This window comes from Streptomyces sp. NPDC047108 (assembly GCF_040643575.1).
Taxonomy (GTDB): domain Bacteria; phylum Actinomycetota; class Actinomycetes; order Streptomycetales; family Streptomycetaceae; genus Streptomyces.
Genome location: NZ_JBEYUP010000013.1, coordinates 1 through 57,000 on the forward strand (window position 1 = coordinate 1; position 57,000 = coordinate 57,000).

49 protein-coding genes and 4 pseudogenes are annotated in these 57,000 nt (G+C 70.3%); 30 read left to right on the forward strand and 23 right to left on the reverse strand.

The genetic code is table 11. The features are described from left to right. The 7 genes and pseudogenes from ABZ822_RS23005 to ABZ822_RS23035 all read right to left on the reverse strand — a co-directional run. Positions 1-305 (reverse strand): annotated as a pseudogene (locus ABZ822_RS23005) (D-2-hydroxyacid dehydrogenase family protein); the annotation flags it as partial. Continuing rightward, complete coding sequence (locus ABZ822_RS23010; protein ID WP_360857240.1) at positions 302-1,312, reverse strand: enolase C-terminal domain-like protein; 1,011 nt, start codon at positions 1,310-1,312, stop codon at positions 302-304. The gene ABZ822_RS23010 and the pseudogene ABZ822_RS23005, both read right to left, overlap by 4 nt. Continuing rightward, entirely contained in the window at positions 1,303-2,697 is a 1,395-nt protein-coding gene (locus ABZ822_RS23015) for a DUF6025 family protein (protein WP_360857242.1), read from the reverse strand. Before ABZ822_RS23015 ends, ABZ822_RS23010 begins: the two co-directional genes overlap by 10 nt. Continuing rightward, positions 2,694-5,363 (reverse strand): aconitate hydratase AcnA, encoded by a 2,670-nt coding sequence (acnA, locus tag ABZ822_RS23020; RefSeq protein WP_360857245.1) that lies wholly within the window; start codon positions 5,361-5,363, stop codon positions 2,694-2,696. Before acnA ends, ABZ822_RS23015 begins: the two co-directional genes overlap by 4 nt. After that, positions 5,360-6,799 (reverse strand): citrate/2-methylcitrate synthase, encoded by a 1,440-nt coding sequence (locus tag ABZ822_RS23025; protein ID WP_360857248.1) that lies wholly within the window; start codon positions 6,797-6,799, stop codon positions 5,360-5,362. The genes acnA and ABZ822_RS23025 overlap by 4 nt, the downstream gene beginning before the upstream one ends. Before the next feature lie 124 nt (positions 6,800-6,923). Continuing rightward, positions 6,924-8,585, reverse strand: a complete 1,662-nt coding sequence (locus tag ABZ822_RS23030) for an amino acid adenylation domain-containing protein (RefSeq protein WP_360857251.1) — start codon at positions 8,583-8,585, stop codon at positions 6,924-6,926. 264 nt (positions 8,586-8,849) lie between these two features. Beyond that, on the reverse strand, positions 8,850-10,058 hold the full coding sequence (locus ABZ822_RS23035; RefSeq protein WP_360857254.1) for an MFS transporter: 1,209 nt from the start codon (positions 10,056-10,058) through the stop codon (positions 8,850-8,852). A gap of 943 nt (positions 10,059-11,001) precedes the next feature. Here ABZ822_RS23035 and rph point away from each other — a divergent pair. The 4 genes from rph to ABZ822_RS23055 all read left to right on the forward strand — a co-directional run bounded on the left by rph (position 11,002) and on the right by ABZ822_RS23055 (position 16,237). Beyond that, positions 11,002-13,605, forward strand: a complete 2,604-nt coding sequence (gene rph / locus ABZ822_RS23040; RefSeq protein ID WP_360857644.1) for a rifamycin-inactivating phosphotransferase — start codon at positions 11,002-11,004, stop codon at positions 13,603-13,605. A gap of 316 nt (positions 13,606-13,921) precedes the next feature. Continuing rightward, complete coding sequence (locus tag ABZ822_RS23045) at positions 13,922-14,746, forward strand: SigB/SigF/SigG family RNA polymerase sigma factor (protein ID WP_360857257.1); 825 nt, start codon at positions 13,922-13,924, stop codon at positions 14,744-14,746. Positions 14,747-14,824: 78 nt separating this feature from the next. After that, positions 14,825-15,274, forward strand: a complete 450-nt coding sequence (locus ABZ822_RS23050; protein WP_360857260.1) for an SRPBCC family protein — start codon at positions 14,825-14,827, stop codon at positions 15,272-15,274. 72 nt (positions 15,275-15,346) lie between these two features. Further along, on the forward strand, positions 15,347-16,237 hold the full coding sequence (locus ABZ822_RS23055; RefSeq protein ID WP_360857263.1) for an SDR family oxidoreductase: 891 nt from the start codon (positions 15,347-15,349) through the stop codon (positions 16,235-16,237). A gap of 232 nt (positions 16,238-16,469) precedes the next feature. On the opposite strand, the gene ABZ822_RS23060 is transcribed toward ABZ822_RS23055, so the two are convergent. Beyond that, entirely contained in the window at positions 16,470-17,099 is a 630-nt protein-coding gene (locus tag ABZ822_RS23060) for an NAD(P)-binding domain-containing protein (protein ID WP_360857265.1), read from the reverse strand. A 145-nt stretch (positions 17,100-17,244) separates the two neighbouring features. Here ABZ822_RS23060 and ABZ822_RS23065 point away from each other — a divergent pair, with 145 nt between their 5' ends. The 7 genes and pseudogenes from ABZ822_RS23065 to ABZ822_RS23095 all read left to right on the forward strand — a co-directional run bounded on the left by ABZ822_RS23065 (position 17,245) and on the right by ABZ822_RS23095 (position 22,391). Continuing rightward, positions 17,245-17,700: a MarR family transcriptional regulator gene (locus tag ABZ822_RS23065; protein WP_360857268.1), complete on the forward strand. Its 456-nt coding sequence runs from the start codon at positions 17,245-17,247 to the stop codon at positions 17,698-17,700. Between the two features lie 289 nt (positions 17,701-17,989). Further along, positions 17,990-18,343, forward strand: a complete 354-nt coding sequence (locus ABZ822_RS23070) for a VOC family protein (protein ID WP_360857271.1) — start codon at positions 17,990-17,992, stop codon at positions 18,341-18,343. A gap of 473 nt (positions 18,344-18,816) precedes the next feature. Further along, positions 18,817-19,457 (forward strand): annotated as a pseudogene (locus ABZ822_RS23075) (DUF2238 domain-containing protein). A 176-nt stretch (positions 19,458-19,633) separates the two neighbouring features. Beyond that, the gene (locus ABZ822_RS23080) at positions 19,634-19,897 is read left to right on the forward strand and encodes a hypothetical protein (RefSeq protein WP_360857274.1); all 264 of its coding nucleotides are present in this window, start codon (positions 19,634-19,636) and stop codon (positions 19,895-19,897) included. A 152-nt stretch (positions 19,898-20,049) separates the two neighbouring features. After that, on the forward strand, positions 20,050-20,934 hold the full coding sequence (locus ABZ822_RS23085; RefSeq protein WP_360857277.1) for a hypothetical protein: 885 nt from the start codon (positions 20,050-20,052) through the stop codon (positions 20,932-20,934). Between the two features lie 44 nt (positions 20,935-20,978). Next, positions 20,979-21,363: pseudogene (locus ABZ822_RS23090) on the forward strand (oxidoreductase C-terminal domain-containing protein); the annotation flags it as partial. 320 nt (positions 21,364-21,683) lie between these two features. Beyond that, positions 21,684-22,391 carry a M24 family metallopeptidase gene (locus ABZ822_RS23095; RefSeq protein WP_360857280.1) on the forward strand — a complete coding sequence of 236 codons (708 nt, stop codon included), beginning with the start codon at positions 21,684-21,686 and terminating at the stop codon, positions 22,389-22,391. A gap of 218 nt (positions 22,392-22,609) precedes the next feature. Here the strand turns inward: ABZ822_RS23095 and ABZ822_RS23100 are convergent, their stop codons facing one another. From ABZ822_RS23100 to ABZ822_RS23115, 4 genes and pseudogenes are all read right to left on the reverse strand, one after another. After that, positions 22,610-23,392 (reverse strand): methyltransferase domain-containing protein, encoded by a 783-nt coding sequence (locus ABZ822_RS23100; protein ID WP_360857647.1) that lies wholly within the window; start codon positions 23,390-23,392, stop codon positions 22,610-22,612. A 21-nt stretch (positions 23,393-23,413) separates the two neighbouring features. After that, positions 23,414-23,932: pseudogene (locus ABZ822_RS23105) on the reverse strand (GNAT family protein); the annotation flags it as partial. A gap of 161 nt (positions 23,933-24,093) precedes the next feature. Then, entirely contained in the window at positions 24,094-25,167 is a 1,074-nt protein-coding gene (locus ABZ822_RS23110; protein WP_360857283.1) for a Gfo/Idh/MocA family oxidoreductase, read from the reverse strand. 81 nt (positions 25,168-25,248) lie between these two features. Then, positions 25,249-25,722 (reverse strand): helix-turn-helix domain-containing protein, encoded by a 474-nt coding sequence (locus ABZ822_RS23115; protein ID WP_360857286.1) that lies wholly within the window; start codon positions 25,720-25,722, stop codon positions 25,249-25,251. A 281-nt stretch (positions 25,723-26,003) separates the two neighbouring features. Between ABZ822_RS23115 and ABZ822_RS23120 the strand changes: the two genes are divergently transcribed. The 5 genes from ABZ822_RS23120 (at position 26,004) to ABZ822_RS23140 (ending at position 30,835) form a co-directional block, all read left to right on the forward strand. Further along, positions 26,004-27,167: a serine hydrolase domain-containing protein gene (locus ABZ822_RS23120; protein ID WP_360857289.1), complete on the forward strand. Its 1,164-nt coding sequence runs from the start codon at positions 26,004-26,006 to the stop codon at positions 27,165-27,167. Between the two features lie 315 nt (positions 27,168-27,482). Then, a complete protein-coding gene (locus ABZ822_RS23125; protein ID WP_360857292.1) occupies positions 27,483-28,328 on the forward strand; it encodes an MBL fold metallo-hydrolase in 846 nt (281 codons plus the stop codon). Between the two features lie 173 nt (positions 28,329-28,501). Further along, entirely contained in the window at positions 28,502-28,990 is a 489-nt protein-coding gene (locus ABZ822_RS23130; protein ID WP_360857295.1) for a hypothetical protein, read from the forward strand. Further along, complete coding sequence (locus ABZ822_RS23135; protein WP_360857299.1) at positions 28,983-29,897, forward strand: dienelactone hydrolase family protein; 915 nt, start codon at positions 28,983-28,985, stop codon at positions 29,895-29,897. Before ABZ822_RS23130 ends, ABZ822_RS23135 begins: the two co-directional genes overlap by 8 nt. After that, entirely contained in the window at positions 29,894-30,835 is a 942-nt protein-coding gene (locus ABZ822_RS23140; RefSeq protein ID WP_360857302.1) for an alpha/beta hydrolase, read from the forward strand. The genes ABZ822_RS23135 and ABZ822_RS23140 overlap by 4 nt, the downstream gene beginning before the upstream one ends. Before the next feature lie 190 nt (positions 30,836-31,025). Here the strand turns inward: ABZ822_RS23140 and ABZ822_RS23145 are convergent, their stop codons facing one another. Continuing rightward, positions 31,026-31,772, reverse strand: coding sequence for a methyltransferase domain-containing protein (locus tag ABZ822_RS23145; RefSeq protein WP_360857305.1), 747 nt, complete (start codon positions 31,770-31,772; stop codon positions 31,026-31,028). Positions 31,773-32,232: 460 nt separating this feature from the next. Here ABZ822_RS23145 and ABZ822_RS23150 point away from each other — a divergent pair, with 460 nt between their 5' ends. The 3 genes from ABZ822_RS23150 to ABZ822_RS23160 all read left to right on the forward strand — a co-directional run bounded on the left by ABZ822_RS23150 (position 32,233) and on the right by ABZ822_RS23160 (position 34,387). Continuing rightward, on the forward strand, positions 32,233-32,622 hold the full coding sequence (locus tag ABZ822_RS23150) for a VOC family protein (protein WP_360857308.1): 390 nt from the start codon (positions 32,233-32,235) through the stop codon (positions 32,620-32,622). Positions 32,623-32,723: 101 nt separating this feature from the next. After that, positions 32,724-34,100, forward strand: a complete 1,377-nt coding sequence (locus tag ABZ822_RS23155) for an SMI1/KNR4 family protein (protein ID WP_360857650.1) — start codon at positions 32,724-32,726, stop codon at positions 34,098-34,100. A 116-nt stretch (positions 34,101-34,216) separates the two neighbouring features. Then, positions 34,217-34,387, forward strand: coding sequence for a hydrophobic protein (locus ABZ822_RS23160; RefSeq protein ID WP_360857311.1), 171 nt, complete (start codon positions 34,217-34,219; stop codon positions 34,385-34,387). Between the two features lie 352 nt (positions 34,388-34,739). On the opposite strand, the gene ABZ822_RS23165 is transcribed toward ABZ822_RS23160, so the two are convergent. Then, positions 34,740-35,147 carry a hypothetical protein gene (locus tag ABZ822_RS23165; RefSeq protein ID WP_360857314.1) on the reverse strand — a complete coding sequence of 136 codons (408 nt, stop codon included), beginning with the start codon at positions 35,145-35,147 and terminating at the stop codon, positions 34,740-34,742. A gap of 16 nt (positions 35,148-35,163) precedes the next feature. Between ABZ822_RS23165 and ABZ822_RS23170 the strand changes: the two genes are divergently transcribed. Beyond that, the gene (locus ABZ822_RS23170) at positions 35,164-35,817 is read left to right on the forward strand and encodes a hypothetical protein (RefSeq protein ID WP_360857317.1); all 654 of its coding nucleotides are present in this window, start codon (positions 35,164-35,166) and stop codon (positions 35,815-35,817) included. A gap of 186 nt (positions 35,818-36,003) precedes the next feature. On the opposite strand, the gene ABZ822_RS23175 is transcribed toward ABZ822_RS23170, so the two are convergent. Then, entirely contained in the window at positions 36,004-36,759 is a 756-nt protein-coding gene (locus tag ABZ822_RS23175; protein ID WP_360857319.1) for a methyltransferase domain-containing protein, read from the reverse strand. Positions 36,760-37,257: 498 nt separating this feature from the next. Between ABZ822_RS23175 and ABZ822_RS23180 the strand changes: the two genes are divergently transcribed. The 9 genes from ABZ822_RS23180 (at position 37,258) to ABZ822_RS23220 (ending at position 48,820) form a co-directional block, all read left to right on the forward strand. Continuing rightward, positions 37,258-38,751, forward strand: a complete 1,494-nt coding sequence (locus ABZ822_RS23180; RefSeq protein WP_360857653.1) for an APC family permease — start codon at positions 37,258-37,260, stop codon at positions 38,749-38,751. An 84-nt stretch (positions 38,752-38,835) separates the two neighbouring features. Further along, the gene (locus ABZ822_RS23185) at positions 38,836-40,305 is read left to right on the forward strand and encodes an FGGY family carbohydrate kinase (protein WP_360857322.1); all 1,470 of its coding nucleotides are present in this window, start codon (positions 38,836-38,838) and stop codon (positions 40,303-40,305) included. Next, positions 40,302-41,708, forward strand: a complete 1,407-nt coding sequence (locus tag ABZ822_RS23190; RefSeq protein WP_360857325.1) for an iron-containing alcohol dehydrogenase — start codon at positions 40,302-40,304, stop codon at positions 41,706-41,708. The genes ABZ822_RS23185 and ABZ822_RS23190 overlap by 4 nt, the downstream gene beginning before the upstream one ends. Beyond that, positions 41,705-42,520, forward strand: a complete 816-nt coding sequence (locus ABZ822_RS23195; protein WP_360857327.1) for an HAD-IIA family hydrolase — start codon at positions 41,705-41,707, stop codon at positions 42,518-42,520. The genes ABZ822_RS23190 and ABZ822_RS23195 overlap by 4 nt, the downstream gene beginning before the upstream one ends. Positions 42,521-42,584: 64 nt before the next feature. Then, the gene (locus tag ABZ822_RS23200) at positions 42,585-43,259 is read left to right on the forward strand and encodes a hypothetical protein (protein ID WP_360857330.1); all 675 of its coding nucleotides are present in this window, start codon (positions 42,585-42,587) and stop codon (positions 43,257-43,259) included. Positions 43,260-43,326: 67 nt separating this feature from the next. After that, on the forward strand, positions 43,327-44,040 hold the full coding sequence (locus ABZ822_RS23205) for a GntR family transcriptional regulator (RefSeq protein WP_360857333.1): 714 nt from the start codon (positions 43,327-43,329) through the stop codon (positions 44,038-44,040). A 199-nt stretch (positions 44,041-44,239) separates the two neighbouring features. Beyond that, positions 44,240-47,065 carry an AAA family ATPase gene (locus ABZ822_RS23210; RefSeq protein ID WP_360857336.1) on the forward strand — a complete coding sequence of 942 codons (2,826 nt, stop codon included), beginning with the start codon at positions 44,240-44,242 and terminating at the stop codon, positions 47,063-47,065. Positions 47,066-47,255: 190 nt separating this feature from the next. Then, positions 47,256-48,032, forward strand: a complete 777-nt coding sequence (locus ABZ822_RS23215) for an SDR family oxidoreductase (RefSeq protein WP_360857339.1) — start codon at positions 47,256-47,258, stop codon at positions 48,030-48,032. Between the two features lie 584 nt (positions 48,033-48,616). Continuing rightward, complete coding sequence (locus tag ABZ822_RS23220) at positions 48,617-48,820, forward strand: cold-shock protein (protein WP_360857342.1); 204 nt, start codon at positions 48,617-48,619, stop codon at positions 48,818-48,820. Positions 48,821-49,073: 253 nt separating this feature from the next. Here the strand turns inward: ABZ822_RS23220 and ABZ822_RS23225 are convergent, their stop codons facing one another. The 4 genes from ABZ822_RS23225 to ABZ822_RS23240 all read right to left on the reverse strand — a co-directional run bounded on the left by ABZ822_RS23225 (position 49,074) and on the right by ABZ822_RS23240 (position 51,669). Further along, on the reverse strand, positions 49,074-49,721 hold the full coding sequence (locus ABZ822_RS23225; RefSeq protein ID WP_360857345.1) for a dihydrofolate reductase family protein: 648 nt from the start codon (positions 49,719-49,721) through the stop codon (positions 49,074-49,076). A gap of 237 nt (positions 49,722-49,958) precedes the next feature. Then, a complete protein-coding gene (locus ABZ822_RS23230; protein WP_360857348.1) occupies positions 49,959-50,177 on the reverse strand; it encodes a hypothetical protein in 219 nt (72 codons plus the stop codon). A gap of 341 nt (positions 50,178-50,518) precedes the next feature. After that, positions 50,519-50,902, reverse strand: a complete 384-nt coding sequence (locus ABZ822_RS23235; protein WP_360857351.1) for a hypothetical protein — start codon at positions 50,900-50,902, stop codon at positions 50,519-50,521. A gap of 116 nt (positions 50,903-51,018) precedes the next feature. Then, entirely contained in the window at positions 51,019-51,669 is a 651-nt protein-coding gene (locus ABZ822_RS23240) for a TetR/AcrR family transcriptional regulator (RefSeq protein ID WP_360857354.1), read from the reverse strand. Positions 51,670-51,812: 143 nt separating this feature from the next. Between ABZ822_RS23240 and ABZ822_RS23245 the strand changes: the two genes are divergently transcribed. Continuing rightward, entirely contained in the window at positions 51,813-52,844 is a 1,032-nt protein-coding gene (locus ABZ822_RS23245; RefSeq protein WP_360857357.1) for a medium chain dehydrogenase/reductase family protein, read from the forward strand. Between the two features lie 127 nt (positions 52,845-52,971). Here the strand turns inward: ABZ822_RS23245 and ABZ822_RS23250 are convergent, their stop codons facing one another. The 4 genes from ABZ822_RS23250 to ABZ822_RS23265 form a co-directional block, all read right to left on the reverse strand. Beyond that, the gene (locus ABZ822_RS23250; RefSeq protein WP_360857360.1) at positions 52,972-53,814 is read right to left on the reverse strand and encodes a YwqG family protein; all 843 of its coding nucleotides are present in this window, start codon (positions 53,812-53,814) and stop codon (positions 52,972-52,974) included. 19 nt (positions 53,815-53,833) lie between these two features. Further along, positions 53,834-54,673 carry an MBL fold metallo-hydrolase gene (locus ABZ822_RS23255; protein WP_360857363.1) on the reverse strand — a complete coding sequence of 280 codons (840 nt, stop codon included), beginning with the start codon at positions 54,671-54,673 and terminating at the stop codon, positions 53,834-53,836. A 133-nt stretch (positions 54,674-54,806) separates the two neighbouring features. Next, a complete protein-coding gene (locus ABZ822_RS23260; protein ID WP_360857366.1) occupies positions 54,807-55,739 on the reverse strand; it encodes an AraC family transcriptional regulator in 933 nt (310 codons plus the stop codon). A 339-nt stretch (positions 55,740-56,078) separates the two neighbouring features. Then, positions 56,079-56,723, reverse strand: coding sequence for a DNA alkylation repair protein (locus ABZ822_RS23265; protein WP_360857656.1), 645 nt, complete (start codon positions 56,721-56,723; stop codon positions 56,079-56,081). Positions 56,724-57,000 lie beyond the last annotated feature (277 nt).

Genomic DNA, 57,000 nt, shown 5'->3' on the forward strand with positions numbered 1-57,000 from the left:
CCCGTACCGCAGACGGTCACCCCGTGCTGCTCGGCCGCGGCGAAGTCGATGACCGAGTTCCGCATCCCCGATGCCACCAGAAGCTTCAGCCTCGGGAGCGCGGCGAACAGCGAGGCGGGGAAGGGCACACGCTCCCGCAGCGTCACGACGATGTCGAACCCGCCCAGCGCAGCGGCGAGTTCGCCCTCGGTCGCGAAGTGCTCCGCGAACGACACGACCTCCACCTCACGCTCGACCGGCGACCAGTCGGCCACCGTCATCGCCACACCCTGGAAATCGTCCAGCACGGCACAGCGCAGCTTCATATCAGCAGTCCCTCTCGGGTGTCGGTGGGCGTGGCGCCCAGGCCGGGGCCGTCGGGCACCGTGATCGTGCCGCGATCGACGCCGATCCCGGTGAAGGGGTCGGCGAGCAGGTCGAGGTGGCCGTCCAGGTCGAGGAAGTCGGCGAGCTGCGCCAGTTGGGCCATCGCGCTGACGCCCAGGGTGCTTTCGGTCTTGCAGCCCAGCATGACCTTCAGCCCCGCGTGCTGGGCCAGGGCGATCATCTCCATGGCCCGGCGGAGTCCCCCGCATTTGGTCAGCTTGATGTTGACGGCCGCCGCGCAGTCACGCAGCCGCAGCACATCCGCCGGCCCTTGGCAGTCCTCGTCGGCCACGACGAGGAGCGGCGCATGCTCGTGGACGTGGCGCAGACCGGCGGGGTCCGGGTCGGGTGCCACGGGCTGCTCGAGGAGTTCGACGTCGTGGCGGTGCAGTTCGTGGGCCACCTCGACGGCCCGCTCGGGCGTCCACGAGCCGTTGCCGTCGACCCAGATGCGGCCGTCGTAGACGTCGCGGAGCACTCCGGCACGGCTCCCGTCGTCCTCGGGCGTGAGCTTGAGCTTGAGGATCGGCCAGTCGGCCAGCTTCTCACCCCTGCGGGCGAGTTCGTCGTCGGAGCACACACCGATCGACAGCGCGGTGGGAGGCAGCGGCAGGCCCTGGAGCCCGAGCATGCGGTGGAGCGGCAGCCCGGCCCGTTTGCCCAGCAGATCGTGCAGCGCCATGTCCACGGCGGCGGTCACGGCCGGACGTACGCCCGCGGCCTCCAGCCGGTCCAGGGTTTGGACGAACCGGTACGGGTCGGCGCCGACCAGCAGCCGCATGCAGCGGTCGAGTTCGGCCGGGGCCGCCCCCAGCGCGGTGCCGTATCCCTCCAGGCCGTCCCAGCGCAGCCGCACCACGCTCTGGCGCACGGCGTCGGTCACGCCCCTGGTGCCGGCGAACGGCTCCGACAGCGCGGCCTCGATGCGGTAGTGGGTCATCCGCATGTGCTCACCTCCTCGAATGCGGCGACGATCGCCGATGCCTGGCGGAACGTCAGATCACGGAAGCCGTCGGGCTCCACGGGCACGGCCGGGTCCCGTCGCACTCCGCCGTACGGCACCCCGCTGCCCTCGCGGAAGCGGCCCCGCAGGTAGTCCGAGAGCCCGCCCTGGTGCGTACGGAGCCAGGCCAGCGCCGCGTCGTACTCCTCGCCGGGGCGCGCCGCCGTCACTGCCCGGAAGAGGGCGGCCATGCGTTCGGTGTCGCCGGTGTCGGTACCGGCCGGGCACAACATGAACACCGGGGCCGGCAGGAGGACGACGCACAGCGGGGCCGCATCGGCGAACCGACCGACGAGGGCGTCGCTGATGGACCGCATGCCGCGCACGGCGGCTCTGCTGGTGAAGTAGCCGCCGCGACGGGGCGGGCAGCCCGCCATCGAGCGCGCACCCCAGTGCAGATGGGTGGTGAAGGGAGCGACGCCGGGTGCGGCGGGCCCGTCCGGGTAGTGCGTGGCGAACATGCCCGTCAGCACGCCGGTGAGCAGATGGGACACCACCGGGAGCACCGGGGGCAGTTCACCGATCCGCTCGAAGAACCGGGCGGGGTCGGTCAGCGCCCGGAAGGGCAGCAGGGCCGCCTCGGCGAGTTCACGGGCGGAGGCGTAGCGGTGACCGTCGAGCCGGTAGCCGGCGCCCTCGGGCCGGAGTTCGCAGCGGGCGACGTCGCCGTCCAGGCGTACGGCATGGCTGACGAGGTCGGCGAACGCCCGCCGCGGGTTGTCGCGCCGACTCGCCCGCTCCAGCAGTTCGGTCAGCATCGCGGCGACGGCGTCACCGCGGTCGACCAGTGCGGTCGCCTCCAGGGCGAAGCGGTAGCCGGTGATCGCCCTCATCCGCCGCAGATGCACGTCGACGAGCGGGGTCAGCGTCCCGTCCTCCTCGGTCTGCACCAGCGGGCAGAACAGCGGGCGGTCGCGGTCCCGGCGTGCGAAGCGGCGGCCGTCCCAGGTGAACAGCGGCAGTTCCGTACGCCTGCCCTGGTCGACGAGTGAGCCCGGCAGATAGACACCGTCGCCACCCGTGCCGGCGGGGTCCGTCTCCGTACGGGTGAAGCCGTAGATCAGCGGATAGCCGTGCCCCTGGCCGCAGATGGCGGTGTTGAAGTCCATGGGGCCGGACCGGCCGAGCGCGATGTCCTCCCAGTTCCCCAGATGCCCGCTGCGCGGCGGCAGCAGCGCGTCCTCCTTGTGCACGAGGTCGAGCAGGGCGCCGATGGGCACGTCGCGGGTGCCGAGGTGGACCGGCAGGAACGAGCGGGAACCGTCCGCAAGCCCTTCGGCTTCGGCCGCTGTCAGGAGATCGAGTTCCTCCACGATCGTGTGGCTCATGACGCGGACCCGCTCTCCAGGCGGCGGAGGAGGTACGGCAGGGCGCCGCCCGCCAGCAGGACGTCCCACTCGCCCTCGGAGTGGACGTCGGTGCGTGCCGTGAACGTCAGCGCGTCCGCGCGGACCTCGACCGACCCCCGCTCCCGCATGCTCGCCAGGCCCTCCAGGGTGAACTCCTCCTCCCCGGTCAGGCCCAGGCGGGCCCGGCCCCCGTCGGGGAGGAGGAGCGGCAGGATGCCCATCGCGCACAGGTTCGCGCGGTGGATGCGCTCGTAGCTCTCGGCGAGGACGGCCCGTACGCCGAGCAGCCGCGGCCCCTTGGCGGCCCAGTCCCGCGACGACCCCATGCCGTAGTTGCGCCCGGCCAGGACGATCAGCGGGGTGCCCGACGCGGCGTAGCGGCGTGCCGCTTCGAACACCGGCACACGGTCGCCGGTCGGGAGGTGCAGGGTCGCACCGCTGCTGTCTCCCGGCCCGGTCAGACGGTTGGCCAGCCGCGGGTTGCCGAACGTGCCGCGCGCCATCACCTCGTGGTTACCGCGCCGCGATCCGTAGGAGTTGAGGTCCCGCGCACCGCGCTCACGCAGATACGTGCCCGCGGGGGACTCCGGCGGGATCGCGCCCACGGGGGAGATGTGGTCGGTGCTGACGTCGTCGCCGAGCACCAGGAGCGCCCGCGCGTGACGCAGCGGCTCCGTGCCGAGCGGTTCCGTGGGGTCGACGGCCACGGGGTTCCCGGCGAGGTCGTTCCCGCCGCCCACCGGGCCCCCGGCCGCATAGGCGGGCGGGCGGATGTACGTCGACTCCTCGTCCCAGGCGAAGGTCGTGCCGCACTGTCCCGTGATGGACGCCCAGCCCGCGGCCGGAACCGGTCCGGTGCCGGAGCCCTCGAAGTCGAGGCTCTCGGAGCCGGAGCCCTCGGAACCGAAGACCTCCGGGCGCACGAACTCGGCCTCCAGCGCGCTCAGTTCGGCGCTGTCCGGCCACAGGTCCCGCAGATGTACGGGCTTCCCGTCGCTGTCGGTGCCCAGAGGCGCGGTCTCCACATCCGTACGGACATGGCCGAGGAGGGCCAGGGCCACGACGAGGGCCGGCGATGCGAGGTAGCCGGCCCGGACCTGGGTGTGCACGCGCGCCTCGAAGTTGCGGTTGCCGCTGAGGACCGCGCAGACCGTCAGACCGTGTTCGGCCACGGCGTCGCCGACGCCGTCCGCGAGGGGTCCGCTGCCGCCGTTGCACGTCATGCAGCCGTACCCGACGACATGGAACCCGAGCTTCTCCAGAAAAGGCATCAGCCCGGCGTCGCTCAGGTAGCGGGTGACCGCGCGCGATCCGGGCGCGAGGCTCGTCCTGACGTGCTGCGGTACGGTCAGCCCGCGCTCGACGGCACGGCGCGCCAGGAGTCCAGCCGCGAGCATCGCCCGCGGGTTGGAGGTGCTGGTGCAGGAGGTGATGGCGGCGATCACGACGTCCCCGTCGGACACGCCGTCCCCGTCGGACACGCCGTGCGCCACCGTACGGACCGGCCGGGCATGGAACTCCGCAAACGAAGCGGGGAGTTGACGCAGCGGGATCTGCTGGTCCGGACGGCTCGGCCCGGACACGCTCGCCCCGACCTCGCCCAGGTCGAACGCGATGGTCCGGCCGTAGACCGGTTCGGTCCCGTCGCGCAGCAGCCGCTGCCGCCAGCAGTACTCCTCGACCCGACGCACCTGCTCCACGGGCCGGCCCGTCTGCAGCAGATACCGCAGCGTCTCCCCGTCCACCGGGAAGAAGGCGGCCATCGCGCCGTACTCCGGGGCCATGTTGGCGATGGTGCAGCGGTCGGCCGCGGAGAGGGCGGAGGCCGAGGGGCCGGTGAACTCCAGGATCTGACCGCGGACGTTCTCCTCGCGGAGCCTGCGGGTGAGCGTCAGGACGAGATCCGTCGCCGACGTGCCCGGCCGGGGCTCACCCGTGAGCCGGACCCCGGTGATCGGCGGTACACGGATCGGCTGCGCCAGTCCCAGCATCAGGGCCTCGGCCTCCAGGCCCCCGACGCCCCAGCCGAGAACGCCGAGACCGCCCACCATCGTGGTGTGGCTGTCGGTGCCGATCACGGTGTCCGGGAAGAGCAGACCGTCCTCGCCGGCCGCCACCACCGTGGTCAGCCGCTCCAGATTCACCTGGTGCACGATGCCGCGCCCCGGAGGGATGACCCGTACCGCGTCGAACGCCGTCTCGGCCCACTTCAGGAAGGCGTAGCGCTCCTCGTTGCGGGCGAGTTCGAGGGCTTCGTTGAGGGCGAGCGCGTCAGGCCGCCCCGCCCAGTCGGTCTGCACCGAGTGGTCGACGACGACATCGACCGGCAGCACCGGGTTCACGCGCTCGGGCCGCGTCGTACGGTCGCGGAGCGCCGCCAGGTCCGTGAGCAGGGGAATGCCGGTGTAGTCCTGCACCAGGATGCGGGCCGGGCGGAACGCCATCTCCGTCTCCGGCGCCGCCCCGGCGGCGAGACGCCGCGCCAGCCGCTCCGCCGCACCGTCCTCACCCGACCGCAGAAGGGACTCCAGCAGCACGCGTCCGCTGTAGGGGATCGCTGCGAGGTCGACCCGTGCCGCGGCGGCGAACCGCGGCAGGTCGTGGATGGCGTACTGGCGCCCGGCCAGGTGCGCGTGGCTGATCACGAAACGCTCGTCTCTGCTCGGGCCGGGGCGGGGGTGCTGGTGCCCGCGCCGTCCTGTCCCGTTCCCGGGAAGGGGCGCGCCATTGGGCCGCGGTACTCCAGCAGCGGGCGGATCAGCACGTTGTTGGCGTGCTGTTCGAGGGCCTGGGCGACCCAGCCCGTGGTCCTGGCGACCACGAACATCGGCACCGTCAGATCGTCGGGCAGGCCCAGCATCCGGTAGGCGAGTCCGGCGTAGAGGTCCACGTTGGGCGCGACGCCGTGCCGCGCGTACGGGCGCATGGCCTCGGCGACGGCGTCGAGGACGTCCAGGCCGTGGGTGTCGCCGCGCTCCTCGCTCAACTCGACGACGGTGGCGCGGAGATGGCGTACGCGGGGGTCCTCGGTGCGGTACACGCGGTGCCCGAACCCCATGACCGGTTCGTTGCGGCTGTGCAGCTCACGCACGTACGCCTCGGCGTTGCCCGGGGTGCCGACGTCGTCGATGAGCCGGACGACGCGCTCCGCGGCGCCTCCGTGCACGGAACCGGCGAAGGCCGCCACCGCGGCGGTCAGCGCGGCGGTCATCCCGGTCCGGCAGCCGATGGCGACACGCGCCGTGAACGCCGAGGCGTTGGAGCTGTGGTCGGCGTGGACGATCAGCCCCTTGTCGATGAACCGCACCGCGGCGGGCGTCGGCGGCCGGCCCGTCAGGGCGGTGAGGAAGCCCTCCGCGTAACCGGCGTCCTCGGGCACGGCGACCGGCTCGCGGCCGGAGCGGAACGCGTGATGGGCCGCGACGAGCAGCGGCATCCGGGCGATCAGCGCCATCCCGGCCTCGCGCGCCTCGTCGTACGACTCGTCGGTGCCGGGCGCGCGCCCGGGGGAGAAGGCTCCGAGCGCGGACACGGTGGTGCGCAGCGCGTCCATCGGGTGAGCCCCGGCACGGGCCAGTGTCCGGGCGAGGTCGAGGACCGGTGCGGGCAGCTCGCGATGGGCGCGGAGCTGCTTCCCGAAGCCCTCCAGGGCGGGCGCGTCCGGCAGTTCGCCGTCGACCAGCAGATGGGCGACCTCCTCGAAGGAGGCGCGGCCTGCCAGGTCGTGGATGCTGTAGCCGCGGTACTCCAGGATGCCGCGCGCACCGTCGATCCGTGTGATCGCGGTGTGGTCGAAGCAGACCCCCTCCAGGCCCCGGTGGACGGCCGGCCCCTCCGCGGACTCCGGTGTGGCCTGCGGCGGTTCCCCTCCGCCTGCGAACGCGCGGATCGCGGCGACCGTACGGAGCCCCACGATCCGGTCGTCGTCGACCTGCAGGCCGAGTTCGTCGCCGAGCGCGACCATGAGCGCGACATGGCCCAGCGAGTCCCACTCCCTGATGGACTGGTACTCCAGGTCGTCGGTGACCCTGTCCTCGTCGATCCCGAGAGCCCGGGCGATGAGCCGGTCCACACGGTGCATGATGTCCCCCTTGGGTGAGTGATGGTCGTGGCCCACCTGCGCGTCCCCTCGCGTCCGGTGTGCCGGGCTGCCGTGCGGCGCCCGGTGGTCCTTCAGGCGGCTCGCTCCGGCGTCTGGTGGTACGTCAGATCCCGGTGGTCGTACGGCTGTCGATCCGGACCCGCAGCGCGTTCCGGTCCGTCTTGCCGTTGCCGTTCACCGGCATCGTGTCGATGACGTGGACGGACCGGGGCACCATGTAGGCCGGGAGCACCTCCGCGACCTCGCCGGTGAGAGCCTTCGCCTCGACCGGGCCGGTCACCACCGCGGCGATCGAGTCCTGGTCGGGCCAGAGCAGGCACGCGGCCTCGGCACACCCCGAGCGGCGCAACACGGCCTCGATCTCGCCGAGTTCGACCCGATGTCCGCCGACCTTGACCTGCTGGTCGTTGCGGCCCACGTAGACGTACGTCCCCTCCCGCTCCCGCACCAGGTCACCGGTGCGGTAGTACGTCCTGCCCGCGTACACGAAGAACCGCTCGGCCGTGAGGGCGGGGTCGCGCCAGTAGCCGGGCGACGCCTGCGGCCCCGCCACGCACAGCTCGCCGGTCCCCCCTTCGGGCACGGGCGTGTGCGTCTCGTCGACGACCAGCGGGTGGAGACCGGGGTAGAGCTGCCCGATGGGCACGTTGTCGTGCAGGCACAGGGCCGGGCTCGACACCGGGTCCCAGCGGTGGACGGAGCAGGCGATGGTCAGCTCGGTCGGACCGTAGAGGTTCTCCACGACCGAAGCGGGCGCCGCGGCCTGCCACGTCTCCGCGATCTCCCGGGGCAGGGCCTCGCCGCAGAAGAGGCTCCAGCGGAGCGTCGGCATCCGCCCCGGGGTCAGCGCGCCCCGCTTACGGAGCATCACGGCCACGGAGGGTACGGAGAACCAGACCGTGATCCCGTTCCGCTCGAGGTAGGTGAAGGGGGCGAGGACCTCGATGGGGTCCATGGCGCACACCCGGGCCCCGTGGTCCCAGGCCATGAACAGGTCGAAGACCGAGAGGTCGAAGGTCTGGTCGAACGTCTGCGTGAAGCGGTCCTCGGACGTGAACCCGTAGCGGTCCCGGCCGGCGTCGAGGAAGGCGCGTACGTTGCCGTGGGTGATCGGCACGCCCTTGGGCGCTCCGGTGCTCCCTGAGGTGAACAGGAGATAGGCGAGGTCGTCCGGTGCGGCCTGCGGCAGGTCCGTGAGCGGAGCGGTCCGCGCCAGATCGGCCGCGCCGAACACCCTTCCCGCGCCGGGCGCCGTCACCGCGCCCGGCGCCGTTCCCGCTCCGGCCGCGAGGTCGCCCGTGCCGCCCCCAGGCAGCAGGACCGCCGGTGGCTTGCGCAGCCCCGCCAGGAGCGGTGCGAGCTGGGGCAGCGACTGCTCGTCGACGATCACCGCGTCGAGGTCGGCGCGCTCCAGCATCGTACGGGTGCGCTCCAGCGGCAGCTTCCGGTTCAGCGGCACGAACGCGGCACCGGCGAACAGCGCTGCCAGACAGCCGAGGTACGACGCCTCGCTGCGGTGGGCGAACACCCCCACCCGCTCCGGTCTTCGGCCCCCGGCGGCGTCGACGAGCCGCGCCGCCCAGCGCAGCGCGATGTCGGCCCCTTCGGCGTACGTGTACGCACGCCTGCCGATCGTCAGCGCGACACGGTCAGGGCTGTGCCGGGCGTGGTGCAGGAAGCCCGAGGCCAGACCGGTGTGCGGCGGGGCGGATGTGCGGACCCCCGCGATGAGCTGCTGGGTGGGCAGGTCGTGGGTGGTGCTCATGTCGTTCCTCCAGTGCGGATGTGCGTGGGGATCGGCGCGGCCGTCGGTCGCGGATGGTGTGAACGGGCATGCCGAGCAGAAGAGGTGGCGCAGCGACGTGGTCCCCGACGGCTGATCGGGCGCGCGAGTGACCGCTGGTGCGGACTCCCCGGAGGGGAGCTGGAGGGCGCAGCGAGAAGGGACTGCCGCGGAACGGAAGGGAGTCCGCGGGACCCTTCGGGGCCTGTCAGCCGGGTTCGGCCAAGGCCCGGCTCGTGGCCGCGTTCACGCGTCGGCCATCGCTGTCTTCCCGGTCCGGGCGCCGAGCGCGACCCGTTCCGTGGCCGCTCCTGCCACCAGGAAGACCACGGCCGCGCCGACCCAGCCCACCGTGCCGGTGCTCAGCAGCAGACCGGTGACCACGACCGGTCCGAGCACGCGTTGCCCGGCGTTGCCGAGGTTGAACACCGAGAGATACCGTCCGCGGGCCTCGGGCGGCGCCAGGGCGATGGAGAGGTCCCAGCCCGCGGAGTTGGCGACGACTTCGCCGAGCGACAGGGCCACGACCGCCGCGAACAGCCAGGCCACCGCCCACCAGCCGTGTGCGGCGCCCGCACCCGCGAAGCAGAGGCTGGACACGGCCAGGGCGACACCGGCGTACGTCATCATGCGGCTGGTGCGCCGCAGCCCCTGGGCCAGCTTGCTGACGGGGATCTGCAGCAGCACCACGAGCCCGGTGTTCACCGCGAACAGGATCGAGACCGTCGCTCGCGACGCGTCCGTGTGCTCCAGCACCCAGACGGGCATGGCGACGAGCAGCAGGGCGTCGAAGAAGGACAGCAGGAAGTTCAGGCCGGTCAGCAGGAGATAGCGCCGGTCGGGCAGGGCGGACCGCTTGGCCTTGTCCTTGTCACGGACCGGGGCGGCGGCCTGCTCCGGTATGCGCAGGACCAGTGCCGCGCCTCCCAGGAAGGCGGCGCCGATCGCCACCAGGGTGACCCGGTACGCGAAGAGGGTGTCACTGAGCAGGGCGGCGCTCGCCGCCATCGCGCCCGCCCCCAGGCCGCAGTTGCGGACCACATTGATGACGGCGAGCAGCCGGGTGCGCTGCGGCTGATCGGTCACGGACGCGGCCACCAGAGCCTGGAGCACGGGAGGTGCGGCCCGGTCGGCGGCGATGGCGAAGAGGGTCACGACCATGAACTGCCAGTAGTTCGTGACCAGTCCGTACGCGGTGCAGCACACGGCCCGGCACACGTAGAGCGCGGCCAGAACCCTGCGTGCGCCGAAGCGGTCGGCCAGGACGCCACCGCCGAGCGAGACGCCCAGCGCCACCGCACCGGCGAGGGCCAGCCCCACGCCGACCTGGTTCGGACTGAGACCGACATGGCGTGTGAAGAAGGCCATGGAGCTGGCCATGAAGAGCCCGATACCGAGCGACTGCACCAGGGCGGCGGCAGCCAGTCGCTTCTCGGCCGGGGCTAATCGACTCATTTCCCGGCCCGGGGACGGGAGCTGACGGACCCACAGGTCGTCGGGCCGACGTATCCAGACATGTTCTCAAACCTTGCTCTGCTCACAGAAACTTCACCGAATGAGAACATCATCTGCGAGATGTTCACAGATGGCATGAGTCATGGGTACTCAGACCTGACGATGCATGAGGCGACGCCAACTGGTCCGTGGTGTACGGCAGTTCGGCCTTGGGTCGCGTCGTCGGGACCGGGCCGCGCGCTCGCGGCGCCCTCAGGAAGGGCAGCGGTTCCGTGTGTGCCGGTCCGATCCGTCGGTTGATGGTGCCGACGCTGGTGGACCGGTCCGCGACCACGTACTGGCCGGTGCTGCGGGAGCCGGGGCCCGGCGGCATCTTTCAGTTCGGGCAGCGCGGATGGCCGGGACGGTCGACGTGGCTGGTGGGCCGGTGTTCGGCAGGGCCTGGCCCTTGCCCGGCATCCGTGGGCCGAAGAGGCATCCGCCCGGGCCGACGGCGCGTACCCGTATGCGGCGCGCCACCGCTGCGGGAGAAGCCTGTCCGTTCCCTGGGGCACCAAAAAAGCAAAGGCAAGGAGAGTCCTCTCCTTGCCACTCTCAACTTATAGCGCACCGGGGGGCTTGCGGCAAGACCCGGGTGGTGGCGCAAAATCCTCGGCCGAGGCCACAACCTGCGGAATTGGGGGCACGACGTGCGTGTGTTGTCGACGTATGGGGGACGCGGTGACGTCGAATCAGTGGAGGGACCGGTCATGCGGTCCCGAGCGCGCGGCGCTGGGGTGCGGAGACGTCCGCTCGACCGCGCGGAGTGGCAGGCCGACTCGTCCGAGGGAAGGCAGCCAAGGATGAGCACGTGCTGGACAAGAGGTTCGGCAGAGTGGGAGGCACGGGTGGTGCTATCGGCCACCGCACCGCGACGGAGCACGGCTGCCTCGGAGGCATCGCGATGATCGAGCCGTACGTGTTGGATCTTCACGAGGTCGACGAGACGCAGGTCGCGTTCGCCGGCGGCAAGGGCGCGCACCTGGGCGGGCTGTCGCGGATCGAAGGCATCCGCGTACCGGTCGGCTTCTGCGTGACGACGGACGCCTTCCGGCGGATCATGGCGGAAGCGCCGTCGATCGACGATCAGCTCGATCAGTTGTCGCGCGTGGACCCGGACGACCGGGAGGCGATCCGCACGCTCAGCGCGCGGATCCGCCGCACCATCGAAGGGATCGCCGTCCCGGCCGATCTCGCGGCGGGGATCACCCGTGCGCTCGACCGGCTCGGCGGGCAGGCCGCCTACGCGGTCCGTTCGAGCGCGACGGCCGAGGACCTGCCGACGGCCTCCTTCGCAGGCCAGCAGGACACGTACCTGAACGTCGTAGGGCAGGCGGCGATCCTCCAGCACATCAGCCGGTGCTGGGCCTCGCTGTTCACCGAGCGGGCCGTGACCTACCGCCGGCGGAACGGTATCGACCACCGTACGGTCCAGATGGCCGTGGTCGTGCAGCGGATGGTCTTCCCGCAGGCGGCCGGCATCCTGTTCACGGCCGACCCCGTCACGGGCAACCGGAAGGCCGCCACCGTGGACGCCGGCTTCGGCCTCGGCGAGGCACTGGTCTCCGGCCTGGTGAACCCGGACGTCTTCACGGTGCGCGACGGTGAAGTCGTCGCCAGGGCGATCGCCGCCAAACAGCGTGCCGTTCAGCCTCTGCCGGACGGCGGTACGCAGGAGGTGGAGATCGACGCGCAGCGGCAGGAGCAGCCCGCGCTGACGGATGCTCAGGTCGTACGGCTCGTACAGCTCGGGCGGCGGATCGAAGCGCACTTCGGCTGCCCGCAGGACATCGAATGGTGCCTGGTCGACGACGGCTTCCGGATCGTTCAGAGCCGGCCGATCACGACGCTGTTCCCCGTCCCCGAGACCGGCGACCAGGAGAATCACCTCTATGTCTCCGTCGGTCATCAGCAGATGATGACCGACCCCATGAAGCCCCTGGGGCTCTCCATGTGGCAGCTGACGGCCATGGTGCCGATGCACGAGGCCGCAGGGAGGCTGTTCGTCGACGTCACCCGGCGCCTCGCCTCGCCCGCGAGTCGCGCCGCCCTCCTGGACATCATGGGGAGAGGCGATCCGCTGGTGAGGGACGCGCTGGAGACCGTTCTCGACCGCGGCGACTTCGTCCCGTCGCTCCCGGACGCGGACGCGAGCCCCGCCGGGCCGCCGCCCGCCGGCGTGCCCGCCCCGATCGAGACCGATCCGGCCGTCGTCACCGACCTGATCGAGCGCAGCCAGGCGTCCGTCGAGGCCCTGCAGCGGGACATCCGTACGAAGACCGGGCCGGCGCTCTTCGACTTCCTGCTGCGGGCCTTCGAGGAACACAAGCGCGCCCTCAGGGACCCGCGGAGCATGCAGGCGATCATGGCGGGGATGGAGGCCACGTGGTGGCTCAACGACACACTGCAGGAGTGGCTGGGCGAGAAGAACGCGGCTGACACGCTCACGCTGTCCGCCCCCGACAACATCACGTCGGAGATGGGACTGGCGCTGCTCGACGTCGCGGACGTGATCCGCCCGCTGCCGGAGGTGGTGGCGTTCCTGCAGGGAGTGGAGGACGAGGGCTTCCTGGACGAGCTGCCGAAGCTCGCGGGCGGGGCCGAAGCGCGCGACGCCATCGTGGCCTACCTCGACCGGTACGGCATGCGCTGCGTCGGGGAGATCGACATCACGAGGCCGCGCTGGCGCGAGCGCCCCACGACGCTCGTACCCGTGATCCTCGACAACGTCAGGAACTTCGAACCGGGCGCCGCCGAGCGGCGCTTCGAGGAAGGGCGGCGGAAGGCGCAGAAGAAGGAACAGGACGTGCTGTCCCGCCTGCGCGTCCTGCCGGACGGGGACCGGAAAGCCGACGAGGCCAAGCGGATGATCGACCGCGTCCGAACCTTCATCGGGTACCGGGAGTACCCGAAGTACGGCATCATCAGCCGCTACTTCGTCTACAAGCAGGCCCTGTCGGAGGAGGCTGAGCGCCTCGTGCAGGCCGGCGTGCTTCCTGAGAAGGACGACGTCTTCTACCTCACGTTCCAGGAACTCCACGACGTCGTGCGCTCGCACCAGGTGGATGACCGGCTCATCCAGCGGCGCAAGGAGGCCTTCCGGTCCTACCACGCGCTCACACCACCCCGGGTGCTCACGTCGGACGGTGAGGCCGTCACCGGTGCGTACCGGCGCGACGACGTGCCGGCCGGCGCCCTGGTCGGCCTGGCGGTGTCCGCCGGGACCGTCGAGGGGAGGGCCCGCGTCATCCTGGACATGGCGGACGCGGATCTCGAAGCGGGCGACATCCTGGTCACGCCGTTCACGGACCCGAGCTGGTCGCCGCTGTTCGTCGGAATCGCGGGCCTGGTGACGGAGGTGGGCGGCCTGATGACCCATGGCGCAGTGATCGCCCGGGAGTACGGCTTGCCGGCCGTCGTGGGCGTGGAGCGTGCCACCCGCCTGATCCGTGACGGTCAGCGGATCCGCGTGCACGGCACCGACGGGTACGTCGAGATCCTGCCCTGACCGACCACACCGAGCAGCCTGTCCGTAAGCCGGGGCGTGCGGTGATGATCGCGTGAGTCCCCCTCCGCCGCCGGGTTGGCCTATGGGGGACTCACCGAACGGTGCGAGGTCTGCGGGATTGACGATTCCGTGCTGAATTAACTGAATATCCTCGGTCATGTACCGGTTTCTTCGAGGCGGCTGCGGGAACGCGAAGGGTGTGCTTCGGACTGCAGGCACCCGCGGAAGCTGTGTGTAGGCGCTCAGGCGCGCGGGGTGCCCGTATCTCTCCGACGTCTTCTGCGGTGACCTTCTTGCCGTAAGAGGAGCTTTCCTCATGGCGACCGCAGCAGCACAGGCCAGCAGCAACGCGAAACGATCTTCGGCGAAGCACTCCCATGACGACGCCCCGGACACGGCGGCGGAATTCCAGGAGATCGCACGCCTCCCGGAAGGACCCGAGAAGGAACATCTGCGGCAGCAGGTCGTGGAGGCATGGCTCCCCATGGCTCGCCGGCTCGCCCGCCGGTTCCGCAACCGCGGGGAGCCCCTCGAGGACTTGGAACAGGTGGCCGCCCTCGGCCTGGTGAAGGCCGTGAGGCGCTACGACCCCGGTCGTGGCCTGGCCTTCGCGAGCTTCGCCGTGCCCACCGTCGTCGGCGAGATCAAGCGTCACTTCCGCGACTACACCTGGGGTGTGCACGTACCCCGCCGGGTGCAGGACGCGCGCAACCGCGTCCGGATCGCGCGCCGTGAGCTCTCCCATGCCCTCGATGGCCGCGCCCCCGCCCTGGTGGAGATCGCCGAGTACACCGGCATGACCGAGAACGAGGTCCGTGCGGGCATGGAGGCGCTCGACAGCTACAGCACCCTCTCGCTCGATGCCCCGGTCTCCGACTCCGAGAACGCGTTCACCCTTGCCGACATGCTCGGCGACCAGGAGACCGGATACGACCGCATCGTCGACCGGGAGTCCGTCAGGCCGGAGCTCGCGAGTCTGACCGACCGCGAGCGGGACGTTCTGTATCTGCGGTTCTTCCGGAACATGACCCAGCACCGCATAGCGGAGGAGGTCGGCGTCTCGCAGATGCACATATCCCGCATCATCAGACGGACCTGCGAGACGGTCTGCGACCACGTCATGGCCGACATGCGCAACTGAGTCCGTCGAGTCCTTTGAGTGGGCGACAGGACTACGCCGTTGTCCCGCGCAACCATCACACGAAAGGCAGGCAAGACCATGTCGCAGGTTGAGGAATCCATCCAGGTCGACGTTCCTGTACACACCGCCTACAACCAGTGGACTCAGTTCGAGTCATTCCCCGAGTTCATGGACGGGGTCGAGCGGATCGATCAGCGCTCCGACACCCTCACGCACTGGGTGACCAGTGTGGCGGATGTCAAGCGGGAATTCGACGCGCGGATCACGGAGCAGATCCCGGACGAGCGGGTCGCATGGACCACCGTCGAGGGAGAGGCGAAGCAAGCCGGAGTGGTGACCTTTCATCGCATCAATGACACGAAGACCAAGGTGATGCTGCAAATGGACTTCGACCCCGAAGGACTGGCCGAAACGGTCGGAGACAAGCTCGGCTTCGTCAAGCGCCAAGTGACCGGGGATCTCGGACGGTTCAAGCAGTTCATCGAGTCCCGCGGCACGGCTACGGGAGCCTGGCGCGGCGAAGTCTGACAGAGAGGCAGGAGGCGCATGCGAACCGCCGGTGCAACTCCCGTACACCCGTCGAACGAGAAGCGCGAGAACGTGAGTGCCGAATCCCCTTTGTGCGGCCGGATCGTGGTGGTGACGGGTGCGGCGCGCGGCATCGGTGAGGCCGTGGCACGAGCGCTCTTCCGACGGGGTGCCCGCCTGGCCCTTCTCGGGCACGAGGGGGACAGGCTCCGCCGACTCGCCGACGAACTCCCCGGGGCGTTCGCGCGGGAAGTCGACATCACGGACCACCACGCCATGACCCATGCCGCGGAAGCTGTCCAGGAACGGCAGGGCCCACCCTCGGTAGTGGTGGCCAACGCCGGCATCGCGTCCGGGGGCCCGTTCCTGGAGGACGATCCGGAGACCTGGCGCCGGGTGATCGAAGTCAATCTGATCGGCAGCTCGGTGACGGCCCGCGTCTTCCTGCCCGCTCTCCTGGACACACGCGGCTACTACCTCCAGGTCGCCTCGCTCGCGGCCTTCGCCCCCTCTCCGATGATGACCGCCTACTGCGCTTCCAAAGCAGGCGTGGGCGCCTTCACCCAGGCACTGCGGGGCGAGGTCGCCCATCAAGGCGTCGACACCGGCGTCGCCTATCTCACCTGGACCGACACCGAGATGATCCACGCGGCCGACCAGCATGCCGCTCTTCGTCTGCTGCGCAACGGACTGCCGTGGAAGGGCCAGAAGACTTACTCGCCCGAATTCGTCGCAGAAAGGATGGTGTACGGCATCGAACGCCGGGCCCCCGCCGTCTACGTGCAGCGGTGGCTGCGCGCCGTCCAGGCCGGGCAAGCCCTGGTCCCCGGACTCGCGACATGGCGCGCTCGCCGCGTTCTCGCCCGGGAGTCGCCCGAGGCGTTCCGTCCCACGGGTCTTCTCGGGCGCGGCGGCGAAGCAGACCTCCCCAGCCGCCAGGGGCTCTCCGGCAGTCGCTTCTAGCCGTGCCACGCCAGTGCCGGATCGGTACCTAACCCCAGCCGCGGCCGGAAGGGCGATGCGGCTGTGCGGTGACTCAGCCGAACTCCGGTACGGCGGGCGGGAGCCTCCCCCACGAAGGCCCCCGCCCGATGTCCGTACGGAACGGGTTCCGGACGGATCGCCCCAGCCCCCACGTGCCGGTTTGATCCGTGCGTACGTCCCCCGTCCCGACGGGACCGGTAACGCGTACCGGTCAGCCACGGGCCAGCGCGAACCCGACACCCGCCCCCATGCTCTGGCCGAAGGCGAACTGGAGGAGGAGTTCGGCAGCCGGCTCCAGGTAGCGGGCGTTGAGCAGCGCCCCGGCGTCGACCGCGTCGAAGCCCAGCTGTATGCCGAGGTCGACGACGATCGACTTGGCGGCGGCGTCGTCCCCCGCGACGGGCAACAGCAGCCGGGTGCCGCCCAGTTCGGGGGTGCCCATGGTGGCGGCGAGGACCGTGTTGAACGCCTTGACCACCCGCGAGCGGGGGAGGCGGACGGCGACCTGCTCGGCGGCGGAGGTGGTGTGGCCGATGGTGAGCGACATGAAGTCGGGCGCGAGCGGGTTGGTGGCGTCGATGACGACCTTCCCGTCGAGCGCGGACACCACGTCGTCGGTGAGGGTCGCGTCGAGCGCGGTGAACGGCACGGCCAGCAGCACCACGTCCGCCCACTCGGCCGCCTCGGCCGTGGGCGCGACGGCGGCGCCGACGAACGTGACATCGGCGAGGCGGGGGGAGTCGGGGCTGGAGGCGGACACCTTCACCGCGTGCCCGGTCTCCACCAGGCGGCGGGCGAGCGTCGAACCCACGTTGCCCGCACCAATGATCCCGATCTTCACTGTTCATCTCCTTCGAAGGGCGTCGTCGACGACGCACGACTCATGTGCTTCGAATTCGAAGCACCTCTCGATGTCCAGGACTGTAGACCTACTTCGAATTCGAAGCAAGTCTTTCGAGTTCGAAGTAGATGGCTAGACTGGTCCCATGACCGAACCGCGCTGGCTGGACGACCTCGAGATCCGCGCCTGGGTGACCTTCCTGGAGACCACGAGCCTGCTGAACCGCCGCATCGAGGTGGACCTGCGGCAGGAGGGGATCACGATGGTGCAGTACGAGATCCTGACCCGGCTCCTGGAAGTCCCCGAGCGGCGCCGCCGCATGACCGAGCTGGCGAACCTGCTGGTCTCCTCACGCAGCGGACTGACCTACCAGGTCACGCAGTTGGAGAAGGCCGGTCTGGTCACACGTGAGACCTGCCCGGACGACGAACGCGGCGTGGTCGCCGCCCTCACCGACAAGGGCCGGGCCCTGCTGGAGCGGGCCGCGCCGAGTCACGTACGGGTCGTCCGCGAGGGCCTGATCGACCTGCTCGACCGGGACCAGCTCACCGCCCTCGCCGAGATCATGACGATCGCCCGCGACCGCCTCCGCGAGCGCTAGGGTCGGCGTCCCGCAACCGGTGACCGGGAGCGTCGGCAACCCCGACGTGCGGAGGTGCGCGCCGCATCTGCCGGCCCGTTGTCCGTCATCCATGACGATCAACCGGCCCCGCGCCGGCTGTCGGCCCTGAACGTCGGCTCGGGTGACACGGCCCCTTTCCCGCCCCGTGCGGCGACGGGAAGGGGGCAAGTTGTTTCGTGGGGCAACGGCGGTGCCCTGGAGTGAGTGTGGCGGGGAGTGAGTAGCCGACCCGGCCGTCGGCCGGTCGCCGCTCTGGCACGATGACGGAATGGAACGTGTACGAGGAATTGGTGGATATTTCATACGTGCCGCTGACACCGAGGCCCTGAGCGCGTGGTACCGCGACTGCCTGGGTCTGGACCTGGGTGAGCACGGCCTGTGGCATCAGGCGGCCGGGCCGACGGTGTTCGCGGCGTTCGAGTCCGACACCGACTACTTCGGGTCCCGCGACCAGCAGACCATGCTCAACTTCCGCGTCGACGACCTGGATGCGATGCTCGCGCAGCTGCGCGCCAAGGGAGCGGACGTGGCTGAGGAGACGGAGGACATGGACGGTGTCGGCCGATTCGGCTGGGTCACCGACCCTGAGGGCAACCGGGTCGAGCTGTGGCAGCCCGCCTGACGCGTCTCCCCGCGGGCGATCACGTCCTGGCGGACCACCAGGTCGTCGTGGTGTGAACCTGGGGCGGGCGGGGCCCGCTCGGCCATGTCCCACCAACGCCGTCTGCGGGCTGTCACGGGAGCACCTTGGTGGCTCCGTCACCGGCAGCGCCAAGCAGGGCCCATCAGGATGACGCCCCGGCGCACTGCGCGAGTGTCGGCCCGGTCTCCGGTCGCGCCGCCGGAGGAGCCGACCGACCACGGCTCGGCACCCGGATGCGTCCCCCTTCCCCGCAGGCGGCGGAAACCCTCCGACCTCCATCGCGTCGGCATGCCCCGCGCTCGATCGCGGGGGAGGCCGTCGGCGCTCACACCCGTCCAGGAGGGGGCCGGGCATGAGTACGCGTACTCATGCCCGGCTGATCCGGGCCCGACATGCTGAGCCGCATTCACTCGCAGCTCCGCAGCGCCTGGAACCGACGGAAGGAGGCCGCGATGGATGTCGTCGACGAACGACGCCGGCTTCCCGCCGCGCTGGCCGTACTCGTCCTCGCCGGACTCATCGCGTCCGGCATCAGCCCGTACGACCGCCCGACGTGGTTCCTGGAAACCATGTGGGTTCTCGTCGGCCTGCCCCTCCTCGTCATGACGTGGCGCCGGTTCCCGCTCACCGGTCTGCTGTGCTGCCTCCTGGCGCTCCACGCACTCGTCCTGGCCGCCGGAGGCCACTACACCTACGCCCGCGTGCCCCTGGGCGCATGGCTGCAGGACGCACTGGACCTCTCCCGTAACCCGTACGACCGGATCGGCCACCTCATGCAGGGGTTCGTCCCGGCCGTCCTCGTCCGCGAGCTCCTGGTCCGTACCTCCCCGCTGCGCGGCAGCCGGTGGCTGGCGCCGTTGACGGTCGCGCCTGCATGGCGTTCAGCGGCTTCTTCGAACTCCTGGAATGGTGGGCTGCCCTGATCGGCGGCGAGGCGGCCGACGACTTCCTCGCCACGCAGGGTGATGTCTGGGACACCCAGTGGGACATGTTCTGCGCGATGACCGGGGCCGTTGTCGCACTCCTCGTCCTCAGCCGCCTCCATGACCGCCAGCTCGAGCGTCTGCGCGGGCCACGGACCGGGGTCGGCTGAACGCCGGGGAAATGGCCGGGGCATCGACCGGACCGGGGGCGCGGATGGCGCTGCGGAGGGGCGCACGAAGGTAAGGGGCCGTCAACACCTCGCCATGCCTTCCCCAACTCACCGGTGAACAGGGCCGGTTCGGGAATCGCTTCCATGCCGGACGCGGTTCAGAGGGGGAGCAGGCGATGGATGAACGGAAGACCACGGCCCAGCGGTGCGCTGCGGCTGACGAGGCGGACCCGACCCCGTGCCAGGGAGTGCTGTCGGCGGTGACGGTCGTGACCGCGGACGGGAAAGAGATCACCGGCTGCTTCCAGCACAGTGCCCGGCAGCTCGCCAGCCTGGAAGGGGCCCGGCTGCATCCGGTGGCGGCACTGCTGCCCTGGGCGATGGACATCTACTGCCGCGCGGCGGAACTCCCGCCCTTTCCGTGGCAGATCGGCCTGTAGCGCGGTTCGCTTCCGAAGGCGGCGGCGCCGGCCGGCGGCTCATCTGTTTCGCTGAGACCTGGCGAAGGTTGAGTACCGGATCCTCATGAGGTGAGTGAGCCGGCCCGCCTATGGTCTCGGGATTGCGCTCCTCCCAGGAAGAAATACCCCTCGTGAGCCGTCCTCCGTGGTCCCGCGTTCGTGCCGCCGTTCTCGCCGGCGGTCTGACCGTCGGCGTTCTCGTGGGTACGGCGGCATGTGGCAGCGCGCAGAGCGAGGGCCGGCCGGCGTCCCCGAGCCGTTCTCCGAAGAAGCTCACCGCTTTCGAGGAGAGCCAGACCAGACTCGTCGAACTGGCTCTGAAGAATCCGGGCGACGGGGCATTCTCCGACGAGAAACGGCTCGGGCCGGAAGTCGGAGCCGGACGGAGAGGAATGCTGCAAGGGGTCTATGACACCGACCTGCACCGTGGTCAGTCCGTGAAGGTCGATCTGGCGTGTACGGGGCGCGGCAGCGTGGCCCTGGCGGTCGTCAGCGGTGAGAAGCGTTCGAAGACCCGGAGGGCGAGCTGTACGGACGATGCGCCGAGGCCCGTGCCGTACGTCTTCCCGGTCGAGGATGGTCGTGTCCAGGTGACCGCCACACCGCAAAGCGTCAAGGGAGCCGTGGGATTCACCGTTCAGGCCGTCCCGGAGGACGCCGAAACCGTCGAGGACGATCTCCGGGCGGATGAGGCGCGCGCCTTCCTCCCGGACGAGGAGAGTGAGGGGATCAATCTCGGACTGGCGTCGGGCAGCCTGCGCGAGGGCATTCCGGGATCGATCGTCGACGTGAAGAAGGGCCAGCGGATCAGGGTGCTCGCCGCCTGCCTGGGGACCCGCTCCATGACGATCTCCGGCGTCTCCGGAAAGGCGGAGGCCTCCGAGCGCATTCGCTGTTCCCGCGAGGTCGGCACCGGGAGTTTCGAGCTGACGGCCGAGGCCACCACCCTGCGGGTGGAACTCAGGCGGGACAGCGGGGCCACGGGGGGAGCGGCGTACACCATTCGTTCCCCATGACCGACGGAAGCAGGCCGGAGGCAGCGCGCTGCTTCGGCGGCGGCAAGCACATCCGCGTCGAGCACTGGGCCAACGCCCTCAACCAGCCGCAGGCCGCGCCGCCAGCGCGATGCTCGGCCTGGACGTGACGTACGACCGCGCTCCGTACTTTTCACCGACCAGTACGACCTGGGCATGGAGTACACGGGTTACGTCGAACCCGCCGCCTACGACCAGGTGGTCTTCCGCGGCAGGACCGACACCCGGGAATCCATCGCCTTCTGGCTTGCCGACAACCGTGTGCTGGCCGGGATGAACGTCGACGTCCGGGACGTCACCGACCCGAGCCGCGACCTCGTCACCTCCGGCCGGCCGGTCGGCGCACACGAACTCGCCGATACCGACGTGCCCCTGACACACCTTCTCGAACGCCCCGACAGGACCGGCTGATATGGCAAGGGTTGTCAGGCGAACATCCTTGGGGAGGCCGCCGGGTCGACCTGCTTCCCGGGGCGACCGTAGTACGCCTCGCTGAAGGATCGCCTGGAACGTACTTGGTGCATCACCCAAGATGCCTCGCAGGTGAGAACGAGATGTTGGACGTAGTGACAGGGCGTACCAGGTCCGGAACTGTGGCGAGGGCCCGTCGCCGCCGCGGAGGCAGCACTACGAGGATCGACGGGAGTGCGCGCGCATCGGCCACGTGCCCGGAGCGGCACCTTGCTGCGGCGATCTCAGTAGCGCACCCGACACCACGGGAGGGAAGCTTCGTGACGGACGAGACACCGGATGTTCCGGAAACCCAGCGGGTCGAGCGGCTGGTTGCGGCTCAGGAGAAGGCCATCGCGCTGTTCGCCGAGATGGAGGCGCGCGGGCTGGTGTCGCCCGGCAGGGGGGAGCGCGAAGTCAGCGACCTGGTCCGCGACGTGGCCAACGAGATGTTCGGCACCACCAGGCACTGGCATAAGCGGATCATCCGCTCCGGGCCCAACACCCTCCGGCCCTACCAGGACAATCCCCCGGACCGGGTCATCGCATCCGATGACGTCGTCTTCGCCGACTTCGGGCCGATCTTCGAGGAGTACGAGGCGGACTTCGGCCGCACGTACGTCTTCGGCGACGACCGCCGCAAGCACGCTCTCCTGCATGACCTGCCGCGCATCTTCGACGCCGGTCGTGCGTACTTCGCCGCAGACCCGGACATCACCGGGCGCCAGCTGCATGCCGAGGTCGAGCGCCTCGCCACAGCGGCCGGCTGGAGCATCGGGATCTGGCACGCCGGTCACCTGGTCGGCGAATTCCCGCACGAGACGAACGACGGCGCCAAGGCCGAGTCCTACATCACTCCCGAGAACGACACCCCGTTGCGCCGCACCGACCGCGCGGGCCGGACCTGCCACTGGATTCTCGAGCTTCATCTGGTCGACCGGGAACGGGGCTTCGGAGGGTTCTACGAACAGCTCCTCGACCTGGCCTGATGCCCGGCTGTAAGTCCGGCAGGCCAGTGCCGTCAGTTCCGGCGGGGGGCCGGCGCGAGCTACGAAGCTCTGAAGCCATGGTGCGATCGCACGCCCGGGACGACAACGAGATGGCGCGCGCCGCGACGTACGACCGGAGCACATCGAGGCGCTCGCGGATCTCTACCGCGACCCGGACAACTGGCTGCAGCGGATTGCCCTGTTCCATATCGACCGTCCTACGGGCCCTCGTTGTCCGAGCCCGTGTCCGACCGCTCCACCTCGACGACGAAGAACAGGAAGCTGATCTTCCTCGAAAGGTCGTCGAAGCGGCCGGGAAACAGCTCACGGGCTGCCGGGTCGGGCTGCGGCTCGCTGATGACGGACAGGCGGAAGCCTGCGGCGGTGAAGGCATCGGTCATCGTGTGCAACGGCTTGCGCCAGAACGTCATCGGGAAGGACTGCCCGTTGAACGTCCAGTCGAAGCTATAGCTGGTGGTCGCGAAGTAGTCGGGCCGGGGATCCTGGATCGCGTAGCTGACAAATGGGTGCTCCACCGACGCGATCAGCCGGCCGCCGGGCTTGAGCACGCGCCGTATCTCGGCCAGCGTCGGCCCCCAGTCCTCCAGGTAGTGCAGGACCAGCGACGCGACCACGTCGTCGAACGCACCGTCGGCGAACGGCAGAGGGTCGCCGATGTCGACCACGTGCAGGACCGCGTCGCCGCCCAGCCGCTGCCTGGCCAGGGCCAGCATCCCGGCGCTGGCGTCGATGCCGGTGACCACGGCGCCGCGGTCGCGCAGTGCTGCGGACAGGGGGCCCGATCCGCAGCCGGCGTCCAGGATCCGGCGGCCGGCCACGTCTCCGGCGAGGGCCACCATCGCGGGCCGCTCGTGGTACGCGTTCAGGAGGTTGTTCTCGGTGTCCGCCGAGTACGCCTCGGCGAAGCTGTCGTAGTCGTTCGCCCGGGTCGGATCCGCAGGCGGGGGAGGACTCTCGGGCACGTCGGTCGAGTGTTCCATCGTCGCAGGCCAGCGGTCCCGCTCCCAGTCCTGGACGAGGAGCCCGAGCAGAACCTCGTCCAGGAATTCGCCCATCACCCAGGCCGAGGAGCGCAGCACGCCCTCGCGGACGAAGCCGTTGCGCTCGGCGGAGCGCAGCATCGCGGTGTTGTCCGACAGCGTCTCGATCTGCAGCCGCTGCAGGCCGCGCACGACGAAACCGTAGTGACACAGCACCGCGACCACATCCGTGCCGTAGCCCTTGCCGCGACAGGCCGGCAGGAGTCCGAGGCCGATGTGCGCGGACCGGTTGTGGTTGTCGATCCCCCACAGCGTCGCGGTGCCGACCAGCGTGCCGCCGTCCAGCTCCACCACGGAGAACGGGACGAGCCCTTGCTCCTTGTCGTCCACCACGAGTTCCTTCGAGCCGGGCGTGATCGGTCGCCACGGCCGGCTTTCGGCCCGAGAGGAGTTGACCACGTCGTCGTAGAGCTCGGTCTGCAGGATCGGGATGTCGTCGTCGTGCCGGGCCCTGAGCCCGACCTTGTTGCCCCTCAGCATGCAAGCTTCCTACACAGCCAGGCTGACCGGCGGCAAACGAATATGCGGTGCTCACAGGTGGTGCAGCGACGGTGGCAGATGAGGGTGCCGGGGACGCCGACGAAAGCCGGAAGCGCTCCGGTCCGGCCGGGGTCGACCAGGCCTCGGCACCAGGGGAGTGGTCACTCTCCCGGGAAGCGGGCACCCACACCGCGTCGGATGTCGTCCAGCGCGCGCATGATCTGCACCGTCTCCCCGAGCGGCATCAGCTCGGACTCGGTGAGTCCCGCCGCGACGCATCGCGCCACTTCGGCGGCCTCGAAGCACAGTCCTCCGTCGAGCAGGGACGGAGTGTGGATGTCGAGCAGTTCGTTGCTTCGGCCGATCAGGCGGACCGAACTCGGCGCGTAGAAGGGGCTGTCGAGTTCCAGGCGGGCGAGCGTGCCCGAGATCGTCGCCGTGGTCGGTGTTCGCGCATGGAGCGTTGTGCTGAGCAAGCCGTGCGCCCCCCGGTCGGTGGTGACGACGACGGATGTCTGCCCGTCCACACCGGTGAACGCCTTGCTGCCGACCGCGGTCACGGTCGCGAAGGGCCCGAGGACCATGGACGCGAACGACACCGGGTACACCCCGAGATCGAGTAGCGCACCTCCGGCGAGTTCCGGGGCGTAGAGACGATGCGTGGCGTCCTCGGGCATGAATTGGCCGTGATCGGCAATGAGGGTCCGTACCTCGCCCAGGATTTCGGAGTGGAGAACCTGCCGCACCACATCGATGTGCGGCAGGAAACGCGTCCACATGGCCTCCATGAGGAAGACGCCTCGCTGCTGCGCCGCGGCGACGAGTCGCTCCGCTTCGTGGCCGTTCCGGGTGAAGGCCTTCTCCAGCAGCACAGCTTTGCCTGCCTCGATGGCGGCGAGGGCGTGCGGGAAATGCTCCGAGTGCGGTGAGGCGACATAGACGACCTGGACGCGCTCGTCCTCCAGCAGTGCGTCGTGGCCGCCGTACGCCGCCGGTACGTCGAACCGTGAGGCGAACGCGCGGGCTCGATCCGTACTCCGTGAGGACACCGCGACCACGCGCTGCGTCGTATGTGTGTGCACGGCATCGGTGAATGCCGCCGCGATGCCCCCGGGGCCGACCACACCCCAGTTCAGCGCAGGGGCCTGAAGGGGATCCGGCGTGCGCGGGGGAGGCAGGGACGGGCGGCCGGCTTCGCCGAAATCCTCATGACCGGACGGGAGAAGACTCGCCACGGGACCGACCTCCGGGAGGGGTACGTCATGTCATCGCTACGGCCTTGAGCATGTCCACCGGAGTGGGGAGGCGTGCCCTCGTCACGGGTCGATGAAGGACGAGCCGGGTCCCGCAACCGTCACGACATCCTCGGGCGCGACGGGGCGGTCGTCCGCGTCGATGATCGCCACCCGGACAGGTTGGTTCGTCTGCCGGTGGCGCATGAACGCCGGGGGACCTTCGTCGCCTGCGAGGTGCTTGTCGCCCCAGCTCATCAGCGCCGCGAGCACGGGGACGAGCTCCAGTCCCGCCTCCGTCACGTGGTACGCCTGGCGCTCGCGAGCTCCCTTGTCCCGATAGGGCCGCTTCTCCAGCACGCCCGCGTCGACCAGGCTCTCGAGGCGTTGCGCGAGCACGTCGGTCGAGATCCCCAGAGCGTCCTGGAATTCCCCGAACTTCGTGCTGCCTCTGAGCGCTTCGCGCACCACCAGGAGGGTCCATCGCCGGCCCAGAACGGTGAGGCTGCGCGCGATCGAGCAGGCTCCTCCAGCTTCGAGTGAGTTTCGCTCCGCCATGGCCCGAGTCTATCACTGGCTCTGATTATCCCAGTCAGGTATGGCCGCGGGGCTCTGTTCGTCGGCGCTCAAGGCTTGAGCCCCGAAAGCAGCTGACTTGACTTTCCGAAGTCATCGTGCCAGCGTCGTTCCCGTGGATGGCTTTGGAAATCCAAGTTAGATGGTCTCCCGGCGAAGAGGACGCCCAGTGGCGCACGGTGCGGTCAGGCGCTCACTCACCCACGGGCGCCACGCAGGCGTTCGCTCGCGGCCGGAACATCAATCCCACAGGAGGAGACATCATGATCACGGCTGAGATCGCGGGGCACTGCGACGCCCGCTTCGCACCTGTGCGCGACGCCCTGACCGAGCGGCTCGAGCGCGGCGAGGAACTCGGCGCGTCCGTCGTCGTCGACATCGACGGGGAGACCGTCGTCGACCTCTGGGGCGGCTGGCGCGACGCCGAGCGGCAGGTGCCATGGAGCAGCGACACGATCGTCAACGTGTGGTCCACGACCAAGACCGTGACCGCGCTCGCCGCGCTCGTGATGGTCGACCGCGGGCTGCTGGACCCGTACGCACCGGTCGCGCGGTACTGGCCGGAGTTCGCGGCCAACGGCAAGGAAGCGATCGAGGTCCGGCACCTGCTCTCGCACACGTCCGGCGTGTCCGGCTGGGAGGCGCCGTTCACCGCGGAGCAGATGTACGACGTGGAGGCCGCGACGGCGGCACTGGCCGAACAGGCGCCGTGGTGGGAGCCGGGCACCGCCTCGGGCTACCACGCGCAGAACCAGGGCCACCTCGTGGGCGAGTTGGTGCGGCGGGTCACTGGCCGGTCGCTGACGGAGTTCGTGGCGAAGGAGCTGGCGGGCCCGCTCCAGGCCGACTTCCGGATAGGCGCCGCCGAGGCCGACACCGACCGGATCGCGCCGGTGATCGCGCCGCCGCCGCTGCCGATCGACCTGGCCGCGCTCGACCCCGGCGGCCCGATGTACAAGACGTTCGTCGGTCCGCTGAACGACGCGAGCAACGCCAACACCGCGGCCTGGCGTGCGGCGGAGCTTGGCGCGCTCAACGGCCACGGCAACGCGCGATCCGTTGCGCGGCTGCTGCGCGTGCTGGCACTCGGCGGCACCGCGGACGGCGTGCGTCTCCTCTCTCCGGAGACGATCGACGTGATCTTCGACCAGCAGAGCCACGGCGTGGACCTGGTGCTCGATGTCCCGCTGCGCTTCGGTGTCGGCTTCGCGCTGCCCGAGACGGAGACCGTCCCCTACGTCCCCCAGGGCAAGGCCTGCTACTGGGGTGGCTGGGGCGGGTCGTTGATCGTGGCCGACCTCGACCGCCACATGACCATCAGCTACATGATGAACAAGATGGCCCCCGAGATCATCGGTTCCGACCGTGCCGAGGCCTACCTGAGCGCGGCGTACGCCTCGCTCGACGAATCCGCCGCCACCGGCTGAAGTAGGGCGACGCCGGACCGGCGCGCAGAGCAGCGTGCCGCCTGGGCCGGAGTCGCGGAAGTGACGGCTCGTCGGCCGTCGGCCCGAAATCCCGGACGGTAACGGTGAGTTGCCGCGACTGCCACGAGTCGTCACACGCTCATCCGGGATCGGTGACGCTTCCGCTGACCCCGTCGCCGGCCGGGCCGCGTACCTCCCAACGGGGCCCGATGAAGGCTCCTTGGGCGACCCTCCCGCGCTGCCCCAACCCCTGCGGCAGCCCTCGTCCCGCCCTTTCCATCCGTGCACCTTGCACATCCTTGAGGAGGTTCCGCCATGGCGGACCAGACCGACCTGTCCTACGAAGTCCTCGTCCTGGACGGAGTGACCCGGGTCTCCGAACAGCGCATGCCCAACGGCGACCCGTTCGTCTCGTCACCGCTGTCCTGCACCCTGATCCACGGTGAGCACGACGCCCTGCTCGTCGACCCGCCGTTCACGTACGAGCAGGTCCAGGAGGTGGGGGACTGGATCGAGCGATCCGGCAAGCGACTCGCCTGCATCTACGTCACACACGGCCACGGCGACCACTGGTTCGGCACCTGCGAACTGGTCAAGCGCTTCCCCGGCGTCCAGGTCCACGCGAGCCGCGGCACGATCGAGGTCATGCACCAGGCCGTCAAGGGACGCGAGCAGTGGGAGGCCTTCTTCCCCGGCCAGATCCCCGAGACATCGGTGCTGGCGGAGCCGGTGCCGGCCGACGGGTTCCTGCTCGAAGGCAACCTCGTCCGCTCTGTCGAGGTGGGACACACCGACACCGACGAGACGACGGTCCTTCACGTGCCGTCGATCGGCCTCGTGGTGGCCGGCGACGCCGCCTACAACGGCGTGCATCAGATGCTCCTCGAGAGCGCGAACGGCGGCCTCGAGGAATGGCTCAAGGCGCTCGACACCATCGAGGCCCTGAACCCCCGCGCCGTCGTCGCGGGGCACAAGAACCGCGACCTGCCCGACGACCCCGCCATCCTGGGCCGGACGCGCCAGTACCTCCTCGACGCCGCCCGTCTGCTCAAGACGAGCGCGAGCCCCACCGAGTACTACGACGCGATGCTCGGCCTGTATCCCGACCACCTCAACAGGGGCCCGCTCTGGTACGGGGCGGTCGCTCTCGTGGGCCGATGACGCTGCCTTGAGCGTACGTTCCCGGCCCGCCCGCAAGACCTCACTGCGCGACGCGCGCCCGCGCCTGCCGCCCTGGCCGATCCCGGAAGCGGCAGCGGGGGCGGCCGCTGCCTCCCGTCCCGGGCGCACATCCACGTCACCGAGAACACCCTTCTGCACAAGGAGTCCATGGCATGTCCCACGATCAACTCGTAGCCACGCACACCCAGGTGACGGAGTGGTTCTTCGAGAGCTATCTGCCGCACTGGGTCGCCGTGGCCTCGGGAGAGTCCTCGGAGGGCCCCGAGTTCATCCATGACTACTGGGGAACTCCCTTGCACGTCACGGCGCAGGAGCAGTCGTTCTGGTGCCTCGACGACGCGAGCGTGCTCCGCTTCCTGGACCTCAACCACGCGCCGCTGCGCGAGGCGGGCTACCACCACACCGTCGTGCCCGACCAGCGCGTCCTCGTCTACAACACCGTCGGTGCCGCGGTCGAGGTGATCTGGTCACGGCGCCGCGTCGACGAGAGCGAGATCCAGCGCTGGGCGGTGCACTTCAGCGTGGCCCGATCCGGCCAGGGCTGGCGCGTGGTCGGCATCCACTCCGCGGAGACGGATCAGCACAGCCTCGCCGACGTATGGCCCGGTGCCTCGGCCTCGCAGGAGGCGAGCCATGGCTGAGAAGGTCTATCCGCCCCTGGTCATGCCCGAGGGAGTCGGCCGGGAACGCGTCACGGTATGGAGCGGCGGCATCGCGCTTGACGCGGACGTGTACCGGCCGTCCACCGTCGCCCCCGACGCCGCCTTGCCCGCCATCGTGATGGGCCACGGATGGGGCGGCAGCAAACTCACCGCCGAGCGCTATGCGGCGCTGTTCGCCTCAGCGGGCATGATCGCCCTCACCTTCACCCAGAGCAGCTGGTTCGGTTCGGGCTCTCCGCTGCAACCGGTCGGCGACGTACGCGACGTACCCGGCGTCGAGGACGGCAACGAGGCGCTGACCCGGGTCCGGATCATCCGGGAGCTCGTGGCCCCGTTCGCCTGGGCGGCGAACCTGAGAGCCGCTCTGGACTACATCGTGGGCGAGCCGAACGTCGACCCCGCCCGGATCGGGGTCTGGGGCACCAGCCTCGGCGGCGGCGTTGCCGTGTACGTGGCCGCTCACGACGACCGGGTCAAGGCCTTGAGCGTGCAGGTGCCCGCCATCGCCCCGTTGAGTGGCCCCATGGCGCAACTGGCCCGCAAACGCGCGATCGACACCGCCCGCGGCGACTTCGACGCGTTCCCCCAGGACGTCGATCCGTGGCCGGACATGGAGGGGACGCCGCACCTGGCCGAGCTGGCGCACTTCGACCCCATGGCCCAGGTCGACCGTCTGCGCATGCCCACCCTCATCATCGATGCCGGCGACGACGAGCTGTTCCCCATCGCCGACAACGGAGGGCGCGCGGCAGAGGTCCTTGCGTCCGTTCCCGGCAACGTCGTCGACTACCAGGTCATCCCCGGCATCACGCATTACGGGATCTACTTCGACGGCTACGAGCCAGGCAGCCGCGCCGCCCTCGCCTGGTGGGAGCGTCACCTGTGACGCCACCTCGCGTCCGTACCCTCGACGTGCCGACCGTGCTGGGCCCGCTCCACGTGCAGGACGCCGGACCCGCCGACGGTCCCGTGGTGCTGCTGTGGCCGAGCCTGTTCAGCGATGGCGAGACGAGTTGGGGCGGGCACCTCAGCGGCCTCCACGAGCTCGGCCTCCGCACCCTGTTGGTCGATCCTCCCGGCACCGGCGGCAGTGCACCGGCGACGCGGCTGTTCACCGTGGAGGAGTGCGGCGAGGCGGCCCTGCGGGTGCTCGACGCCGCGGCCGCGGAGCGGGCGGCCCTCCTCGGACTGTCCTGGGGCGGCATGGTCGCGCTGCGGGTGGCACTGATGGCGCCGCATCGTGTGACCGGGCTGGTCCTGTCCAACACCACAGCCCGCAGCGCGGGCCTGCGTGAACGGTTGACGGCCCGTCTCCATGCCTTCCTCATCCGGCTCGGGGTCCCGGGCGGTCCTGGACGGCCGGTGGCGTCCGGCATGCTCAGCGACCACTCGCGCCACCGCGACCCCGAGTTCGTCCGGCGTTTCATCGAGAACGTCAACGGCCTCGACACCGCCGGACTGGCCCGCGCGGCGCGGTCGGTGCTGAGCGACCGAAGCGGCGTTGCGGACGCGTTGGACCGGATCACCGCACCCACCCTGGTCATCGCCGGTGCCGAGGACCGGGCGCTGTCCCCTGACCCCCATGCGGAGGAGTTGGCCCACCGCATCGTCGGCGCCCGCATCGAGGTGCTGCCGCACGTCGGACACCTCACTCCTCGTGAGGCGCCAGCTGAAGTCGCGGTACTGCTAGAGGAGTTCCTCGCCGGGCTCGACGAGCTCAGCTGCCCCGGTTCACCTGCCGAGGCAGGCGTACGACCTCGGAAGGGGGAAGCGGTCCGGCAACTAGAAATTTCTGTGAGTCCGGGGGTACTTGCGGGTAACTAACGTGGGGCACCGTGCCCCCGGCAGGCGCGTTCGTCCCCTCGCGGGTTCGATCCGTCCGCTCTGCGCACGCCTGAGGCCACCCGCTCTGCCCGAGCCACCCCCCACGGCCGGTGACAGCGATCGCGATCACCGGCACGCTCGGGCAGGGCGGGTTCTCCCCGCGATGCTCGGGGCCCGGGTGCCCCTGCCCTTACAGGTCGGCGATGAGAAGCCGGTATCCGGCGTCGAGATTTTCCCGGTCGAGCAGGTCGGCATGCTTTCGGTGCCAGTCGCCGGATGACAGGTCGTCAGAGAGTCTCGCGAGTCCGGGCTGGAGGACGTCCTCGCCGGTCTGGGCGAGATGCGACATGCCGGCCCGCACCACCGGATCGAGATACGCCTCGGGGCGGCGCCAGTATGCGGCGCCGAACCCGTCCACGCAGTCATGCGGGATCGGGACCGGCTCGATGCTGATGCTCGCGCCTCCCAGCAGTGTCACGAGGCGGTCGATGCCGACGGCGCGGGTGTCGTCGAACGCGGCTGCCTCGGGCAGGTACTCGTCCAGGAGCCAGAACCCGCGGCTGATGTCGGGGTCCCAGGTGAAGATGACGACGCGTCGGCGCGCGATCCGGCGCAGTTCTTCGATGCCGGCCTCGAGATCGGTCCAGTGGTGCACGGTCAGCAGGGCCATCACCGCGTCGGCCGCATCGTCCGCGACCGGGATGGACTCCGCGGGTGCCTGCAGGGCCGGCGCGGCGTCGGCCGGGCGCTGGGCGATCATCACCGAGCTGGGCTCGACGGCGAGCACGGTCTGCGGCGGCTCGTACGAGCCGGTCCCGGCCCCTACGTTGATCACCGTGGCGGCGTCTCCGAGCGCCGCGTGGATGTGCCGGGCAACGCGGGGATCCGGGCGCCGGGTGCTGCCGTAGGTGGCACCGATCGTGTCGTATCTCGTCACGAAGGACAGTATGTGAGGGGCATCGTGCGTCCCGCACGGTGAGAACTACTCAACTACGGGACAGCCCCTCGTCCGGCATGTCGTGCTCGACGCCTGCCGCGCTGGGAGCGCCGGGCCGCCATGGCCTCTGGCCGCGTGTCGAGTCCAGGTCGACGGCCGGGACCGGCTCGCCGGCAACTCGCGTCCGCCCGACGGCCCGCCGGTCCCGGGTGCGGGGCCGATGAGTCTGCGCACAGGGCCAGGGTCGGCTGAGTAACCGCTGCTCTTCACCACGCGGTGAGCAGCGGTGAATGGTCTTGATGATGCTGACGGGGGATGCCGGCCGGCGCCTCCATACGCCGCCCGGGGAAAGCCACGCCCCATAGGGCGCACTTCTCCATGTCAACGGGGCACGTCTGCTCCGCCGGGGTGCGTCACATCGCGCCGTGCACATCCGTGTCGAGTCGAAGGGCCGCCCGCCATGTTTCTTGGTCTCCGGACCGTCATGTATCCCGCTCCGAACCTGGAGGCGGACAAGCAGTGGTGGACCTCCGTACTCGGCATCGAGCCATATTTCGACGAGCCGTTCTACGTCGGCTTCGACGTCGGGGGATACGAGCTGGCGCTCGATCCCCACGCCAGTCCCTCGGAGGGGCCGCTGACGTACTGGGGTGTCTCCGACGTCGACCACGCCCTGGAGAAACTCACCGCTGCCGGGGCGGCGGTTCGCGACGCGGTCCAGGAAGTCGGTGGCTCCATTCGCGCCGCCTCCGTCGTCGAGTCGTCAGGGTCCGTCATCGGCCTGATCGAGAACCCTCATATCGCCCTGCCCGACGCACCGCCCGAGGCCGGTGACGGACCAGGGCGATAGTCCGGCTCCGGGAGCACGCCGTTCCTTTCCGAAGCCACAGCCAGATGGGGCCACTTCGTCTGCTGTGCGACGTCCTGATACTCCCTCACTCGGAGGCCACCTTGCCCTCACTACGGGACTTCGCGACCTGGGAGCCCGTGCTGCGGCTCCTGCGGGACTCCAACAAGGAACGCCTGGAAGAGCCAGGCGGATACGTGGCGGGACGCATCAGCCTGGAGTCGTGGAGCCTGCCTCTGAGCCGAGGCCATGACATGCACGATGAGATCGACGCGGTGGAGCGCGTACACAGCGCGCTCATGGACGGCGGTCTCGAGACCATCGCGTTCGTGGCCGAGATCGCGCCCAGCGGCAAGACGACGGTTCAGCTGTTCGGCTTCGGTCCCGCCGCGGAGGAGGGGATCGGTGCCTACCCGGGTGCACTCGTCCTCGTCGAGGACGCCGTACCCGAGCCCTGGCGCCGCTTGCCCGATCCGATGCCCGACGCGAAGCCGTCCCCGACTGCCGATCCGGCGCTGCTGGAGCGGACCCTCCGCGAGCGGCTCCCCGATGCCGTCGCCGCCACCGAGGCGGAGATCGCCGCTGCGGAGAGGCGCCTGGGCGTGGCGTTGCCGGACGAGCTCAAGGCGTTCTACCGGGTGACCCGTGCGCGTTGGGAAGACTGGGACGACAACGAACAAGCAGCGGAGGGTCTTTACGAGGCGGTCGGGTTTGAACCGTTCTCCCTGGAGGACATGTACATCGCCGACGCGCCCTCCCGTTCGTGCCCGTGGGACTCCGCAGCCATGGACGCGGTCGTCACTCCTCCTGACGCGGCTGTGCAGGGGCTGGTCGGCTCGCCGGGCTGGATCGTCTGCGGTGACAACGGTGGCGGCGACCGGATCGCGGTCGACCTGACACCCGGCCCCGCCGGGCACCTCGGACAGGTCATCATCCTCTGTCATGAGGAGAACACCGGAGCCCATCTGCTCGCCGACTCCCTCACCGCCCAGGTGGTGAACGACTCCGAGGGCGAGGAAGGGGAGGGGCGGGCTGCGGAGGGGCGCTCTGCCGTTCCGGACGGCCGGCCGCCGGCCGTGGCGTGGGTCAACGCCCGGAACCTGACGAGTGTTCAGGCTGCCGCCCACGCGGGGCTGGAGGTCTTGAGCATCGGCAGGTGGGACGGCGAGCCGTTCAGTCTCGGGCCGGTCACAGGGCTGCCCCGCCTGCGGACCCTCTCCGCCTGGCCCGGTACGCTCGCCGACCCGATGGAGGTTGCCGAACTGGCCCGGCTGGAGTTCCTGGAGCTCGGCCCGGACGAGTGGCGTGTCCTGCTCGCGGCCGACGCCGTGCCCCGCACTCTGTCGGCAGCCGCCATCAACGTGACGGGCCTCCCGCACCCGCACCCGCACCCCCTCGCGATCGTCACCCTCGCCAACGAACTCCTCGCCCTCTGGGACCGCCCTGCGATCACGCACACCGTCTTCGAGGGCCGCCTCTGAGGGCAGCGTTCCTGCGCGGACCAGGCGAATTCCCTCAGGAGGGATATCTAAACTCGCAAGCTTTCGGGCATGGTTGGAATCCGTCCGGGCACACGACTGCTCGGAGGTTGATAACAATGGTTCCCCTGCTTCTCGTTCTTCTTCTCGCACTGCTTCTGTTCGGCGCCGGCTTCGCTCTCAAGGCCCTGTGGTGGATAGCCGTCATTGTGCTGGTGTTCTGGCTTCTCGGCTTCGTGGTCCGCACCACCGGGGCCGGTGGCAGCAGGGGTCGTTGGTACCGCTGGTAGGCCACATCGAATGTTCACGTGGGCGGCCCCAGAATCCATTTCTGGGGCCGCTTCGTGTATTCAGGAATGGCTGCCATTCCCGTGCCGCCAGGGAATGCGAGAACCGGGTCGACAGGGAATGCATGTGCAGGGCAAGGTGCGGGTGAATCCCGGCTATGGTGGCGTCCCGGCGATGCGAGAGAGCTGAAGGCTCCCACTCTGCGGGAGCGCGAGCGGCCGCGCGGCGGGCGGCCTTGCGAAGCCCCCTCTCGGCGAGACCCCGAGCGGGGCGTCCTCACGTCTCTCGAAGGGCCCGGTGTGCCTGATGCGTGTGGGCCTGGGGTTCGCGCTCGTTGTGCCCGATCGGTCGGCATCAGGTGGAGGTTCGATGAAGCGCCCCCTCCGCGGCACGTGAAGAATTGATGAAGCCAATATCAGACGTCTGATGACTGATCTCTTCGATGTTCAGCATGGCGGGCTGTGGCCCGCCCGTCCGTTCTCCGGAGTGGGAACGGTGAAATCGCCCTGGTGGAACGGTGCGCCGCGCCGCGCGCAGGCGCTCCTCCACGTGTGACTGCATGCCTCCGGTCGCGGTTGTGAAGACGGAGTGACGGCTCGCGCGCGCCTTCTCGGCCGTGACGTGCGTCACTTCCCTGCGGCAGAACCTGCGACCCGCCGCGAAGTCTCCTGTCTGCGTGACGTGGCCATGGCCCTTTCGGGGGGCGGCCGAGACAAGAATCCGGACGGAGACACTGATGCGAATTCGAGCGATATCCGCCACTGCGAGCGTTCTCCTGGTGGCAAGCCTGGGGCTGACCGCTTGCGAGGGGAACAAGGGCGACAACGCCGGCGGCGACAAGCCCGCCTCCTCCGAGGCTGCCACTTCCAAGGGCAGCGAAGGCAAGGGCGACGGCGGCGGGTCCGACGCCGGCAAGGGCGACTCCGGCAAGGGGGAGGCCGGCAAGGGTGACTCCGGAAACGGCGGCACCGGTGGCGGCTCCGGCAGTGGCGGCGACGACGCCGACGGCGCGGGGGAGGCGCCGCCTTGCACCAACGACATCACCGAAGCGACCTTCAACCTCGGCAAGGAAGGGTCCGATACGGAATACGCGGAGGCCTTCGTGACGATCGAAAACATCACTGATGAGACGTGTCTCCTCAACGGCGGCATCATGCTCTCCGCCGAGGACTACGTGATGGTCGACAACGAGGACCTCACTGATGGGCCGATCGAGGTGGGGCCGAACATGAGCGTGTCGGCCACGGTCGACTACCCCGACTACCTGCATGACGACGGCGACGACATGAAGTGCTTCCAGGCGGATCAGGTCCAGATCGGCCTTCCCGAGGATGAGGACCGTACGGTCGATGTGGCGGATGAGAGCGGCGAGGGGCGCATGTTCAGTGTCTGCGATGCGGACGAGGTGACCCTCGGCGAGTTCAGGGCCTGAGCTTCCGTCACGCCCTCCCGTGCCCTGGGGCCCCGGAATCCGGTTCGCTCCGCCTCCGGGGCACACCTCTCCCTCCGCCGTCAACGACCCTGTGGGCAACCCGAGATGGTCCTGGGATGCGGAACACGGGGGAATCGGTGGCGGCGGGCCACAGCCGGCTCGAAGCGGCTGTGACCCGCCCGGCTGTCAGGCGCGGTGGGCCACCAGCAGCAGTCGAGGGCTGCCGAGGGTGAACGCGGTGCCGTCCGTATCCGCGTACATGCGGATGTCGGTGAAGCCGGCTCCCGAGGTCAGCCGGGCCACTTCGGCAGCGGTGTAGACGTGCTGCACAGAAGTGCCACGGTGTTCCTGCCCTCCACGCCGGAAGGTGAACGAGGTCGACAGGCGCCCGGCCGGGGCGTCGTAGACGTTGGTCGCTTCGACCTCGATCCCGTCGGCCGACATGGGCAGTTCCTCCTTCAGGTGCGGAAGCAGGGCTTCGGCCGCCGCACCGTAGTCGATGACCAGACAGCCACCCGGCTGGACGGCCTCATGCAGGCCGGCCAGCATTCTGCTGGTGTCCTCATGCTCGAGGTAGCCGAAGCTGTTGCCCATGCAGATGGCGGCGTCCGCCCGCAGATGGGCCGGCGGTGTCTTCATGTCGGCCTCGATCAGGGTCACCGGCAGCCGCTCGTCGGCGGCCGCCCGCTCCGCAAAGGCGAGCGCTTCCGCCGATACGTCCACGCCCGTGACGCGGAACCCGCGACGTGCCAGCTCAAGGCTGTGCCGGCCGCTGCCGCAAGGAGCGTCCAGTACATGCGCCGCCGGCGGCAGACCGCCGACCCGGATGACGAAGTCGACCTCTGCGGCCGTCAGTTCGGAGGGAACGACCGCCCGCCAGAAGGCATTGGGCAGTTCGGTGAAGAAGTCCGCGTACCACGCGGACCGTGAGTCTTTCGACACTGAGGGGTACTCCAGGTGCGTTGATGCGACGGAGACGTCGCAACGTCAAAGATCTTTTCGCGCACCGGGGTACAGCACAGCAGGTACTTCAAGAAACGGTCAGCCGCTGAGCAGCTGACACTGCTGTCCGCCCCGGTGTTGCCGGGGGGTAGCCATGGCATCGCCTTTTCGCGTGGTGGGGCACGAGCCCACAGGAATGAACGTCGGCAAACCTAACAATTCGACGAACGGACGTCCACTCGCCGGAGGGTTGTCGGAGGTGCCCCCGCGCAGGGTGCCCCCGCAGGAAGCGCCCCGCCCGGCAGGCCCGGAGCCCGTACGAGTGCACCCGGCGGCCCAGCGGTCCGGCCGGTCCGGCCGTCATCGCATGACAGAACCCTTGACACAGCAGACGTCTGACGACATGCTCCCCGGCCATGACGCTGCTCATGTTGACCTGCAGAAGTTCGTGGAGCAATCGGAGCGGCCCGTCCCCAGGGAGGATCGTCCGTGAGTGAGATGTCCCGACCAGAAGCGCCGCAGAAGCCGCCAGGCCTGCGCCGCGATGCTGTCGGACTCGGCAGTGCCGTGATCATGTCCGCGGCGATCATGGGCCCTGCCGTGTCCACGTTCTTCAATCCGCAGTTCTCGACCCCGTTCTCGGGCGCCGCGACCCCGCTGGTGTACGCCCTGTGCCTGGTGGCGATCCTGATCACCGCGGCCGGGATCATGGAGATGTCGTCCCGGCTGCCGAGCGCGGGCGCCTTCTACACCTACGTCACCCGTGGCATCGGTCCGCGCTCCGGTTTCGTGACGGGCGGCCTGATGTTCGTCGCCTACGCGCTGCTCCCGCCGGCCGAGATCGGACTGATCGGCGCGTACCTGCAGAACACCCTGCGCGACGAGTTCCACCTCAACATCCCGTGGTGGGTGATCGGCCTCGTCCCGGCCGTCCTCATGATCGTCCTGGCGCTCGCCGGCATCCAGTCGTCCCTCCGCACCGCCCTGGTGCTGTTCGGGGCCGAGGTGCTCATCGTGGTGGTGCTGGCCGTGATCGTCGTGCTGCAGGGCGGGAAGGACGGGCTCACCGCCGAGCCGCTGTCCCCGGCCGCCTCCCCGAACGGTATGGGCGGCCTGGTCACCGGGTTCGTCTTCGCCGCACTCAGTTTCGTCGGCTTCGAAGCCGCGGCCACGCTGGGCGAAGAGGTGCGCAAGCCCGCCCGCAACGTGCCCAGGGCGATCGGCCTGTCGGTGCTGTTCGTCGGCGCGATCTACGTCTTCTGCGTCTGGGCCGAGGTCGTGGGCATCGGCGTGGACGAGGCCAACAAGCTCACCGGCGACTCGACGCCGTGGAACGAACTGGCCGCGACCTATGCGCCCTGGATGAAGCTCCTGGTGATCCTGGCCGCGGTGTCCTCGATGTTCGCCGTCATGGTGAACTCCAACACCGGGATCGTCCGGATCCTGCACGTCATGGGCCGCGAGGGCATGCTGCCCAAGCTGTTCGCCCACGTCGACGAGAAGCGGCGCACACCCACCTACGCCGTGATCGCCCAGGGCGGCTTCTCGATCGTCGTCGCGCTCGCCGTCGGTGCCTTCTCCGGTGGCCTGGGGAGCCCCGCGGGCGGCTCCAACGTCTACGGCTATCTCGGCTTCCTGCTGACCCTGGGCATTCTGCCGGTCTACGTGCTCACGAACATCGCGGCGATACGTTTCTTCCGCAAGGAGGGCGGCTTCCGCGTGGTACGCCATGCCGTGCTCCCGGGGATCGCGATCGCGCTGATGGCGGGCTTGCTCGTCGGGCAGATCCAGCAGCAGACCACCGCGCCGTACACCTGGCTGCCGTGGCTGATCGTGGCCTGGGCTGCGTTCGTCGCGGCTGCCGCGATCTGGATGGGCCGCAGGCGGCCCGAGAAGCTGGCGGTCACCGGCGCCGTGCTGGCGACCGGCGAGGCCGCGGAAGGCCATCGTGTGGAGAACCAGGCCCGATCGGGCCAGGGTTCGGTCGGCTGACCGGTCTCGTGGGGAGGGTGTCGCTTGTCGCACGCCCTCCCCACGAGTAAAGTCATCTGACGTCTGCTGACTTTGGAGACGAAGATGGGTCATGTGATCGGTGTCGACGTCGGCTCGCAGAGCATCAAGGGCGTCCTGGTCGACGAGTCCGGCGCCACCACCGCCGTCGCCAGCGCGCCCCTGCGGATGCACCACCAGGAGAGCGGCTGGGCCGAACAGGTCCCCGCCGACTGGACGACGGCACTGTGCCGGGTCGTCCGCCGACTGCTCGACGCGCATCCGGTGCCGGTCGACATGCTGGCGCTGGCCAGCCAGGTCGACGGCGTCGTGCCCGTCGGGGCGGACGGCCTGCCGCTGCGCCAGGCCATCATCTGGCTGGACCGCCGGGCCACCGCGCAGTCCGACGCCCTCGCCGAGGCCGTCGGCGAGCAGGCGCTGTTCGAGCGCACCGGGCTGAACGCCGACGCCTCGCACAGCGCCCCCAAGATGATGTGGCTGCGAGACCACGACCCGGACGTCTGGCGCCTCACCCGCAGGCTGCTGCCGGTGGGCGGCTATCTCCTCGCCTGGCTCACCGGCACCTTCCTCCAGGACCCGGCGAACGCCTCGTCCACCCTGCTCTACGACCTGCGCACCGGCGACTACGACCCGCGGCTGTGCGAGGCGGCAGGCATCGACCCCGGGCTGCTGCCAGCCGTCGCCCCGGCCACCCAGGTCGCCGGGCAGCTCACCCGTACTGCTGCCGAAGCCCTCGGGCTCCCGCGGGAGTGCCGGGTCGTCGTGGGCACGGGCGACGAGCACGCGGCGTCACTGGCCGCCGGGGTGATCGCGCCGGGCGTCGTCGCGGACGTCACGGGCACGGCCGAGCCGGTCACCGCCGCCGCCCGCGAACTGGTCCTCGACGAAGACCGGCTCGTCGAGACCCACGGGCACGCGGTCCCGGGCACGTACCTCGTCGAGAACCCCGGCTTCGTCTCCGGCGGCAGCACCCTGTGGCTCGCCACCTCTGTCCTCGACGTCGCCCAGGCGGACATCTTCGACCTGGCCGACGAGGCACCGCCGGGCAGTGACGGCGTGCTCTTCCTGCCCGCCCTGACCGGAGCGACCGCCCCGCGCTGGAACGCCGACATGCGCGGCTGCTTCAACGGCCTGTCGATGAACCACGGCCGCCCCCACCTCGCCCGCGCGGTGCTCGAAGGCTGCGCCTACGCCCTCCGCGACATCGTGGACCGGCTCGACGCGCTCGGGCTCGCCGGGGACGAGGTACGCATCGTCGGCGGAGGCGGGCGCAGCCCCCTGTGGTGCCGGATCAAGGCCGACGTCCTCGGGCGTCCGGTGCGCCCGGTCCTGTCGCAGGAAGGTACGGCGCTCGGCGCCGCGATGCTGGCCGGCACCGCCTCGGGCATCTTCCGCGACATCGACGACGCGGCCGCCCGAACCGTACGTCTGGCCCCCGAGCCCGTCCTGCCGGGCCGCGCCGCCACCGATGTGTACGCCGAGTCCTATGTCCGCTACCGCGCCCTGTTCGACGGTGTGGAAGGAGCCCTCCTGTGACAGCCCCCGGCGAACTCCGCCGCCTGCCGGGCCTGGAGGACGTGGCCGCCGCCGCAGGCGTCCCCGTCTCCGCCCTGCGCCTGCGCCACCTGGTCATCGGACCCCGTGCGCTCGACCGGACCGCCGCCGTCGTGGACGAGTTGGCCGCGGGCCGCACCGGCGACATCGTCGTCCTCACCGACGACGTGCCCTACGCGGGCCCGTACGGGGAGGTGCGCCAGGTCGTCACCGACACCCTGGGGCGGAGCCGTCCGGTGCGCCGCGTCACCCTGGGCGGCGGTACGAGCCGGCTGCACGCGGACGCGACGACGCTCGACCGGGCCGCCGAGGGCGCCCTCGGCGCCGCCGCTCTCGTCACCGTCGGATCGGGCACCCTCGCCGACATCGGGAAGGTCGTCGCCCACCGCAACGACCTCCCGCACGCCATCATCCAGACCGCCGCCAGCGTCAACGGATTCGCCGACGACCAGAGCGTTCTGCTGATCTCCGGCACCAAGCGCACCACGACCAGCCGCTGGCCCGACGCCCTGATCATCGACACCGATGTGATCGCCGCCGCCCCCCGGGACCTCAACCGGGCCGGCGTCGGCGACCTGATGTCGATGTTCACCGCACCCGCCGACTGGCTGCTCGCCGACGCCCTCGGGCTCGGGCGCGCGTACGCCCCCGCCCTCGTCGACCTGGTGCGCCCGCACGGGCCGCGGCTGCTGGAGATCGCGGGCCGCCTCGACGAGCAGAATCCCGAGGACCTCGCCGATCTGTCCCGGCTGCTGACGCTCAGCGGCATGACCATGGGACTCACGGGCGCCACGGCGCCCTCATCCGGTGCCGAGCACGTCATCTCCCACCTGCTCGACATGCGGCTGACCGCCGACGGCAGGGAACCGGCCTGGCACGGCGAGCAGGTCGGCATCGCCACGCTCGTGGCCGCGACCGTCTGGCGCCGGGTGCGCGCCGCGGTGGGCGAAGGGGCCATGCCCCGGCTGTGCCCACCGGACGAGGAACGCGCACGGGCACGGACGATGGCCGCCTTCACGCCGCTGGGAGAGGCGACGGCGGGGGAGTGCTGGCGGGCCTACGCGGGCAAACTCGCCGCGCTCTCCGACCCGTTGCGCCTCACCCGCCTGCGCACCCGGTGGCCCGAGGTGCAGTCGCGGCTCGACCGCCTGCTCGCCGACCCCGCCGAGCTGGTCGACGCCATGCGCCGCGCCGGCTCGCCGGTCCGCTTCAGCGACCTCGGCAAGGGCTACGACCGGGAGACGGTGACCTGGGCCGTGGCCAACGGGCACCGAATGCGGGACCGCGTCACGGTGGCCGACCTCGCCGAACTCCTCGGGCTGTGGGACGACGCGTTCGTCGAGTGCGTCCTGGACGAACTCGACGGACTGGGGGCCGGACGATGATGAACGGCTCCCGCCTCAGCAGCGCCCTGCTGCGCCCGCCCGGCCGCCGGTACACCGGCTACGCCCTGGACCTCGACGGCACCGTCTATCTCGACGACGCCCTGCTGCCCGGCGCTGACGAGGCCATAGCCCAACTGCGTCGCGACGGGGCCCGCGTGGTGTTCGTCACCAACAAGACGCTGGAGAGCGCCCAGGACTACGCGAAGAAGCTCACCCGGCTCAACATCCCGGCGACCCCCGACGACGTCGTCACCGCCCTCGACGCACTCGTCCTCTTCCTCCAGGAACGCCATCCGCAGGCGCGGCTGCTCACCGTGGCCGAGCCGCTGGTCGGCTCCGCCCTCACCGAGGCCGGGTTGACCGTCGTGAGCGAGCCGGAGGATGCCGACATCGTCGTCGTGTCCTTCGACAGGACCTTCGACTACGCGAAACTGCACGCCGCCTACCGTGCCGTGCGCTCCGGTGCCGTGATCGTCGCGACCAATGCCGACCCGTACTGCCCGACCGCCGACGGCGGTCTCCCGGACTGCGCCGCCATGACCGCCGCCATCGAGGCGTGCACCGGGGTCCGGGCGAAGACGATCGTCGGCAAGCCGAGCCCGCACATGGCGAAGAGCGTCCTCGACCGGCTCGGCGTGCCGGCGAGCGAGGCCGCGATGGTGGGGGACCGGCTGGACACCGACGTCGCCATGGGCAAGGCCGCCGGTATGGCGGGAATCCTGGTGCTCACCGGCGCCACCTCACCGGCCGATCTGGCCCGTTCCGACATCCGGCCCCATGCCGTCGTCTCCACGCTCGCGGGGGTCCCATGACATCCGACTCCCCGGTTCCGACCGTCCCCCTGTCCTCATCCCTCCCCTTCGAAAGCGCGGGCCGATGATCGAGTTCATCTTCATGCTCACCCACAACGACCGCACCGTCGACGACGCCCCGGACGTGCTGGCGTCACTCCGCGACACCGGGCTGGCCTACGTCGGCTTCAAGGACGTCGGAGCCTCGCCGCAGCGCCAGCGCGAACTCACCGAGGCCGCCCATCACATGGGTATGCAGGTCATGCTGGAGGTCGTCTCCACCTCCCCCGAGGACGAGGCCGCCTCGCTGCGGGCCGCCCGTGCCGCGGGCGTCGACTGGGTGCTGGGGGGAACCACCCCCGCGGTGGGCCAGGACATCCTGGCCGGATCGGGCATCCGCTACTGCCCGTTCCCCGGCACCGTCGCCGGGCACCCCAGCAGGCTCTCCGGCACGATCGCGGAGATCGCCGATCACGCCAAGCAGCTCACCGCCCTCGACGGAGTGCACGGGGTGGACCTGCTCACCTACCGGCACGCGGACGCCGATCCGGAAGAGCTGACCCGGGCGGTGGCGAACGCGGCCGACGGTCCGCTCATCGCCGCCGGGTCCGTGGTCACGGAGGAACAGATCACCCTGCTCTGCCGCGCCGGAGCCTGGGGCTTTACCATCGGCGGAGCGATCTTCGAGCGCAGGCTGCCCGGTGGCGACACCGTCGCCGGACAGGTCAAGGCGGTGCTCGCCATGGCGGCCGGCGCTTGACCGGCACCCCCGCGGAGCGTCGCGCGCACGGACACAACGACGAGCACACAACAGCTCAGGAGGCCTCATGTCGCGGATGACCCTGGTGGAACGGGTGCGCGACGAGCTCCTGCACGAGCTGACCACCGGCAAGCTCAAGCCCGGCGACAAGCTGCCCAACGAGGACACCCTCGCCGACCGCTTCGATGTGTCACGTGCCACCGTCCGCGACGCCGTCCGCGTACTCGTCGAAGGCGGCTACGTGAGCCGGGTGCACGGCTCGGGCACGTACGTGACCCGGGTGCCGCGCCCGGAGCACGCGCTGGACGCGAGCCTCAGCTACACCAAGATGATCGCTGCGGCCGGCGCCGAACCGGGCGTGACGGTCCTCGACGCCGGCTTCCGCACGGCTCACGGGGACGTCGCGGACCGGCTCGGGGTGGAATCCGGCAGCCTCGACGTGCTGCGGGTGGAGCGGGTCCGCACCGCGGACGGCCGTCCGGTCGTCTACTCGGTCGACCAGATCCCGCACGCCCTCGTACCGGACGTCGATCTCGAACACCTCGAACCGTCCCTGCACACCCTGCTCGCCTCCCAGGGCCACACGGTGCGGCAGGCCACGGCCAGGCTGGTGCCGGTGGTCGCCAGCGCCCGCCTCGCCGGGATCCTGGGCGTACGGCGCGGCGCTCCGCTGCAGCACATCGACCAGACGGATTTCGACGCAGGCGGACGGTCGGTCATGGTCTCGGCCGAATGGCACGTGCCCGAGGTCTTCGAGCTGCGGATCAACCGGCGGGCCTGACACGGCAGTCGGTCCGCGCGCATCCTCCTGGCTCCACCCCGTCCCCTGTGACCGCTCCCTCACGCTCGGTGGGCAGCGGATCTCGGCGAGATAGTTGAAATGTGGAGACTTATCATGATGGGGAGAGGTGCCGGACACCTGCTCGGTCCGTGACGGACGGCGGCGAGTCCGGCATCTGCACCGCGGATCGGTGGGCGACATGGGAGCGGCACCAACCGGGCTGGCAGGACGTTCCGAAGAGCTGCGAGAGCTGGACACCGCCATCACCAGAGCCTCCACCGGGCTCGGCCGGGCCGTACTCCTGGAGGGCGAACCGGGGATCGGCAAGACCGCGCTGCTGCAGGCAGCCGCGTCCCGTGCGCGGGAGGCCGGGCTGCGCGTGCTCTACGGGGCGGCGGAGGAGCTGGAGCAGCGCCTCCCGTTCGCCGCGATCGAGCGGGTCCTCGGCATCGGCACGGCCCGTACCGACCCGCAACTGAGCGCCCTGGCGGGACAGATCCGCGGCGAGGGGCGAGCCGACGGAGTACCGGAGATCGAAACGGACTTCGCGACCGTCGAAGCCATCCTCGCCCTCCTCGACGACTGGTGCTCGGCCGGCCCCGTGGCCCTGACCCTCGATGACCTCCAGTGGGCGGACCACGGCACGCTCGTGCTGCTCAACCAGCTCGGCAAGTCCCTCCACAGCCTGCCCCTGGTGCTGCTCATGGCAGCCCGCCCGACCGCGGCCGACGGGGAGCTGAACCAGCTCCGTCACGGTCTCATCGGCCGCGGCGCCGTGCTCGTGGAGGTCGGGCCGCTCGGCGACCAGGCGGTGTCCCAGGTCGTCAGCGGCCTGCTCGGCGCGCCCGCGGGGCCGACGATGCGCCGCCTGCTGCGGGACGCCGCGGGCAATCCGCTCTACGTCACCGAGATCCTCGGAGCCCTGGAGCGGGAGAGCGCGATCCGCATCGTGCACGGCTCCGCGGAGGCCGACACCGCCGCCGTACCCGCCTCGCTGGTCTCCGCGATCGTGGGCCGACTGGACTGGGTGTCCCCGGAGGGGCTGGAGGTCCTGCGCACCGCGTCACTGCTCGGCTCGGGCTTCACCGTCGCGGAGCTGTCGACCGTCACGGGCAAACGGGCCGCGAAACTGGTCGACTCGATCACCGAGGTCGTTCGCTACGGCCTGCTGAGGGAACAGGGCGAACGGCTGGTGTTCCGCCACGACTTGATCCGCCAGGCACTGTACGAGGCGATCCCTGCCCGAGCCGACTCGCACAGCGCCGTCGGCCGGGCCCTCGCCCGCAGCGGTGCCCCGGTGGAACGCGTCGCCGAACATCTGCTGATGAGCGCGGGTGGGGGCCGGGACACGTTGATCGACTGGGTGGCCGACCACGCCGCCGCGCTCACACAGCGGGCGCCGGGTCTCTCCGTCGAACTGCTGCAGCAGACACTCCGCGTCGCGGAACCGGGAACCCGGCAAGCCGGTCGCCTGGAGACCCTGCTCGCCGCTGCCCTGCTGTGGGCGGACCGCGCCCCCGAGGTCCAACCGCAGGCCGAGGCGGCCCTGAAGCACCTGCACGATCCGGAGTCGCGCAGCGAACTGCTCTGGGTCCTGGCCCAGGCCGACATCGCCTGCGGCCGCCCGGACCACGCCGCGCAGCGGGCCCAGGACGCCCTGGCCTCGGGAAACCTGTCGCCTCCCGAAGCCCGGAGGTATCAGGCCTTCCTCTCCACCTGTCTCTTCCGCCTCGGAGACCTGCCACGGGCAGCGGTGGTGGCCGAAGAGGTCCGCCCCGCCGCCGCGCAGCACGACGAGCACCACGCCATGGTCGACGCCCTTCTCACCATCGCGATCGTGCAGTTGTTCCAGAGCCACTACGCCGAGGCCATGGAGGCCGCCGAACAGGCGCTGCGGAACGCACCGGGACAGGCCATCCCCGCGTACAGCCTCATCGCTCTCCACCTGATCCGGGGGCGCAGCCTGTTCGAACTCGACCGGGCCGAGGAGGCACACCGGTCCACCGGGGAGGGCATGCGCATCGGCGAGAGCAGTGGGGCCATGATGCTGATGCTGTGTCACGCCAACAGGGCGTCCTTCATGTTCCACTCCGGCCGTTGGGACGACGCGCTCGCCGAGGCCCAGGTCGGACTGGAGCTGCCGGACTACCTGAGCAGTAAGACGCCCCAGGCCTTCCACGGCCTCATGGCGCTCATCGCCGGGCTCCGGGGCGACTTCGCGACCGCAGACGCCCGCCTCGCGGCCTCCGACGCCGCCCGTGCCACCGCGTCCTCGCCCACCATCCCCTTCTTCGAGTATCTGCCCCGCTGGGCGAAGGAGATACGACTCGAGTCCCAGGGCAGACAACAGGAGGCGCTCGCCGACCTGTTGGACGGGTGGCGCCGGGGCTTCGGACCGTTCAGGGGCGTGGGGCTGCTGTTCCGGGGCGCGGACCTCGTACGGCTGGCCATGGATCTCGGCGAGCCGGACACGGCGCGCGACATGATCGCGGAAGCGGAACGGAGCGAGGACCCGGAACGCTCGACACCGCGGTCCCTCGCCATTCTCGCCCACTGCCGGGGGCTGGCCGACCGGGATCCCGATGCCATGGCCGCCGCCGCGGACTACTACGGGCGGACCCCCTGGCTGTTCTCCCGCGCGCAGTACTGCGAGGACTACGCCGCGGTCCTCGCCCTGACCGGCCGCCCGGACCAGGCCCGTCACCGGCTCGACCAAGCGCTCGACACCTACGGCCGGATGCGCGCCGACTGGTGCATCACCCGCGCTGAGGAACGGCTGGCGGCCGCCGGCCTGTCGAGGCGGCGCTCCGATCGCAGACGCCGGCCGGCCACCGGCTGGGACGCCCTCACCGACACGGAGCACAAGATCGCGGCGCTGGTAGCGGAAGGACTCTCCAACCCTGCCATCGCCGCCCGGATCTTCCTCTCCCGCCGGACGGTGCAGTCACACGTCTCCAGCATCCTCGGCAAACTCGGTCTCACCTCCCGCGTCGAACTGGCCACCGCCGTCGCCCGGCAGCGGTGACCGACGTCGTTCCGGTCCGTACTCAGTCGTTCTCCTGGGCAGCCGCGTCCCGGCGGGCGAGGGTGGGGCGCTGCCCCTGGCGTAGAACTCCGCGCACGTCGGACGGCAGACAAAACTGCGTTGTGTCCGACCTGCGGCTCTGATGGGGTGGTCCGGCGGCTGGCTGAAGGGCGTCACCGATGGAGGTTCCATGACGACTGATCACCGAGGATCCGTACTGCTGACGGGCGTCGGGCGGCGACGCTCCATCGGCGCGGGGATCGCGGTCGGTCTGGCCGAGGCCGGCTGGGACCTCGTGATCAACTACTGGACGCCGTACGACGAACGGCTGGCCTACGAGCGGGGAGCACATGACCCCGAGGAGGTCGCGGGGGAGTGCCGGCGGCTCGGCAGCCGTGTCGATCTCGTCGAGGCGGACCTCGCCGACGTCGACGCACCCGGCCGCCTCGTCTCGGAGGCGGCATCGCGTGGGGACCTGCGTGGCCTGGTCATGTCGCACTGCGAGTCGGTGAACAGCTCCATCCTGTCGACGACCCCCGACAGCTGGGACCGCCACTTCGCCGTGAACGCTCGCGCGACCTGGCTGCTGATCAAAGCCTTCGCCGAACACCTCCCAACCGAACCGGCGGGCCGTGAAGTCACCGGACGGATCGTGGCGTTGACCAGCGACCACACCGCGCACAACCTGCCGTACGGGGCCTCCAAGGGAGCACTGGACCGCATCGTCGTCGCCGCGGCCGTCGAGCTGGGCTCGCGAGGGATCCGCGCGAACGTCGTCAACCCCGGCCCGATCGACACCGGCTGGATGACGCCGGAGATCCGCGAGAGCGGAATCGGACAGACCCCCGCCGGGCGACTCGGCACCCCCTCCGACACCGCGGACCTGGTGTCCTTCCTCATGTCCGACGCCGGTGCATGGATCAACGGCCAACTGCTGTACAGCAACGGCGGTTTCCGCACGTCCTGACACGCCTCACCCCGGAGCCCCGCGCGCCGGGGTGGGTGTTCGCCATCCGAGGCCGAGGCCGGGGCCGGGGGCGACCGTCAGCTGTTTCGGGCCGAGATCGTGCATGCCGTGCGGCCGATGGTCGGAGGGGGCTCGCCGCTGTCCCCGGCCGCGGCGGGGATCGCGGCGCCGTACGAGTCCGGGTTCGTGTCGCGAGGGGTGGGCCGGCCTCGGCCACTCCGGCCCTCGCCATTCGACGCTGCCGGCAGGGCGGGAGTCGGTGGGCAAACGGCGGTCGACCACGGGGGGTTGAGCCGACCGCCGTCCTGCACCAGAACTACATGCACCAGCTCAACGACCTCCCCGGCGGAAGGTCACCCCACCGTGGCCGGCCTTTTCGGGGTCGACTGCGGCTGGAAGATCGTGGTGTCTGTGGCGGGAGCGGTGTAGCGTTCTGTTCCAGCTGTCGTGGTTCCGAAGTTCTCCGCCCGTGATCAGTCGATGCACGGGCGGTTTTGCTGTTCAGGTCAACGAAGGACCAGGGCGATCACCTCCGGCTTCCGCGCGGTGCGGGAGCCGATTTCGAGTCCCTGTGGAGGGCATGCATGGCTACCGGAACCGTGAAGTGGTTCAACTCGGAAAAGGGCTTCGGGTTCATCGAGCAGGACGGTGGAGGTCCGGACGTCTTCGCTCACTACTCCAACATCAACAGCTCCGGCTTCCGTGAGCTGCAGGAGGGGCAGAAGGTGAACTTCGACGTCACCCAGGGCCAGAAGGGCCCCCAGGCGGAGAACATCACCCCCGCCTGATCTTGATGTGCCCCAGTGGCCCCGCACCCGCCAACCGGGAGCGGGGCCACTGCGCGCAGCCGGCGCCCGCGGCCTGCGTGGACGTTCCCGGCCACCTCGACCACCGCCCCGGGAGAGCCATCATCCGCTGGATGCTCGTCCACCTCGTCGGGGAGACCGGACGGCGCGGGGGACGCGGACACCGTGCTGGAGATCGAGGTGTACGCGCCGAGGGCCACGTCGCCCACGGCCGCCGGTTCCGCGACCGAGGCGGTCAGAGACCCACGCGGGTGAACGTCACATGGGTGACTCCGCTGGGCGAGGAGGCGGCCTGGACCTCGTAGCCCTTCTCGACGTCCTCCAGCCCGTCCCAGAGGCGCACGCCTCGGCCGAGCAGGATCGGCACCACCACGATGTGCAGGTGGTCGATGAGCCCGGCGGCGAGGAAGTCGCGGATCACGGAGGGCCCGCCACCGATGCGTACGTCCTGGCCGCCCGCAGCCTCACGGGCCGTCTCGAGCGCCTCGGCGGGCGAAGCATCGAGGAAGTGGAACGTCGTGCCGCCCTCCATCTCGATCGACGGGCGCGGGTGATGAGTGAGGACGAAGGCCGGTGTGTGGAACGGCGGGTTGGGCCCCCACCACCCCTTCCACTCCGGGTCCTCGTGCCATCCGGGACAGCCGAACTTCCCGGCGCCCATGATCTCGGCGCCGATCCCGGGCGCGAACTGCCGCACGAAGGCGTCGTCGAGGCCGCCGGTCCCGCCCGATCGGCCGGTCATCTCGCGCCACCACCGGGTGGCGAACATCCACTCGTGCAGCCTTTCGCCGGCGTGGCCGAACGGCTCGTCGTGGCTCAGACCCTCGCCGGTGCCGAAGCCGTCGAGCGAGATGGAGAAGTTGTGGACGCGGGCGAGTGACATGGCGGCGACTCCTTTCCTCCTGCGATTCGAGCTTCGCCGAATCCACTCCACGCCGCCACATACGACGCGCCGCCAGGACCGGCGCTGATCGCGATCTCGTCGTCCGTCAGGCCGCCGCCCGCCCCCGGCAGCTTCGCCGCTGACGGGCCCGGGGAAAGCGGTGATGCCGCGCCTCGCCGGGGCAGGCAGAGGTACGGCGAGGCGGGGCGTCGGCCAAGGGCGTTGGGATTCCTCGGGTCACACGGTGATGGTGGGGACGATGTAGGCGATGGCGGTGTCGATATGCGCCTGTCGGCGTCTGCGGTATGCCGCCGGCGTCCTGGCATCGCGGAGCACCGCGTGGAAGGCTTCCCCGGCGGTTCTGGCATAGCGGACGAACGTGTGGGTCCCCGCAGTGCCGTTTGCGGCCCGGGTCGGCAGGATCACTTCCCACCATCCTGCCGAATGCTTGTCCATGGACCCGTACCGCTCCACGGGGACGACTCTGACGTGCGAGCGCCCGAAGGGCTCGAGGGTTCTCTCCCAGGGCGACACCGGTGCTGTCACGACGAACCTCCTGACAAGGCCGCACGGGAACGCTGGTTCCACCAGGCTCGCTGCCGCACCCCCCTCGGCACATCCGGCCAGGGAGGACACTGCGCGTACCGCTGGGGGTGTCCGGCCGTCGACCGGTAATCCGCAGGGAGTACTACCCCTGGAGAGCCGGGTGTGCCACGCGAGGCCGAGCCCATCGTCGACCGGCTCAGTGGGCTGGAGCACGCGACCGCGGGCGGCCGCACAGAAGGTCGTGGCGTCGGCTACGGGTTCTCCGTGACCTGGTGCGCCGGCTGTGCGTCGAACTTGGCCAGGCTCCGGGCGAGGCGGTCGAGGTCTTCGGCGCAGTGCACCTCGAACCGTGTGTCGTCGTGCTCGAAAACGATCGGCGGAGTCCGGTCCGGCCGCGCTCGGAACCATCTGCGCACGCTGTCGATGAGGGCCGGGAGCTCCAGTGTGGTGGGGAGGAGAACCTCCACCCAGGAGCATGCCTGCGTTGCTCCGTCCGGGGCGTGATCATCCCGTTGCTGGTTCCAGCGGACCTGTGTCCCGTCGGGGAGGGACCGGTCCGACTCGAGCCAGGCGTGGAGCGACCACGGGAATTCCGCGCCGTCGGCGGAACGGATGGCGTAGCTCGACTCGGCCATGGACACTCCTGCTGAACTCAGTGAACTCCTCGGCTTTCCCCAGCATCAGGTGTCACCCGGCCGACCGCAGCCGGAGCTGTCGGGCGACGGGGAGGGCCGTGGGCGGGGCAGTGTGGTCAGCCCGCCCGGAGGTCGTCCACTTCCGCCGCGTAGAGCAGCGCCGGGTCGAAACCCATCCCGGCGAAGTGGCCCGCGAGTTCCAGTGACAGGACACCGTGCAGCCGGGTCCAGAAGACCAGAGCCACGTGGAGGGCCGCGGTCGGAGCGGTGTCGTCGTTCGCCCATTGACGGTGGGTGTCGAGGTGTGTGTCGAACGGCGTCGCGGTGGTGTCCGACGGCGGAGCGGCGCAGGCGTCGAGCAGGGTTGTCATGATCTCTGACGCGGTCGCCGTGATGTCCTCGGGGGCCTGGTATCCCGGTACGGGCGTGCCGTAGATGAGGAAGTACCGCTGGGGGTGCTCCAGCGCCCATCGGCGGAGCGCGTGCGCCAGGGCCGCCACGTCGGAAGGGGACTCGGAGGCTGCACCCCGGAAGGTGCCGGCCAGGCTCCGGTACGCGTCCCTGATGAGCTCGGTGATCAGCTCGTCGCGGGAGGCGAAGTACCGGTAGAGGGCGGGACCGCTCATACCCATCTGCTTGGCGACGGCGTTCAGGGAGAGCGCGGACGCTCCCGCCGTGGCGATCTGTTCCCAGGCGCGTTCCTTGACCTCCGCGCGGACCTGCGCGCGGTAGCGCTCGCGCGGGGTCGTCGTACCCGCTCCCGCCATGTCGGCTGCCTCCCGCTCGATGGTCGCATCACCTCATCTCGTTCGTTAGAGGTTATCACGAAGGCTATTGACTGTCGGGTGCTCGCGAGTTACGACTTCTAACGAAGGCGAAAAAGCGTAACGAGATGCCGGTGGAGGCCGTCATGAACACCGAAGAGCTCGTCGAAGTCGTCCTGCCGGGCACGGTGGAGCCGGAAGGGCTCCAGATCCGGCACGGGGCCGTCCCCGCAGCGGGACCGGGGCAGGTCGTGATCCGGATGGAGGCGACCGGGGTCTCCTTCGCCGAGCAGCAGATGCGCCGCGGACGCTACTTCGACCAGCCGCCGTTCCCCTTCGTGCCCGGCTACGACCTGGTCGGCACGGTGCAGGCCATGGGCGGAGGCGTTGAGCCCGACCTGGCGGGCACACGGGTGGCCGCGATGGTCAAGGTCGGCGGCTGGGCCAGCCATGTGCTCGTCGACGCGGCCGACGTGGTGCCCGTCCCCGGGGGCGTCGAAGCGGCGGACGCCGAGACGCTGGTCGTCAACGGCATCACCGCCTGGCAGATGCTGCACCGCAAGGCACGCATCCGCGCCGGGCAGACCATCCTGGTCCACGGCGCCAACGGAGGCGTCGGATCGGTGCTGGTCCAACTCGCCCATGCCGCGGGCGTGAACGTGATCGGCACAGCGTCCGCACGCCACCACCAGGCCATGCGGGAGCGGGGGGTCACCCCGATCGACTACCGCACCGAGGACGTCGCGGCGCGGGTCCGCGAGCTCGCCCCCGGCGGGGTCGACGCCGTCTTCGACCACGTCGGCGGCCGCGGCATCGTCGACTCCTGGAGCGTCCTCGCGCCCGGCGGCACGCTCGTCTCGTACGGCAGTGCCTCCACCCGGGACGACGAGGGGTCCAAGCAGTGGCCCGTACTCAAGATCCTCGGCCGGGTGTGGACGTGGAACGTGCTGCCCAACCGCCGCCGGGCCTACTTCTACAACGTCTGGGCCGGGCGTGCGCTGGCCAGGAACCGGTTCCGCGCCCGGATGCGCGCCGACCTCACCCAGGTCTTCGCGGCCCTGCAGCGCGGTGACGTCACCGCGCAGATCGCGGCCCAACTGCCGCTCACCCGTGTCGCCGACGCCTTGCGGCTGGCCGAATCCGGCACCGTCTCCGGCAAGATCGTCCTCAACCCGTAGCGAAGAGATGCTGTGCCGGGGGAACGCGCCGCAGGAGCTCCGAGGCGCCTTCCTCATGCCCGCCTCGGAGCCCGTCACGCCGGCGCCCAGCGGGTGCGTGCTCGCGGTCCCGACGTCCCCCTGCCGCTCAGCACTGGAAGGTGAACATGGCCCGGTCGAAGCGTCGTTCGGCCAGGTCCTGCGGGCGGATCAGCCAGTACAGCCATCCGTCGCGTCCGTACTCGTAGAAGTGCCCGAGCAGGATCCAGGCACGGGCCTCCTGTGACAGGAGCGCGTCGTCCGATCGCTCCTCCCCGAGAAGGTGGTACGCGAGCTCCTCTTCCACCGGGCTCTGACACGCGTTGGCGTGTCCGCCGATCCGGTGGGGCGGGTTCGGCTCGGCGAGTTCGTCGCCCGCTTCGAGGAACCCCTCCGGGTAGTCGCTCCACCGGCTGTTCAGCGGCCGGCCCGGAGCGAAGACGTCGCGGAGACAGACATGCCACGGGTCCGGGGCCGTGGTGGTGGCCCGTGCGGACAGCGGTTGCCTCGGGTGAGGCTCGAGGCCCAGGGGTGTTTCGCGTTCAGCGGCGGGGATTCCGGCCGGCACGTGGATCACACGGGCACCGTTCCAGGTCTCGCGGTCCCCGATGTCCACGCCGACGTACGTCTCGGACGTGTCGCCTGCCGCACCGTGGTCGAAGCTGAAGAAGAGGAGTGTGCCGTCCTCGGGCAGAGGGATGTCCACGGCACGCGCGGGCAGCGCCGCGCAGTCGATGGACGCGATGAGTGAGAGGGGCCCGTGCTTCCACACCGGCCACTCCATGTCGTCGGGCAGCTTCGGCAGCCCTCCGAGATGCCCGGCCACGGGCCCGGGCTCGGAACCCTCCTCGAGGGCTATGCCGGGGCGCAGTTGGCTGATCCACTGTTCGGCCCGGTCCGGGGGCAGGTGCTGCACGGCGAGTTCACGCAAGGCGTCAAAGGTGGCTTCCACGGCGGTGTCCCAAGGGGGTTCAGGAGGGCAGTCGGGGCGAGCGGGCGAGTTCGGCGGCCACGGGATCGGCGCTCATCGTGACGAGGTTGCTCAGAGGTGCGCCGGGCCAGAACCGGTCCATGGTGCGCAGCAGTTCGGCTTTGGCCGCGTCGTCGAGGCAGGCCCGCCCGCCGGAGAGCCGGAGTACGGCGTCCTGGTAGGCGCGGATGTAGCGGGCCTGCTTCTCGAGGAGTTCGACTCCGCCCGCGCGGCCGTGTCCGACGTGCAGGCGCTTGCCCGCCAGTACGGGTTCGGCGCTGTCGAGCTGGCGGAGCCAGGCGTGAGTGCGGGCTTCGTAGAGCCAGGGGTGGACGTGCGAGTACGCGAGGTCTCCGACGAAGGCGGCGTCGCCGGTGATCCATAGGGCCCCGGTGGCGCACTCGCCCGCACCGATGTCGAGGACGGAGAAGGTCAGGCCGGCGACGGCCACCGTTTCGCCGCCCTTGACCAGGTCGGTCGCGTAGGTGGTGACCGGGGGATAGTCGTCGGGGAACACCGGGGTCCAGAACTCCCGCTTGGGGCCGTCGATCTCCCTGCTGACCCGGTCGGTCTCGGGCGTGGCGTAGACCGGGACCCTGAGGTCGCCGAGGATCTCCGTCCCGCCGTTGACGTGGTCGGGGTGGGGGTGGGTGTAGACGACGGCGGCGAGCGGCGCCTCCAGCCCGCGTAGGTGCTCGCGGACGGCTCGGGCGTCCGACAGGAGCATCGGCGGGTCGACGACGACGATGCCGGCGGGCGCGTGGACGAGGTGGGTGTTGCTGTGCAGGCCGTTCGCGCTGCTGGTGAGCGTGGTGACGGCCGGGGAGGTCGGGCTGTTCATGGCTCCAGCGTCGGGTCACGGGCCCAGGGGCCGGTAGTGATGATCTGTGGCGGGAACGGTCGGATCTGTGGGCCGGCGCGGACGGGGCCGAGGGAGAGAGTGCGGCGCCGGGTGCGAAGCGGCCATGGCCAGGTCATGCCTCGCAGGTCGTTCCGGTGACCGCGGCCCGCCACACCGAAGGACTCATGCCGTGACGGCGGCGGAACTGCCGCGAGAAGTGCCCCACGTCCTGGAACCCGCACGCGGCGCTGACCGCGCCGATCGGCCGCGTCGTCCCGGCGAGCAGCATGCGGGCCTGAGCTATGCGACGCTCCAGAATCCACTCACCGAGGGGACGGCCGGTCTGCCGGCGCACGACTTCCGTCAAGTGCCCGGGAGTGACGGCCAGTTCACTCGCGACATCGCTGAGCGACAACCGGTCCGCGAATCGTTCGCCGACCAGCTCCAGTGCTCGGTCGACCAGCGTGTCCACCCGGGGCGGAGCAGCGGGGGCGGGCGTCAGCCGACCGGCGTCGACCAGCAGGATCCGCAGCAGCGCCTCCACCACCTCCTCGTAACCCGGCCGGAGTTCGGCGCACTCGCGTGCCATGTCGCTCAGCCATCCGCTCCAGCGCCGCAGCTCCTCGTCGTCGAGGGACAGAGGACGAGGGCGCCCCGCCGAGTCCGTCTGCTGGAAGGCGCGGACGAGCGGGCTCATCGGCCACGGGGCCACGTCGCGTACGCCCATGGGCAGGCCCAGCACGTCGTACCCGGCCACGACCACCCACCCCCGCGCCGCGCCGATCCCCGCGAGATCGTGGTGCACGCCGGGAGCCAGCAACCACACGTCCCCTCGCCGCACGGGCTCGGCGATGCCCTGGACCCTGTGCACGCCACCGGGCGCGGTGAAGACGACGATCTCGAAGAAGTCATGCGCGTGCGGCCCGTAGCCGACCGCCGGATGGCTGCGGTCCAGAGGCTGCACCTCGGCACGCACCAGCAAGGGCCGCTCGGGCGCATAGGGCACCCGCCTGGCCGGCCGCACGGCCACCGGCCTGCGCCGCTCCGCCATCACGTCGTCGATCACCACCACGTACCTCGCGGTTCGAAGCCGAAAGGGGAGTCGGCCTCGCCCGTTCTCGGAGCAACATCACCGCACGTCCCTCCGAGCGGCATCACGGTTCCGATGCTCGAGCCCTCGCGTGCCGTTGTCACTGGAAGATCTCGATAGGTGTCACGGGAGTGGTGACCGTCGTGCGGGCGGCGGCACGAGGCACACGGACCGACCGCGGCGGACCCGCGTGGGCGACGTGCCGGGGGCTCCGGCGCTCACCCGGCGTGGGCGACGTGAGGCCCTTGCGGCCGGTCGCGCTCGCGCGCACCTGCGGGGGAGTGCTGGCACGGTCGTTGAGTGTCGCGAACCGTCCTACATGGCCTGCTGCCGGCGCACCATCTCGGTGATCCAGATGGGCGCGAACGGAGATGTGCAGCCCGGCGAGGTCGGGTAGTCCTTGAGCACCTCCAGGCGCTCACCGATGTCGAGGGCACGGGTGCGGAGTTCGGCGTGCTCGATCCCGATCTGGGCAAGGCAGTGGTTCATCGCCCACTGGAGACGATCCGGGGCTCCCTGCATCTCCGCCTCGATGACGTCGAGCAGTCCCGGGAGGTCGAGGCCCTCGGGCTTCTTCGCCACGCGTTCGGTGGTCAGCGCCCAGCCGGCACTGGCGACCACGGGATCCGGATCCGCGGACCAGGCCAGGCGCAGATCTTCGGCGTGCGGGCTCTTCTTCACCACGTAGTTCACGAGCCAGTCGTGCACCTTGGGTGCGCGTGCCTCACGCAGCATGACGTCCAGTTCGTCGCGCTCGAACGCCTTCGGGCGGCAGATCAGGATCGCGAGCAGTCTCGCCGCGGTGTCATCCGTCTCCCAGAGCCGCTGCGCGAGTTCCTGCTGTGTCTTCAGCCGCTTGGCGAGCGCGCGCAGCTTGCTGAGATGCACACCGTGATCGTCGCCGTGCTTCTCGTTCACCGCGCGCGTCTTCGGGTCCTCGAGCCCGGCCAGCTCGGCCATCACCTCGGCCACCGTCGTCCCGGTCTTCGTCTCGGCCACCGCAGCCTCCTGTCCGTCACGTGCGAGACGCAGCCTACGCCGGGCGCCTCACCATTTCCCGGCGCTGGTTTCCCACCACAGGAGCGCTCCCGACGGAAATGGGGGCGCGCCTCGTGCCGAATACCGAGCGTGGGTCGTTCACGGGAAGGGTGAGGGCGAGCTGGATAAGGTCTGGGCAAGCCGCTCACAGCGCGGACATCGCGACATATGCAGGCGTGATCGAATAACAGGAGTGCCG

What these genes read in the sequence shown, in the direction of transcription:
- ABZ822_RS23045 (WP_360857257.1), top strand. Translation starts at nt 13,922, where the DNA reads ATGGCGACCGCAGCAGCACAGGCCAGCAGCAACGCGAAACGATCTTCG.
- ABZ822_RS23185 (WP_360857322.1), top strand. Translation starts at nt 38,836, where the DNA reads ATGGGTCATGTGATCGGTGTCGACGTCGGCTCGCAGAGCATCAAGGGC.
- ABZ822_RS23065 (WP_360857268.1), top strand. Translation starts at nt 17,245, where the DNA reads ATGACCGAACCGCGCTGGCTGGACGACCTCGAGATCCGCGCCTGGGTG.
- ABZ822_RS23200 (WP_360857330.1), top strand. Translation starts at nt 42,585, where the DNA reads ATGATCGAGTTCATCTTCATGCTCACCCACAACGACCGCACCGTCGAC.
- ABZ822_RS23265 (WP_360857656.1), bottom strand. Translation starts at nt 56,723, where the DNA reads ATGGCCGAGCTGGCCGGGCTCGAGGACCCGAAGACGCGCGCGGTGAAC.
- ABZ822_RS23125 (WP_360857292.1), top strand. Translation starts at nt 27,483, where the DNA reads ATGGCGGACCAGACCGACCTGTCCTACGAAGTCCTCGTCCTGGACGGA.
- ABZ822_RS23210 (WP_360857336.1), top strand. Translation starts at nt 44,240, where the DNA reads ATGGGAGCGGCACCAACCGGGCTGGCAGGACGTTCCGAAGAGCTGCGA.
- ABZ822_RS23240 (WP_360857354.1), bottom strand. Translation starts at nt 51,669, where the DNA reads ATGGCGGGAGCGGGTACGACGACCCCGCGCGAGCGCTACCGCGCGCAG.
- ABZ822_RS23135 (WP_360857299.1), top strand. Translation starts at nt 28,983, where the DNA reads ATGGCTGAGAAGGTCTATCCGCCCCTGGTCATGCCCGAGGGAGTCGGC.
- ABZ822_RS23050 (WP_360857260.1), top strand. Translation starts at nt 14,825, where the DNA reads ATGTCGCAGGTTGAGGAATCCATCCAGGTCGACGTTCCTGTACACACC.
- ABZ822_RS23230 (WP_360857348.1), bottom strand. Translation starts at nt 50,177, where the DNA reads ATGGACAAGCATTCGGCAGGATGGTGGGAAGTGATCCTGCCGACCCGG.
- ABZ822_RS23010 (WP_360857240.1), bottom strand. Translation starts at nt 1,312, where the DNA reads ATGCGGATGACCCACTACCGCATCGAGGCCGCGCTGTCGGAGCCGTTC.
- rph (WP_360857644.1), top strand. Translation starts at nt 11,002, where the DNA reads ATGATCGAGCCGTACGTGTTGGATCTTCACGAGGTCGACGAGACGCAG.
- ABZ822_RS23180 (WP_360857653.1), top strand. Translation starts at nt 37,258, where the DNA reads ATGTCCCGACCAGAAGCGCCGCAGAAGCCGCCAGGCCTGCGCCGCGAT.
- ABZ822_RS23070 (WP_360857271.1), top strand. Translation starts at nt 17,990, where the DNA reads ATGGAACGTGTACGAGGAATTGGTGGATATTTCATACGTGCCGCTGAC.
- ABZ822_RS23080 (WP_360857274.1), top strand. Translation starts at nt 19,634, where the DNA reads ATGGATGAACGGAAGACCACGGCCCAGCGGTGCGCTGCGGCTGACGAG.
- ABZ822_RS23220 (WP_360857342.1), top strand. Translation starts at nt 48,617, where the DNA reads ATGGCTACCGGAACCGTGAAGTGGTTCAACTCGGAAAAGGGCTTCGGG.
- ABZ822_RS23035 (WP_360857254.1), bottom strand. Translation starts at nt 10,058, where the DNA reads ATGAGTCGATTAGCCCCGGCCGAGAAGCGACTGGCTGCCGCCGCCCTG.
- ABZ822_RS23100 (WP_360857647.1), bottom strand. Translation starts at nt 23,392, where the DNA reads ATGGAACACTCGACCGACGTGCCCGAGAGTCCTCCCCCGCCTGCGGAT.
- ABZ822_RS23030 (WP_360857251.1), bottom strand. Translation starts at nt 8,585, where the DNA reads ATGAGCACCACCCACGACCTGCCCACCCAGCAGCTCATCGCGGGGGTC.
- ABZ822_RS23245 (WP_360857357.1), top strand. Translation starts at nt 51,813, where the DNA reads ATGAACACCGAAGAGCTCGTCGAAGTCGTCCTGCCGGGCACGGTGGAG.
- ABZ822_RS23235 (WP_360857351.1), bottom strand. Translation starts at nt 50,902, where the DNA reads ATGGCCGAGTCGAGCTACGCCATCCGTTCCGCCGACGGCGCGGAATTC.
- ABZ822_RS23120 (WP_360857289.1), top strand. Translation starts at nt 26,004, where the DNA reads ATGATCACGGCTGAGATCGCGGGGCACTGCGACGCCCGCTTCGCACCT.
- ABZ822_RS23160 (WP_360857311.1), top strand. Translation starts at nt 34,217, where the DNA reads ATGGTTCCCCTGCTTCTCGTTCTTCTTCTCGCACTGCTTCTGTTCGGC.
- ABZ822_RS23225 (WP_360857345.1), bottom strand. Translation starts at nt 49,721, where the DNA reads ATGTCACTCGCCCGCGTCCACAACTTCTCCATCTCGCTCGACGGCTTC.
- ABZ822_RS23130 (WP_360857295.1), top strand. Translation starts at nt 28,502, where the DNA reads ATGTCCCACGATCAACTCGTAGCCACGCACACCCAGGTGACGGAGTGG.
- ABZ822_RS23205 (WP_360857333.1), top strand. Translation starts at nt 43,327, where the DNA reads ATGTCGCGGATGACCCTGGTGGAACGGGTGCGCGACGAGCTCCTGCAC.
- ABZ822_RS23015 (WP_360857242.1), bottom strand. Translation starts at nt 2,697, where the DNA reads ATGAGCCACACGATCGTGGAGGAACTCGATCTCCTGACAGCGGCCGAA.
- ABZ822_RS23150 (WP_360857308.1), top strand. Translation starts at nt 32,233, where the DNA reads ATGTTTCTTGGTCTCCGGACCGTCATGTATCCCGCTCCGAACCTGGAG.
- ABZ822_RS23215 (WP_360857339.1), top strand. Translation starts at nt 47,256, where the DNA reads ATGACGACTGATCACCGAGGATCCGTACTGCTGACGGGCGTCGGGCGG.
- ABZ822_RS23255 (WP_360857363.1), bottom strand. Translation starts at nt 54,673, where the DNA reads ATGAACAGCCCGACCTCCCCGGCCGTCACCACGCTCACCAGCAGCGCG.
- ABZ822_RS23195 (WP_360857327.1), top strand. Translation starts at nt 41,705, where the DNA reads ATGATGAACGGCTCCCGCCTCAGCAGCGCCCTGCTGCGCCCGCCCGGC.
- ABZ822_RS23115 (WP_360857286.1), bottom strand. Translation starts at nt 25,722, where the DNA reads ATGGCGGAGCGAAACTCACTCGAAGCTGGAGGAGCCTGCTCGATCGCG.
- ABZ822_RS23025 (WP_360857248.1), bottom strand. Translation starts at nt 6,799, where the DNA reads ATGCACCGTGTGGACCGGCTCATCGCCCGGGCTCTCGGGATCGACGAG.